The following is a 51,707-nucleotide window of genomic DNA, read 5'->3' as shown; positions in this document are numbered from 1 at the left end:
TCCGATCTCCACCAGAAGAAATAAAAAGAGCAGAACGGCTTATGACCGACTATTATAAAGAAAAAGAAAAGGAGATTTTAGAATGAATACAAAGACATTAGACCAAATTAAAAATGAGTATTACGGTGAAGTTGGAGCACCGGAACGAGACAGGCTTGAGCGAGAACTTGAGGCTTTGCGCATTGGCTTTAAGATACGAAGTGCCAGAGAAAAATTAGAGATGACACAAGCAGAGCTTGCAAGTCGCATTGACAAGAAACGTACATTCATATCAAAAGTTGAAAACGATGGAGAAAATATTACTCTCAAAACATTATTTGATATTGTAGAACGTGGACTTGGTGGAAAATTAAATATCGAAGTGCAATTATAAAAATAATGCCGGAGTGCTTAACTCCGGCTTTCAATTGAATATCAAACGAATGACAGGAATGACACCACACGAATATCAGCAAACGAAATAATCTTTATTTCGAGAACTCTTTAATCCGTTGTTCCTCTTCCAATTTACAAATCAGTAATGTATTATCTTTCTCCGCGATGATATATCCATCCAGTCCTTGAACGACAACTCGTTTTTCTTCGCTGGCATGCACAATACAATTCTTACTGTCATACAAACGTATATCGGTTCCTACAGTAGCATTTCCCGATTTATCCTGTGGCAAAAGACCGCGAAGTGCTCCCCATGTGCCTAAATCCGACCAGCCGAAAGAAGCCGGTAACACGTAAATCGCTTCTGCTTTTTCCATCACCGCATAGTCGATAGAAATACTTTCGCAAGTCGGGAATAACTTTTTGATTGTTTCATTTTCTTTTTCCGTATAGAAATCCGGGAAAATACGGTCAAAAATCTGTGCGATACCCGGAGCATATACACGCATCACGGAAGTGATAGTACGCACGTTCCACACAAAGATTCCCGCATTCCAGAAGTAATTACCTTCCGCCAAATACTTTTCAGCTGTCTCTTTATCGGGTTTTTCCTTGAATGCGTCTACTGTATAAATTTCTTTATCTGTTTGAAGCTGGTTGGCAGCAGCAATATATCCGTAGCCTGTCTCCGGACGAGTCGGCCGAATACCTATTGTGACAATAGCACTGCTATCATCCGTAAAACGAAGTGCTTTCTCCATCACTCTACGGAACTCGCCCGTATCGATGACTAATGCATCCGAAGGAGTTACTACAATATTAGCACGGGGATGCTTCTTTTTGATTTTCCAGCAAGCAAACGCGATACAAGGTGCAGTATTTCGTGCACAAGGTTCCGCTAAAATATTACTTTCCGGGATTTCCGGCAACTGCTCCCGAACAATATCAATGTATTTTTCAGAAGTTACCACCCACATATTTTCCCTGGGGCAAACACCATCAAAACGGTCTGCCGTCAATTGAATCAGTGACCGGCCACATCCCATTACATCAATAAATTGTTTAGGACATTCCGGAGTGCTCATCGGCCAGAAACGGCTCCCTATGCCACCAGCCATTATTACAACATGATTATCCATACCTATCATCCTCCTGTAAAAAAAAATATTATTTAAATAAGCGCGCAAGTTACATTAAAATGTCCAAAACAGCAAATAAAGACCAAGAGTATTTAATTTTCCAACTGAATAATCGAAAAATTGTATTTCTACAATAATAGACAAAGGCCGCTCTCGAATAATAAGAACGACCTTTGTCTTTTCATTTCAATAGAATATAATCATCTTATTTATATTCTGCCCAGCTCTTGATAGCTATATCATCCACACTCATTGTACAGAAAGCATTGATAAATGCACTAGCCAGACGAGCGTTCGTAATCAATGGTACATTCAAATCAATGGCAGCACGACGGATTTTATACCCATTACTTAATTCTCCGGCAGTCAAGTTCTTCGGTATATTGACTACCATATCTATTTCCTTACTATGAAGCATCTCCAACGCCTGCGGATGTCCCTCTTCACTCGGCCAATAAACATGAGTACTCTCAATACCGCTCTCGGCAAGCGCTTTATGTGTACCGCCCGTCGCAAAGAGTTTATATCCCTTATTCACCAACATACGGGCTGCATCCATCATATCGGCTTTCTGCTTCATGGTACCTGTAGAAAGCAGGATATTCTTCTTCGGAATACGATAGCCTACAGAAAGCATTGCTTTTAATACGGCACAAGAAGTATCCATACCGATACAACCTACTTCACCGGTGGAAGCCATATCTACTCCCAACACCGGGTCGGCTTTCTGCAAACGGTTGAAGGAGAATTGGGAAGCCTTGATTCCCACATAGTCCAGTTCGAAAAGATTCTTTTCCGGTTTTTCGACAGGCAGGCCAAGCATAACTTTGGTTGCCAGTTCAATAAAGTTGATCTTCAGTACCTTGCTGACAAATGGGAAAGAACGACTAGCACGCAAGTTACATTCAATCACCTTAATATCATTGTCTTTTGCCAGATACTGAATATTAAACGGACCGGAAATATTCAAAGCCTTGGCAATCTCACGGCTGATACGTTTGATACGACGAACAGTTTCTACATATAGCTTCTGTGGCGGGAACTGAATAGTCGCGTCACCGGAGTGTACTCCTGCAAATTCGATATGCTCACTAATAGCGTATGCCACAATCTCGCCATTCTGCGCCACGGCATCCATTTCTACTTCCTTGGCATGTTCAATAAACTGACTTACTACTACCGGATGTTTTTTCGAGACATTGGCTGCCAGTTTCAGGAAACGTTCCAGTTCTTCCTGATTGGAACAAACATTCATTGCAGCTCCCGAAAGCACGTATGACGGACGGACAAGTACAGGAAAACCTACTTCTTCAACAAACTCCTGAATGTCATCCATAGATGTTAATTCACGCCAACGGGGCTGATCCACACCGATACGGTCGAGCATAGCAGAGAATTTCTCACGGTCTTCAGCGTTGTCAATGCTCTTGGCACTTGTGCCAAGGATATTGATATGCTGTGCATCCAAACGCAAAGCCAAGTTATTCGGAATCTGACCACCGGTAGATACAATTACCCCATGCGGATTCTCCAGTTCCAGAATATCCATCACACGTTCAAAAGTCAATTCGTCGAAGTACAAGCGATCGCACATATCGTAGTCCGTAGATACAGTTTCAGGATTATAATTAATCATCACGCTGCGCCATCCTTCTTTACGAATAGTATTCAAAGCCTGCACACCGCACCAGTCAAATTCTACGGAAGAACCGATACGATAAGCACCGGACCCCAATACGACAATGGATTTATGGTCGCCCAAGTAATGAACATCATTTGCCACACCGCTATAAGTAAGATACAGATAATTGGTTTGTGCCGGATATTCGGCTGCCAAAGTATCGATCTGCTTCACTACCGGAAGAATACCCGCCTCTTTACGATGTTTGCGAACATAAAGAATACCATCCTCCATATCACCTTCGTAGCCGATGGCACGGGCAACCTGGAAATCAGAGAAACCTTGAACCTTGGCTTTTCGAAGCAGTTCGTTTGGCAAATCGGCTATTTGTTTGTGATTATTTCCCCAGCTATGCAGTTCTTCGGAGGTCTGCATGATATTCATCAATTTCTGAAGGAACCATTTATCAATCTTAGTCAGTTCGTGTACCTGATCGATGGTGTAGCCGGCACGAAAAGCCTTCGAGATAACAAAAATACGTTTATCAGTCGGTTCGCGCAAAGCCTTGTCGATGTCGGAAATAACTAGCTCCTTGTTTTCTACAAATCCGTGCATTCCCTGCCCGATCATGCGGAGCCCTTTCTGGATAGCTTCTTCAAAAGTGCGACCGATAGCCATCACCTCACCGACAGATTTCATAGAAGATCCCAATTCTTTATCTACACCGTGGAATTTACCCAAATCCCAACGTGGAATCTTACATACAACATAATCCAGTGCCGGTTCGAAGAAAGCAGAAGTAGTCTTTGTTACAGAGTTCTTCAGGTCGAAGAGTCCATAACCCAGTCCCAATTTGGCCGCAACGAAAGCCAGCGGATAACCCGTTGCCTTAGATGCCAAAGCCGATGAACGGGAAAGACGGGCATTTACTTCAATCACCCGATAATCTTCGGATTCGGGGTCGAAGGCATATTGTACATTACATTCGCCCACAATACCGATGTGGCGGATGATACGTATTGCCAGTTCCCGAAGTTTATGATATTCTTTGTTCGTAAGCGTTTGTGACGGAGCAATAACGATAGATTCACCGGTATGAATACCCAGCGGGTCGAAGTTTTCCATATTACAAACGGTGATACAGTTGTCGAAACGGTCACGTACCACTTCATATTCCACTTCTTTCCAACCACGAAGTGATTTTTCCACCAATACCTGCGGAGAGAAAGAGAACGCTTTTTCTACAAGAATATCCAGCTGCTCTTCGTTATCACAGAAGCCGGAGCCCAAACCACCCAATGCATACGCCGCGCGGACAATAACCGGATAACCCAGTTCTTTTGCTGCGCGACGCGCAGCTTCCACATTTTCTACGGCTTCACTCTTAATGGTCTTTACATTGATTTCATTCAATTTCTGAACGAAAAGTTCACGATCCTCGGTATCCATAATGGCTTGTACCGGAGTACCAAGAACTTTTACATTATATTTTTCAAGAATACCTTCCTTATACAATGCCACTCCACAGTTCAAGGCTGTCTGACCACCGAACGCCAGCATAATACCTTCCGGTTTTTCTTTCTGAATCACTTTCTCTACGAAATACGGAGTCACCGGGAGGAAGTAGATTTGATCCGCCACTCCTTCGGACGTCTGTACCGTAGCAATATTAGGATTGATAAGAATCGTTTCAATGCCTTCTTCTTTCAAGGCTTTGAGTGCCTGCGAACCGGAATAGTCAAACTCACCGGCCTCACCGATCTTCAGGGCACCGGAACCCAACAACAATACTTTCTTTATATTTTCTTTCATTGATTCTACTTTCTGGTTCACCACAGATTACACAGATTAACACAGATTTTTTATAATCCGTGATGAATATGGGTTATAATAGTTTTACAAATTCGTCGAACAGGAATTCCGTATCCGTAGGTCCACTTGCTGCTTCCGGATGGAATTGTGCAGAAAACCAAGGGTTTCTTTTATGCTTGATTCCTTCGTTAGAGCCATCATTCATATTAATAAATAACGGTTCCCAATCTGCACTCAACGTATTATTGTCTACGGCATAACCGTGATTTTGCGAAGTGATGAAGCAACGTTCAGTGCCTACCATACGCACCGGTTGGTTATGGCTACGGTGACCGTATTTCAATTTATAAATCTTGGCTCCTCCCGCTTTCGAAAGCAGTTGGTTACCCATGCAGATTCCGAAAATAGGCAGTTTCTCATTTGCCATCGCCTTGCGGATATTCTGCACCGCAGCATCACAGGTATCCGGATCCCCCGGTCCGTTAGAAATAAACAGTCCGTCAAATTCGAGTCCGTTATAATCATAATCCCAAGGTACACGGATCACCTCTACATTACGTTTCAGCAGACAACGAATGATATTAGTCTTCACACCGCAATCTACCAGAACAACTTTTTTTAATGAAGAATGAGGAATGAAGAATGAAGAATTAGCTGCGCTGTGGCTGCTTGTTCCACTAGGGAAATAATGAATAATTTCTTTACAGGAAACCTGGTCTACATAGTTTATATCGCTATAAGACGGAAATTCTTCATTCTTCATTCTTAATTCTTCATTTTCAAATACTATTTTCCCCATCATTACTCCATGTTCACGAAGAACTTTCGTCAACTCGCGTGTGTCAATGCCCGTGATACCAGGAACCTTTTCGCGTTTCAACCAGTCACCGAGGCTCTCCACAGCGTTCCAGTGGCTGTATTCATAAGAATAGTCACTTACGATAATCGCTTCCGCGTGGATCTTCTCACTTTCCATGAAAGTGGCAAGTCCATTCGGCTCGATAGTAAAAGGAGGAACACCGTAGTTACCTACCAAAGGATAGGTAAGCGTCATCAACTGTCCGGCGTATGAAGGGTCAGTGAGGCTCTCCGGGTATCCGGTCATGGCAGTATTAAACACTACTTCGCCCGCCACCGGCTTCTCGTAGCCAAACGACTTACCGGAAAACCGGCTCCCGTCGTCAAGGATTAATGTCACATTTCTCATTCTTATTATTGAATCGTTGTATGGTTGTTAGAATTGATACATTTGTTCTATATAGTCGATGAACGCCCGGTTCACCATTTTCACACCACCCGGTGTAGGGTAGTTACCGCTAAAATACCAGTCGCCTTTATGATGCGGACAAGCCTCGTGCAATCCCTCCAACGGTTGATAGACGATTTCCACTTTCGCCTTGGTTCCCTTGGGTGTCAGCAGTTCCACCATTTTGGCAGAGATTTCCTCATCAGTGAACGGAGCATAAATGTCTTTCACATAGTTTACCATCTGCTCTTTCGGCAGTCCTACCTGCTCTTTCGATTTACGGTAGGCGGCCGCAATCACATCTTTCATATCCCGTTCCTTTAAAAGTTCGACAGCAGCCCTGAAGGCGATAAACTCGCTCATCTTTGCCATATCAATACCGTAATAGTCAGGATAACGCACCTGCGGAGAAGAAGATACAATGACAATCTTCTTCGGACCGAGACGGTCGAGAATACCGATAATACTTTGTTTCAGCGTAGTGCCACGCACAATGCTGTCATCGATAATCACCAGATTATCAACACCGGGTACAAGACTTCCGTATGTAATATCATACACATGGGCAGCCAAATCATTACGACTGTTTCCTTCGGCGATGAACGTACGGAGCTTAATATCCTTGATTGCCACCTTTTCGCTGCGAATACGACGGGAAAGAATAACTTCCAATTCCTCCATATTCGGGTTATGCCCCAATGCAGCGATCTGCTGCACTTTCTCCTCATTCAAGTAATCATCCAGTCCCTGCAACATTCCGTAGAAAGCAACCTCCGCAGTGTTGGGAATAAAAGAGAAGACCGTATGATCGATGTCATTATTGATTGCTTTCAGTATTTTCGGAACCAACTTTTCGCCCAGCCGTTTCCTTTCTTTATAAATATCGACGTCACTGCCACGGGAGAAATAGATACGTTCGAAGGAACAAGCCTGATTTTCACGCGGCTTATTGATTTGCGAAGTACGTATCTTACCCTCTTTGCTAATCAGCAATGCCTGCCCCGGTTGCAGTTCCTTGATTTCCTCAAACGGAACATTCAAAGCTGTCTGGATAACCGGACGTTCGGAAGCAAGAACAGCTATCTCGTCATCCTGATACCAAAATGCAGGCCGGATGCCCCACGGGTCACGGATAGCGAAAGATTCACCGCTTCCGGTCAATCCGCAAATAACATACCCCCCATCCCATTCGCGACTGGAAGTACGCAGTACGTTTGCCAAATCAATATGTTCTTCTATATAATGCGTGATGCCCATGCCCGTAAGCCCTTCGGCTTCGGCAAGATTGAATACACGCTCCACTTCACGGTCAAGACGGTGTCCCACCTGTTCCAACATGATATATGTATCGGCATATTTACGCGGATGCTGGCCAATGGCAGTGATACGGGCAAATATTTCGTCCACATTCGTCATATTGAAATTTCCGCAAAGAGCGAGATTCTTGGCACGCCAGTTATTTCTTCTTAAGAATGGATGCACGTATGAGATTCCGGATTTTCCCGTAGTGGAATAACGAAGATGCCCCATATATACTTCCCCGGCAAAAGGCAGAACTCGTTTGGCATACGCAGCATCATGCAACTGTTCGGGAGTGAGCTCCTTAAAATTGTTTTGAACATTTTCAAAAATCTCCGTAATAGCTCCGGAGCCTAAAGCACGTTCACGAAACATATATTCTTCACCCGGATTTGCTTCCAGTTTCACACATGCCAGTCCCGCACCTTCCTGTCCACGGTTATGTTGTTTCTCCATCAACAGGTAGAGCTTATTAAGACCGTACATCCATGTTCCGTACTTTTTCTCGTAATACTCCAACGGTTTAAGCAAGCGTATCATGGCAACGCCACATTCATGTTTCAATTGTTCCATCTATACTATTTACGATTTGACGATTTACTATTTACGATTTAAATTACCACCTGCCAATCAAACAACTTACTATCTATCATTGATTCTTCAATCGTAAATCGTAAATAGTAAATTGTCTAATTGTAAATCACATTACTCCACCGTTACCGACTTCGCCAGATTTCTCGGCTGGTCTACATCCATCCCCTTACATACCGCAATGTGATAAGCAAGAAGTTGGAGAGGTACCGTAGTTATTAACGGATCGAGACACTCTATTGTTTCAGGAAGTTCGATACTACAATCGGCAATCTTGCTGATAACCGTATCTCCCTTCGTAACGAACGCAATCACTTTTCCCTTCCTCGCCTTGATCTCCTGAATATTACTTAGCACTTTTTCGTACAGTCCATTCTGCGTAGCAATCACCACTACCGGCATTTCCGCGTCAATCAAGGCAATCGGTCCGTGCTTCATCTCGGCAGCCGGATAACCTTCGGCGTGAATATACGATATTTCTTTCAATTTCAATGCACCTTCCAAGGCAACAGGATAACTATATCCGCGTCCCAGGTAAATAAAGTTATGCGCATACGTGAAAGTTTTCGATAATTCCGCCAGGGTATCATTCAGTTTCAGCACTTCTTTCATCTTCTCCGGAATATGATTTAATTCCTGTACTATTGAAAGATAATGCCGTTCGTCAATTGTTCCTTTCGCTTTGGCAAGCGTCAATGCCAGCATTGCCAACACAGTGACCTGTCCGGTAAACGCTTTGGTGGAAGCGACTCCGATTTCCGGACCTACGTGGATATACGAACCGGTGTGAGTGGCACGGGGAATAGAAGACCCGATAGCATTGCAAATACCATATATAAATGCTCCGCGGCTTTTTGCCAATTCCACAGCAGCCAAAGTATCCGCAGTCTCACCGCTTTGGGAGATTGCTATCACTACATCCTGTCCGTCAATCACCGGATCACGGTAACGGAATTCGGAAGCATACTCCACTTCCACCGGTATGCGGCAGAAACTTTCAATCAGATGTTTTCCAATCAGTCCGGCATGCCAGGAAGTTCCGCAGGCAACAATAATAAACCGCTTGGCATTCAGTAGCTTTTCCCGATGATCGATCACAGCGGAAAGTACCACATTGTCTGCTTCCACATTGATACGTCCGCGCATACAATCATGAATACAATCGGGCTGTTCGAAAATCTCTTTCAACATAAAATGCGGATATCCCCCTTTTTCCAGCTGGCCGAGATTAAGCTCCACCTTTTTAATTTCAGGTGTCATTTCAACATTACTCAAGTTAACCACCTTCAATTCTTTTCCCAGATGGAGAACAGCAATTTCTCCGTCTTCCAGATAAACCACCTTATCTGTATATTCTACAATCGGAGTGGCATCCGAAGCAAGGAAGAACTCGTCCGCTCCAATCCCCACTACCAGCGGGCTGCTCTTACGGGCAGCAATAATCTCATCGGGATGCTCTTTATCAAGAATCGCAATCGCATAGGCACCAATCACTTCTCCCAACGCCAATTGAACGGCTGTCAACAAACTGACTTGATTAGTGACTTTCATGTATTCTATTAATTGAACAAGGACTTCGGTATCTGTACTACTTTTAAAAATATAGCCTTTGGCTTGAAGTTTTTCTTTGAGAACGGCGTAGTTTTCAATAATACCGTTATGAATGAGAGCGAGCTTTTCGGAAGAAGAGTAATGAGGGTGGGCGTTAGCGGAACAAGGTTCCCCGTGAGTAGCCCAACGAGTATGGGCAATTCCGATTGTACCGGAAATATCTTTTTGTGTGACGAAATTTTCAAGATCGGAGACTTTTCCTTTCGTCTTATACACATTTAACTGTCGGTCATCACTGATGATTGCTACCCCCGCGCTATCATATCCACGATACTCCAGTCGCTTCAGCCCTTTTATAAGGATAGGGTAGGCTTTTCGTTTACCAATATAGCCTACTATTCCACACATATTATGATATTTTTATTTCGACTGCAAATATACACATTACAAATAACATAAAGACAACAAAAAGCATATTTATTTGACAGAAACGCATAAAAAAGTTGTAAACACATCAAAAAGTTAAATAATATATTATTTTTAGCTCAAAAAGAAACAAATTACAATTAACTCACCATTAACCTAAAAGAGCTAACAAATTAAAAGTAAATATCCTTCTTTTAATTACAAATTAGAAGAAGACAGGCTCTTCTTTTAATTTCGCGTTACAGAAAACTTGTATTTTACTGTCATTTTGAAATTAAACCACTAACTTTGCCGAACAAATTGACACTTCAATTAGGTATTATCATACAATAAAGCTAGTAAGAATGAAGAAACAAGAACTTTTTAACAACGTAACAGAAGGATCCCCTTACCAACGACAGCCCAAACAGATGGGCTTGTACAATGCGGCATACGAACACGATGCCTGCGGTGTTGGTATGCTGGTAAACATTCATGGAGAAAAGTCACACGACATTGTTGAGTCGGCTTTAAAGGTATTAGAGAACATGCGCCACCGCGGCGCCGAAGGTGCGGATAACAAAACCGGCGACGGTGCAGGTATCATGCTGCAAATTCCGCATGAGTTTATTTTATTGCAAGGTATTCCTGTACCCGAAAAAGGACGGTACGGCACAGGATTGCTATTTTTGCCGAAAAATGAGAAAGACCAGGCAGCCATTTTAAGTATCATTATTGAAGAAATTGAAAAAGAAGGACTCACATTGATGCATCTGCGCAATGTGCCCACCTGCCCTGAAATTCTAGGAGAATCTGCTTTGGCAAACGAACCTGACATCAAGCAGGTATTTATCACCGGATTTACAGAAACGGAAACGGCCGACCGGAAGTTATATCTGATCCGGAAAAGAATCGAGAATAAGGTCAGACTGTCATCCATTCCGACAAAGGACGATTTTTATGTTGTTTCGCTTTCTACAAAAAACATTATATATAAAGGTATGCTTTCGTCGTTGCAACTGCGCAACTACTATCCGGACCTGACGAATAGCTATTTTACCAGCGGACTGGCACTGGTGCACTCCCGTTTCAGTACCAATACATTCCCTACATGGGGATTGGCACAACCATTCCGCCTTCTGGCACACAACGGTGAAATCAACACGATCCGTGGTAACCGCGGATGGATGGAAGCCCGCGAAAGCGTACTCTCCACTCCTACCTTGGGTGACATAAAAGAACTTCGCCCGATTATACAACCGGGCATGAGCGACAGTGCTTCCCTGGACAATGTACTGGAGTTCCTGGTGATGTCGGGGTTGAGCCTGCCACACGCTATGGCTATGCTCGTGCCGGAATCTTTCAACGAAAAGAATCCCATCAGCGAGGATCTGAAATCATTCTACGAATACCACTCTATCCTGATGGAACCGTGGGACGGACCGGCTGCACTTCTCTTCAGTGACGGACGATTTGCCGGAGGTATGCTCGACCGTAACGGTCTGCGCCCTGCCCGTTATCTGATTACTAAAAACGATATGATGGTAGTGGCTTCGGAAGTCGGTGTGATGGATTTCGAACCGGGAGACATCAAAGAAAAAGGCCGCTTACAGCCCGGTAAGATTTTGCTGGTAGATACAGAAAAAGGTAAAATTTATTATGATGGCGAACTGAAAAAACAGTTGGCTGAAGCCAAACCTTACCGCACCTGGTTGTCTACGAACCGAATCGAACTGGATGAACTGAAGAGCGGACGCAAAGTACCTCATCATGTAGAAAACTACGACTGTATGCTTCGCACTTTCGGCTACTCCAAAGAGGATATCGAAAAACTGATTATGCCGATGGCAAGCACCGGAGCAGAACCGATCCATTCAATGGGTAATGATACTCCGTTAGCTGTACTTTCGGATAAGCCGCAATTGCTTTACAACTATTTCCGGCAGCAATTTGCACAAGTGACCAATCCTCCCATCGACCCGCTCCGCGAAGAACTGGTAATGTCATTGACAGAATACATCGGGGCAGTCGGCATGAATATCCTGACACCCAGTGAGAGTCATTGCAAAATGGTCCGCCTCAATCATCCGATTTTGAGCAACACACAACTGGATATTCTTTGTAATATCCGCTATAAAGGTTTCAAAACAGTCAAACTGCCCATGTTATTTGAAGCGGAGAAAGGGAAAGCCGGATTGCAGGAGGCACTGAACAGCCTCTGTAAAATGGCGGAAGAATCTGTGACGGAAGGCGTAAACTACATTGTCCTGACCGACCGTGACGTGGATATTACCCATGCCGCTATTCCTTCATTGCTGGCGGTAAGCGCCGTTCATCACCATCTGATTTCAGTCGGCAAACGTGTACAAACAGCATTGATTGTAGAAAGCGGTGAAATACGTGAGGTGATGCACGCTGCGTTATTACTGGGGTTCGGAGCAAGTGCCCTGAATCCTTACATGGCATTCGCCGTTCTCGACCGCTTGGTTAAAGACAGGGATATTCAGTTGGATTATGCCACTGCTGAAAAGAATTATATCAAATCCATCTGCAAAGGCTTGTTTAAAATCATGAGCAAAATGGGGATCTCTACCATCCGCTCTTATCGTGGCGCAAAAATCTTCGAAGCTGTCGGTTTGAGCGAAGAATTGAGTAAGGCCTATTTCGGTGGACTCGGTTCGCCCATCGGAGGTATTCGCCTGGAAGAAATAGCCAGAGATGCCATTGCTTTCCACAAGGAAGGAGTGGGAGAAGTTGAGAGTGAAGAGTTGAGAGTGGAGAGTGAGGCTCCGCATGGCAACTCTCAACTCTCAACTCTCCATTCTCAACTTCTTACCGGTTTGTATGCTTTCCGTAAAGACGGAGAAGAGCATGCATGGAATCCGGAAACAATCAGTACACTGCAATTGGCGACACGGATGGGGAGTTATAAAAAGTTTAAAGAATATACTCATTTGGTAGACGAAAAAGAGAAGCCTATTTTCCTTCGTGACTTCTTGGGATTCCGTCGTGATCCGATTTCGATCGATCAGGTAGAACCGGTGGAAAACATTCTGCATCGTTTCGTCACGGGGGCCATGTCTTTTGGTTCTATCAGCAAAGAGGCTCATGAGGCAATGGCTATTGCCATGAATAAAATTCACGGACGCAGTAATACCGGTGAAGGTGGTGAGGACGCTGCCCGTTTCCAACCACTGCCCGATGGCAGTTCCTTACGAAGTGCAATCAAGCAGGTAGCTTCCGGACGTTTCGGTGTAACGGCAGAATATTTGGTTAATGCGGACGAGATTCAGATTAAGATAGCACAGGGGGCAAAGCCGGGTGAAGGCGGACAACTTCCGGGATTTAAAGTGAATGATGTGATTGCAAAAACACGCCATTCCATTCCGGGAATTTCACTGATTTCTCCCCCACCTCATCATGATATTTATTCGATTGAGGATTTGGCACAATTAATCTTCGATCTGAAAAATGTAAATCCACAGGCCAAAATCAGTGTGAAACTGGTAGCAGAAAGCGGCGTCGGTACAATTGCCGCCGGGGTGGCAAAAGCAAAGGCGGACCTGATTGTCATCTCCGGTGCTGAAGGGGGAACAGGTGCTTCTCCAGCTTCTTCTATCCGTTATGCGGGCATCTCACCGGAATTGGGATTGAGCGAGACACAACAAACATTGGTTTTGAACGGACTTCGTGGTCAAGTAGTTCTGCAAGCCGACGGACAACTGAAAACCGGACGTGACATCATCTTAATGGCGCTAATGGGTGCCGAAGAATATGGCTTCGCCACCTCGGCATTGATTGTATTAGGGTGTGTAATGATGCGCAAATGCCATCAGAATACTTGTCCGGTGGGAGTTGCCACACAGAATGAGGAATTACGTAAACGCTTTCATGGGCGTAGTGAATATTTGGTAAATTTCTTCACATTCCTGGCGCAGGAGGTCCGCGAGCATTTGGCCGAAATGGGATTCACCAGGATGGATGATATTATCGGGCGCACAGACTTGATCGAACGCAAATCCGTTGCCAACGACCCGAATCCGAAACATGCGTTAATCGACTTCACCAAATTGCTGGCACGCATTGATAACAACGCGGCTATCCGCCATGTCATCGATCAGGATCATGGTGTTTCTACTGTAAAGGATGTAACCCTCATTGATGCAGCACAGGAAGCTATTGAACATGAGAAAGAGATTTCTTTAGAATATACGATTGCCAATACAGACCGTGCAATAGGTGCGATGCTATCCGGAGTGATTGCCAAGAAATACGGTGCCAAAGGATTGCCGGAACATACGCTGAATGTGAAGTTCAAAGGCTCGGCAGGTCAGTCTTTCGGGGCTTTTCTCGTACCGGGAGTTAACTTTAAACTGGAAGGTGAAGCGAACGATTATCTGGGTAAAGGATTGAGCGGCGGACGCATCTCCGTATTGCCCCCTATCCGCAGCAACTTCGAAGCCGAAAAGAATACAATTGCTGGTAATACCTTGCTTTATGGAGCAACAAGCGGTGAAGTATATATCAACGGTCGTGTAGGAGAACGTTTCGCAGTTCGTAACTCCGGTGCAGTTGCCGTAGTGGAAGGTGTAGGCGACCATTGTTGCGAATACATGACAGGAGGTCGTGTGGTAGTCCTCGGACAAACCGGACGTAACTTTGCAGCCGGTATGAGTGGCGGTGTGGCTTACGTATGGAACAAGGATGGTAACTTCGATTATTTCTGCAACATGGAAATGGTGGAACTGTCACTCATCGAAGAAGCCAGCTACCGGAAAGAGCTACACGAACTAATCCGCCAACATTATCTGTACACAGGCTCAAAACTAGCCCGTACCATGCTTGACAACTGGAATCATTATGCAGAACAGTTCATCCAAGTAGTACCCATCGAATACAAAAAAGTATTGCAGGAGGAACAGATGAGAAAATTACAACAAAAAATTGCAGACATGCAAAGAGACTATTAGATTTACAATTTGACTATTTACAATTTACTATTTGAATGTATAGTCTGTAAATAGTCAAATAGCAAATGACAAGATAGTCTAAAAATAGTAAATAGTAAATCGTCAAATAGTAAATAACAAGATGGGAGATCCTAAAGCATTTCTAAATATACCTCGACAAGAGGCGGGATACCGCCCTGTAAACGAGCGAATCGCTGACTATAGTCAGGTAGAACAGACTTTGAATACAAACAGCCGTAAATTGCAGGCGTCACGCTGTATGGATTGCGGCGTACCTTTCTGTCATTGGGCATGCCCGATAGGAAATAAACAACCGGAATGGCAGGATGCATTATACAGGGGAAAATGGAAGGAGGCATACGAAGTATTGTCGTCTACTTGCGATTTTCCGGAATTTACGGGACGTATTTGTCCTGCTCTTTGCGAGAAATCGTGTGTGTTGAAACTTTCCTGCGATCAGCCGGTGACTATTCGCGAGAATGAAGCAGCTATCGTGGAAGCGGCTTTTCGTGAAGGATATATACAGGTAAAGACGCCGAGAAGAAACGGAAAGAAAGTGGCGGTGATTGGTGCGGGTCCTGCCGGATTGGTAGTGGCTAATCAGCTGAATTTAAAAGGATATAGCGTTACTTTATTCGATAAGGATGAAGCGCCCGGAGGGTTATTACGGTTCGGTATTCCTAATTTCAAACTGGATAAGAATGTAATTGACCGACGGATGAAGATATTGGCTGCAGAAGGAATACTGTTTGAAATGGGAGTAGAAATAGACGTCAATCATTTGCCGGAAGGATTCGACGCTTACTGCATCTGTACCGGAACGCCGACTGCACGTGATTTGAATATTACGGGACGTGAACTGAAAGGCATCCATTTCGCACTTGAAATGCTGGCACAGCAGAACAGGATTCTGGCAGGACAGACTTTCCCGAAAGATAAATTGGTGAATGCCAAAGGCAAAAAAGTACTTGTGATAGGTGGCGGAGATACCGGTTCCGACTGCATCGGAACCAGTGTGAGACAGGGAGCCGTCAGTGTCACTCAAATCGAAATCATGCCGAAACCTCCTGTCGGCTACAATCCGGCTACTCCTTGGCCACAATGGCCGGCAGTCTTCAAAACGACTTCCAGCCATGAAGAAGGTTGTACACGCCGCTGGTGCCTGGCTTCCAATCAGTTCCTCGGAAAGAATGGAAAAGTGACAGGTGTAGAAGTGGAAGAAGTGGAATGGATTCCGGCAGCAGATGGCGGACGTCCCACGATGAAACCAACAGGGAAGAAGGAAGTCATCGAAGCTGATATGGTATTATTGGCGATGGGATTCCTGAAACCGGAACAACCGAAATTTGCAAAGAATGTATTCCTAGCCGGTGATGCCGAGACTGGTGCCAGCCTGGTGGTACGCGCCATGGCGGGAGGACGAAAGGCTGCTGCGGAAATAGATGCTTATCTAATACAATAAGTTTTGCAACAGTGTACAACAAGAAGCTCGATTGCTATTATCGGTTCGTTCCATATCTGTGGAACTAAAGGATAACAGATATGGAACTAAAGGGAAACAGTTGTGGAACTAAACGATTACAATTATGGAACGAATTAAGAATAGCTAATCAGCTTCTTAGAAATAGCGAATAAACAATCAACAGATTACATTACCCCCTCTAAAAATTAAAGTTATGTGTGGAATAGCAGGTATACTCAACATCAAAGTTCAAACGAAAGAACTAAGAGATAAAGCACTGAAAATGGCCCAGAAGATCCGTCATCGCGGACCGGACTGGAGCGGAATCTATGTAGGCGGAAGTGCCATCCTGGCACACGAACGTCTTTCTATTGTCGACCCGCAGAGTGGCGGGCAGCCGTTATACTCTCCCGATCGTAAACAGGTGCTCGCCGTCAACGGTGAGATTTACAATCACCGTGATATTCGAGCTAAATATGCGGGAAAATATAACTTTCAAACCGGAAGTGACTGTGAGGTAATTCTTGCCCTTTACAAAGATAAAGGCATCCATTTTTTGGAAGATATCAGCGGTATCTTCGCTTTCGTGCTTTATGATGAGGAAAAGGATGAATTTCTAATTGCCCGCGATCCGATAGGGGTTATTCCTTTATATATAGGAAAAGATAAAGAGGGAAAAATCTACTTCGGCAGCGAGTTGAAAGCTCTCGAAGGATTTTGTGACGAATATGAAGTATTCCTTCCCGGACATTATTTCTATAGTAAAGAGGGAAAAATGAAACGTTGGTATTCGCGCGACTGGACAGAATATGAAACCGTCAAAGAGAATGATGCACAAACCGAGGATGTGAAAGTGGCATTGGAAGAGGCTGTGCACCGCCAGTTAATGAGTGACGTACCGTATGGAGTATTGCTTTCGGGCGGGTTGGATAGTTCCGTTATCTCTGCCATTGCGAAAAAATATGCGGCAAAGCGTATAGAAACAGACGGTGCAAGCGATGCGTGGTGGCCTCAACTCCACTCTTTCGCCATCGGTCTAAAGGGTGCCCCCGATTTGATTAAAGCGCGTGAGGTGGCCGAATATATCGGTACCGTCCATCATGAGATCAACTACACCGTTCAGGAAGGTCTGGATGCTGTTCGCGACGTAATTTATTTCATCGAGACGTATGATGTAACTACCGTACGCGCTTCCACTCCCATGTATTTATTGGCGCGTGTCATTAAATCAATGGGGATCAAAATGGTGTTGAGCGGTGAAGGTGCTGATGAAGTTTTCGGGGGGTATCTGTATTTCCACAAGGCCCCTACTCCACAGGCATTTCACGAAGAAACAGTACGTAAACTTTCAAAGTTGCACATGTACGATTGTCTCCGTGCCAATAAAAGTTTGTCAGCATGGGGAGTAGAAGGACGCGTCCCTTTCCTTGATAAAGAATTTCTCGACGTGGCAATGAACCTGAACCCGAAAGCTAAAATGTGTCCCGGAAAAAACATTGAGAAACGAATTGTTCGCGAAGCCTTTGCCGATATGTTACCGGAAAGTGTGGCTTGGAGACAGAAAGAGCAGTTCAGTGACGGTGTAGGATATTCATGGATTGACACATTGAGAGAGATCACAGCAGCTGCCGTGAGCGATGAGCAAATGGAACATGCTGCCGAACGTTTCCCGATCAATACGCCACAAAACAAAGAAGAGTACTACTATCGTAGCATTTTCGAAGAGCATTTCCCCAGTGAAAGTGCAGCACGCACCGTCCCCAGTGTTCCGAGTGTAGCCTGCTCCACAGCAGAAGCACTAGCCTGGGATATCGCTTTCAGAAATCTGAATGAGCCTAGCGGACGTGCAGTGAAAGGAATACATGAAGAGGCCTATACCTGATTAATAAAAGAGTGACAAACTCCTTTTGTGCAAACTATCAGACGTGTCCGGAGAATGTTTTTATGACAGACAGTCTTATTTTTGACACTCTTTTGTAGCATTTCTATTCTAAAATCCCAAGGATTAACGCAGATTAGCATATTATCGGCTGATTTGCGTTATCTTTTTTATAATTTTGAGGCCAAACCCAATTAAATCTATCAAACTTTTAAAAGATCAAACAAATGAATTTAAAAAAAATGATGATGGCTTCTGCCTTTCTAATGGCTGCTTGCTGCATGCAGGCACAGACAAAAGTGATAGCTCACCGCGGTTTCTGGAAAACTCCGGGATCATCGCAGAACAGTATTTCATCACTTCTAAAAGCAGACTCCATCGGTTGTTACGGTTCAGAATTTGACGTATGGATCGCGAAGGATAACAAGCTGGTGGTTAACCATGATCCTGTATATAAGATGAGGCCGATGGAATATTCCAAAGGTGATGCACTGACCGGACTTAAATTATCCAACGGAGAAAACTTACCCAGCCTGGAACAGTATCTGGAAACCGGAAAAAACTGTAAAACCCAATTGATTCTCGAACTGAAAGCGCATAGCAACAAGAAACGCGAGACTAAAGCGGTACAAGGAATTGTTGCCATGGTAAAGAAAATGGGACTGGAAAACCGTATGGAATATATCACGTTCTCTCTACATGCCATGAAAGAGTTTATCCGTCTGGCTCCTGCCGGTACTCCGGTATATTACCTTAACGGAGAATTGTCTCCCAAAGAGCTGAAAGAACTGGGTGCTGCCGGTCTGGACTATCACATGGGAGTGATTAAGAAACACCCCGAATGGATCAAAGAAGCTCACGACCTCGGCTTGAAAGTCAACGTATGGACAGTAGACGAAGTAGAAGATATGAAATGGCTGATCGAACAAAAGGTAGATTTCATCACCACTAACGAACCGGTCATCTTACAAGAAGAACTTAAAAAGCTTCAATAAGAAAAAATATTCACATATTAAAGAATTTAATATCTGGCTTTAAGGAAACGGAATCTTCCTTTAAAAGAAACAGATTGTTTCTCGGTGTCAAACGGGTGTTTCCTTTAAAAGGAAACACCCGTTTCTTTAAATGAAAAAATGCTCTTCTATAATACTCTTAATACCAACACTTTAGAAATATCAATCTTTTAACGAAAAAAGAAAAGAGTCCTTTTTATGAATACCAATAAAAGATTACAGACAATTCATTGAAAATCATCCAATACCTCTTTTAATTCTTCTACCGTAAGCTCTCCTACCTGCCTCCAAAGTTCATGACTCTTATGCAATAGAAGGAAAGCCGGTACTGTTTCTACATTATGAGCATCAGCAATTGCTCTATTCTCTTCTGCATTCACTCTAATCAATTCCACAGTTCTCTTTTCGTAAGTTCGAAGCACAGGCCCTATCCACTCATAATGAGGGGACCAATCGGCATAGAACACCACCAACACCAGATGGTTGGTTTTAACTGCTGTTTCTAATTGTTTCTCTATATTCATATCGCTACGTTTTTATATTAATGATAGTGCTAAAACAATGAATACAGAAAAAGGTTCTTCAAAACACTCCGCGAACAATATGATAGAGAAATAAGGATTTTCACTTTCATATCGTCAAAAGAAAAAGAATATATTTCTTGTTTTTATAACTGGTTTTATGGATTATCAGGACTAAATATTCTTCATATATTATGAAAGAATATACAAAGCAATTCGTTCAAATAACAGTTTATTAATATATGAATATATATAATTCCAAATTATAACTAAACATAGCCGTATGAAAGGCAATTATAAGTTCACAGAAAATTAATAGAGATTAGACATACTTTTCAATAAAATATAAAGCAAAAAGTCATATCTTTGCATTGTAATAAAACAAAAGGATACAACAACCAATAAATAGCAATCAAAATGACAACAAGAATTAAGTTCACCAAAATGCATGGAGCAGGAAATGACTACATATATGTAGACACGACCAGATATCCGATAGCAGACCCTGAAAAGAAGGCAATCGAATGGAGCAAGTTTCATACAGGAATCGGAAGCGATGGACTAATATTGATTGGTGTCTCTGATAAAGCGGATTTCAGTATGCGTATTTTCAATGCCGACGGTTCGGAAGCAATGATATGTGGCAATGGTAGCCGCTGCGTAGGCAAATATGTATATGAATACGGATTGACTGATAAAACAGAAATAACTTTGGATACACTATCGGGAATTAAAATTCTGAAATTGCAGGTAGAAGGAAAAACAGTCAGTACAGTCACCGTAGATATGGGCAGTCCGCAAGAAACAGGAGAGATTGATTGGGGAAAGAAATATCCTTTCCAATCTACTAAAGTATCAATGGGTAATCCTCATCTCGTCACATTTGTTGATGACATCACCCGAATTAATCTGCCGGAAATCGGTCCTGAACTGGAGAATCATCCTCTCTTTCCCGACAGAACGAATGTAGAGTTTGCACAGATCGTCGGTAAAGACACCATACGGATGAGAGTGTGGGAAAGAGGATCGGGAATTACTCAAGCTTGCGGAACAGGTGCCTGCGCCACAGCAGTAGCCGCCTTCATCAACGGACTTGCAGGAAGAAAAAGTGATGTGATAATGGATGGAGGGACAGTTACCATCGAATGGGATGAAACCTCCGGACATATATTAATGACCGGACCGGCAACCAAGGTTTTCGATGGGGAAATTGTTGAAGAAGTTGAGAGTTGAGAATGGAGAGTTGAGAATGAATAGTAATAGAAACTTAAAACAATAACAAGATGGCATTAGTAAACGAGCATTTTTTAAAATTACCGGGAAGTTATTTATTCTCGGATATAGCGAAAAAGGTAAATACTTTCAGGATAACGCATCCCAAACAGGACATCATCCGGCTAGGTATCGGCGACGTTACGCAGCCACTTCCTCCAGCCTGTATAGAAGCAATGCATAAAGCGGTAGAAGAACTGGCCGGCAAAGATACATTCCGCGGATATGGTCCTGAACAGGGATATGATTTTCTGATTGAAGCAATCATAAAGAACGATTTCGCTCCACGCGGGATTCATTTCTCGGCATCCGAGATTTTTGTCAGTGACGGGGCTAAAAGCGATACCGGAAATATAGGTGATATTCTTCGCCACGACAATAGCGTAGGTGTTACAGATCCCATTTATCCGGTTTACATAGACAGTAACGTTATGTGCGGACGCGCCGGAGTATTGGAAGAAGAAACGGGTAAATGGAGCAACGTTACTTATATGCCTTGCACAAGTGAGAACAACTTTATCCCGGAAATTCCGGACAAACGGATAGACATCGTTTATCTCTGTTATCCGAACAACCCGACAGGGACCACCTTAACCAAACCGGAACTGAAAAAGTGGGTGGATTATGCCTTGGCAAACGATACACTGATTCTGTTCGATGCCGCTTACGAGGCATATATCCAGGACGAGAATGTCCCCCACTCTATCTATGAGATTAAAGGAGCTAAAAAGTGCGCGATTGAATTCCGTAGTTTTTCAAAAACGGCAGGATTTACAGGAGTACGCTGCGGATATACCGCGGTTCCGAAAGAGCTCACTGCCGCCACTCTGGAAGGCGATCGCATACCACTCAACAGATTGTGGAACCGTCGCCAGTGTACTAAGTTTAACGGCACTTCTTATATTACCCAACGGGCAGCAGAAGCCGTTTACAGTGCAGAAGGCAAGGCACAGATTAAGAAAACAATCGACTATTATATGACCAACGCAAAAATCATGAAGGAAGGCTTGGAAACCACAGGACTGAAAGTATACGGCGGCATCAACGCTCCCTACTTGTGGGTGAAAACTCCGAACGGACTTTCTTCATGGCGATTCTTCGAACAGATGTTGTATGAAGCCAATGTGGTCGGTACTCCCGGTGTAGGTTTCGGGCCAAGCGGTGAAGGGTATATCCGTTTAACTGCATTCGGCGAACGCAACGACTGTATCGAAGCGATGAGAAGAATAAAGAACTGGCTCTGACTGAATGAATAATGGATAGCGGGAAATAGAAAGTTCAACATGCCCCCATTAAACGAACATCATCATTCCTGCAGGATCAGTTATCCACAATCAGTTATCCATAAAAAACGATAGTATTTTGCGCGCTACTATATAACAAATGGACCGTACATCCACATTTTTCTAACTTTTAAAGGTAAAAAGACGATGAAAACGACGATTAACAACAAATTGGGGGTAATAACAGTAGCATTATTACTGTCAGGACTTGTCCCGTCTACAATGATGGCACAAGATAAGGTAGAAGCTTCCGTTGGGGCAGATTTGGTAAGTGGTTACATCTGGCGCGGTCAGAATTTAGGCGGAGTTAGCGTCCAGCCTTCACTGGGAATCTCTTACAAAGGTTTATCACTCGGAGCATGGGGATCAGTAGGAATTGAATCCAAAGATGCAAAAGAGTTTGACTTAACTATCGGTTATTCAATTGGTGGATTTAGTGTTTCAATAACGGATTATTGGTTTGATAAAACATATACAGGGGATGTAGATGAATACGGAAAGGAGATTTATACAACCAATAAGTATTTCCAATATGGGGCCTATTCTACAGCACATGTATTTGAAGCACAAGTGGGATATGATTTCGGTCCGCTAGCCGTCAACTGGTACACAAACTTTGCAGGTGCCGACGGTGTGAAAGAAAACGGCAAAAGAGCTTATTCTTCTTACCTCGCACTTAGCGCACCTTTCAAATTGGGAGGTCTCGACTGGACAGTAGATTTAGGTATGGTTCCTTGGGAAACGACTTTTTATAATGGCTATACCAGTGGATTCTGCGTAACAGACATCAGTCTCGGAGCATCCAAGGAGATTAAAATCACAGATTCCTTCTCCGTACCGACATTTGCCAAAGTAACAGTGAACCCACGCACTGAAGGAGCCTACTTTGCTTTCGGACTAAGTTTTTAAGAGAGAGAATTTACAATACAAAGAGCGTATAGGGATTAGAAAAGGTAGTTAGAGTTTAGATTTTATCGGTTTGTTGTATGGTAACCTGCTATGGCTGCCGCTACCCTATACCTCTTTCTTTTACAGGACACACTAATATTTAAGGTATATGAAAAAGATTGAAGCTATTATCCGTAAAACCAAATTCGAGGACGTAAAAGACGCCCTACTCGAAGCGGACATCGAATGGTTCTCTTATTACGATGTAAGAGGTATTGGAAAAGCACGGCAAGGACGTATCTACCGTGGCGTAGTATATGACACCAGCACCATTGAAAGAATTTTGATCTCTATTGTCGTGCGCGACAAGAATACCGAGAAAACAGTGCAGGCTATCATCAAAGCTGCACAGACCGGAGAAATCGGTGACGGACGTATTTTCGTCATTCCTATCGAAGACGCTATCCGCATACGCACTGCCGAACGTGGTGACATAGCCCTCTACAATGCAGAACAAGAACGTTAAATAAGATTATACTATTATGGATACAAAATATAAAAGCCATAGCTTCGTAAAGCTGTGGATAGCCACTACTATATTCATTTTGTGCTGTTTTACTACTGATATGTCGGCACAAAACACGGCCGCTGCCGATACAGTTGCAGCAGTTACAGAAACAATTACCGAAGTCGTTACCGCTCCTGCCGAAGAAGCATCAGCAGCTCCCGATACGGTCGGTGAATTAGCTCTTGGATTGAATACTGTATGGATGTTGCTTGCAGCAATGCTCGTATTCTTCATGCAGCCGGGATTTGCATTAGTAGAAGCAGGTTTCACCAGAGTGAAAAATACTGCCAACATTCTGATGAAGAACTTTGTAGATTTCATGTTCGGCTCTTTACTATACTGGTTTATCGGTTTCGGATTGATGTTCGGCGCAGGCGGATTCATCGGAATGCCTCATTTCTTCGACCTTTCTTTCATTGATAATGGTCTGCCAACCGAAGGATTCCTCATATTCCAAACCGTATTTTGTGCGACAGCAGCTACAATTGTATCAGGAGCCATGGCAGAACGCACAAAATTCTCCATGTATATCGTCTACACCATCTTTATCAGTGTACTGATTTATCCGATATCCGGTCACTGGACATGGGGCGGAGGCTGGTTGATGAACGGTGAAGAAGGTTCTTTCATGATGAGTCTCTTCGGAACCACCTTCCATGACTTTGCCGGTTCTACGGTCGTTCACTCTGTAGGTGGATGGATTGCTTTGGTAGGTGCTGCCATTCTTGGTCCCCGTATCGGTAAATATGGTAAAGACGGCAAATCAAAAGCTATCCCAGGCCATAGCCTGACTATTGCCGCACTAGGCGTATTCATTCTTTGGTTCGGATGGTTCGGGTTCAACCCCGGTTCTCAATTGGCAGCAGCAACCGAAGCCGATGCTATCGCCATCTCCCACGTATTCCTGACAACGAATCTGGCAGCTTGTGCCGGTGGTTTCTTCGCTCTGTTGGTGAGCTGGATGAAATATGGAAAACCTTCCCTGTCATTGACACTGAATGGTATCTTGGCAGGGCTGGTAGGTATCACAGCAGGATGTGACGCAGTATCTCCTGCAGGAGCAGCCTTAATAGGTGCAATATGTGGTGTCGTAATGATATTCTCCGTTGACTTCATTGACAAGGTGTTAAAGATAGACGATCCGGTAGGTGCATCTTCTGTACATGGTGTTTGTGGCTTTTTAGGAACTATTCTTACAGGTTTGTTCTCCACCAGTGAAGGTTTATTCTATGGCTACGGTTTCGGATTCCTCGGTGCACAAATATTTGGAGCATTGGTAGTAGGTGCATGGGCAGCAGGCATGGGATTCATCATTTTCAAAACGCTTGATAAGATTCACGGACTTCGCGTTCCGGCACGTATCGAAGAAGAAGGTCTTGATATTTACGAACACGGAGAATCTGCTTACAACTAATTTAGTGATGAACGGTTTAGTGATTAGTGAAAGACAGCTACGCACAACTTACTACTAATCACTACCCCGCTAATCACAGAAAAAACTTCCGGACAGGTTTGATCGCCTTTCCGGGAACCACATAACAAAGTAATTATTTACTCTAACATATTTAACAACAAATCAAATCAGGTATTATGTCAAAACTTAGATTCAGAGTAGTAGAGACAGCTTTCAAGAAAAAGGCTGTTGAGGTAGCAACACCTGCCGAACGTCCTTCGGAGTATTTCGCCAAGTATGTATTCAACAAGGAGAAAATGTTCAAATACCTTCCCAGCAAGGTATATAATGCACTGATTGACGCCATTGACAACGGTGCTCCGCTAGATCGCAGTATTGCCGACGAGGTAGCTGCCGGCATGAAAAAATGGGCCATTGAAATGGGTGTTACTCATTATACGCACTGGTTCGCACCGCTGACCGAAGGCACAGCTGAAAAACATGATGCTTTCGTTGAACATGACGGCAAAGGCGGTATGATGGAAGAATTTACCGGTAAACTGCTTGTACAGCAGGAACCGGATGCTTCTTCTTTCCCGAATGGCGGTATCCGTAACACATTCGAAGCCCGTGGTTACAGCGCATGGGACCCCTCATCACCTGCTTTCATTGTAGATGATACGCTTTGCATCCCAACTGTGTTTATCGCATATACCGGCGAAGCTCTCGACTATAAAGCTCCCTTGCTGAAAGCATTGCGGGCTGTAGATAAAGCTGCTGTAAACGTATGTCGTTACTTCAACCCGGAAGTGAAAAAAGTAGTTGCTTACTTGGGCTGGGAACAGGAATACTTTCTGGTAGACGAAGGATTGTATGCCGCACGTCCGGACTTGCTAATGACCGGTCGTACTTTGATGGGACATGACAGTGCCAAAAACCAACAGTTGGAGGACCACTACTTCGGTGCTATCCCCACCCGCGTAGCCGCTTTCATGAAGGATCTCGAAATTGAAGCGTTAAAGCTGGGTATTCCTGTTAAGACCCGTCACAACGAGGTTGCCCCGAACCAGTTCGAGTTAGCCCCCATCTTTGAAGAGTGTAACCTTGCTAACGACCATAACTTGCTGATTATGTCATTGATGCGTAAGGTTAGTCGCCGTCATGGTTTCCGCGTACTGCTTCATGAAAAACCTTTTAAGGGCGTCAACGGATCGGGCAAACACAACAACTGGTCGCTGGGAACTGACACGGGCATTTTATTAATGGGACCGGGTAAGACTCCGGAAGATAACCTGCGTTTTGTTACTTTCGTCGTAAACACATTGATGGCAGTTTATCATCATAACGGATTGTTGAAAGCTTCTATCTCCAGCGCTACCAACGCCCACCGTCTGGGAGCTAATGAGGCACCTCCTGCCATCATCTCCTCTTTCCTAGGGAAGCAATTGTCGCAGGTATTGGATCACATTGAAAACAGTACGAAAGATGATTTGATTAGTCTTAGCGGCAAACAGGGAATGAAGTTGGATATTCCGCAGATTCCCGAATTGTTGATTGATAATACTGACCGTAACCGTACCTCTCCTTTTGCTTTCACCGGAAACCGTTTTGAGTTCCGTGCCGTAGGTTCCGAGGCAAACTGTGCGTCTGCCATGATTGCATTGAACTCTGCCGTAGCAGACCAATTGGTGAAGTTTAAGAAAGATGTGGATGCTTTGATTGAAAAAGGAGAACCTAAAGTGTCTGCCATTCTCGAAATTATCCGTGGATATATCAAGGAATGTAAAGCGATTCATTTTGACGGCAATGGTTACAGCGACGAATGGAAGAAAGAAGCAGCCCGCCGTGGACTGGATTGCGAAACCAGTGTTCCTGTTATCTTCGATAACTACCTGAAACCGGAAACCATTGCCATGTTCGAAGCTACCGGTGTAATGACAAAGAAAGAACTGGAAGCCCGCAACGAAGTGAAATGGGAAACGTATACGAAGAAGATTCAGATCGAGGCGCGTGTATTGGGTGATTTGGCTATGAACCATATCATTCCGGTGGCCACTCAATATCAAACGGATTTAATTAATAATGTCTATAAGATGCAATCTCTTTTCCCGGCAGAAAAGGCAGCGAAATTGTCTGCTAAAAACCTGGAACTTATTGAAGAGATTGCCGACCGCACAGCCTTCATCAAGGAACATGTAGATGCAATGATTGAAGCTCGTAAGGTTGCGAACAAGATAGAAAGCGAACGGGAAAAAGCCATTGCCTACCACGACACGATCGTTCCGGCACTGGAAGAAATCCGCTACCACATCGATAAGTTGGAACTCATTGTTGACAACCAGATGTGGACGCTTCCGAAATACAGGGAACTGTTATTTGTGAGATAGAAAAAAAGAACGGTGAACGATAAACGGTGAACGGCGAACAAGTTGTATTGCAACGCATTTACACTCACAGTTCATCGTTATGAAATTATCTATTTCTTTTGTTGGTTGTTTTAAGTTTGCGGGGAGGGGTGCTGTGAAGCAGTCCTCTTCTTTTTTATTCGATCATCTTTGCATCCTCAATATCATCATCGTCATGTACCACCGGAGTCTTCGGACGACGACGGGTAAACTTGAACCAGTTGATTAATTCGGTAAGCGAATAAACCAAACTACTCACACCAATAATTATAAATGCAGTATTACGTGCTCCTGTCGGATTAAACAAAGCGATGATACCTGCAATAAGAATCAATGAAGGAACCAGGTAAAACGCTCCCGGAACAGGCATCCACCGACGTGCCATCGATAAAGAAGCAATCTGTTGCACTCCTCCCATTATCAGGATAAATCCCAATAGAAACATCAGAACATCTGCAAAGAATTCAGGCATCACAATCAGCCAAAGTCCAAATAATAAACTGCCGATTCCTTCTATCGGGAAACGGGGAGCCGCCTCACCTTCCTGTCTTTTCCGGCCGAAATAGCCAAAAAGGCTGATAACACCAGGAATCAAAAAGGCAACACCAACTGTAATGACAATGTAGCTGGCAGCCGCATTTGGCCAAATAACGAGCACCAATCCTATCACAAGTGCAAAGAGAATACGAATAAGGGAATAATTCATTGTTTTCATAAATTCTATATTTTTTAACCGAGTCTGTTCCAATACTTTTGCGAATATAAGTGTTTCTACTGATATATAAAAATAACAAATAAACATTGTAATAAGTTCGTAATAATATCGTTATGACGATTACATCCCACATTGATATTTTTGCAAAAAATTTAGACGGTTCTCTTTCAGTATGAAACAAAGTGAAATAAAAAAATCACTGCAAGATATATATGAAACATTGAAAGCTCTCTACCGAACAGTGTATCAAGCAATATAAGTTGAAACCGGACCGGGCCGATGTTATTGTACCTGCTGCTGAAATATTTCTCGAGATAGCTACTCATATAAAAGCCACCGGAATTATTGTACCTACCATCAGACTGTTCGACGGTATCATCAATAGTCTGTACACGCAAAATATGAACAAGGTTTAATTCTCTACAATCTTGATGCATCAATACAAAAAGCTCCTGATACTAGTGTATATTCAAACTTTGTATCGGGAGTTTTTGTCTCATCTTGCTATAATGTACAGATTCGTCCTTAAAGAGGTAAATATTCAAATTTTGTTCTCTATATTTGTGCAACTATATATTTGATAAGATGGATATAAAACTTAGAATTGAGCAACCTTCGGATTATAATGAAACCGAAAATGTCACACGGGAAGCCTTTTGGAATCATTTTTCTCCGGGGTGTGACGAACATTATCTGCTCCATATCATGCGTAACCATCCCAAATTTGTACCGGAACTCGATATTGTTGCAGAACTTAATGGCAAGATTGTCGGCAATGTGGTCTGCCTTAAATCATTTATCATGGCAGATGACGGTAACCAATATGAAGTATTGAGTCTGGGGCCTATTTCTGTTCTTCCCGAATATCAACAGAAAGGTATTGGAGGAAAAATGATTGCGCTGACCAAAGAACGAGCTTTCGATATGGGATTTCGTGCCATTTTACTTTGCGGTGATCCGGATTATTACCTCCGGCAAAGATTCATTCCTGCTGAAACATTAGGGATTCGCACCGAAGATAATATGTATGCCACAGCTCTTCATGTTTATGAATTATATGATAATGCTTTAGCCAACGCTAAAGGACGTTACATAGAAGATGAAATATATCAGGTCGATAAATCAGCTGCTAATGAGTTCGATAAGCGATTCCCTCCAAAGGAAATTATAGTTGGCACTCCGTCACAAAAGCGGTTCGATCAGATAGTAGTGATGCGGAGAAAAGCGATTTAAGTTTATTCAACCTTAAATCGCTTGATTTGTACATTACGGAAGTTCTATCGTGCTATGCCATCAAGCAACTATTATTCAACATAGCTACTATTCTTTGTCTCTTCATAGTTACAAAGCATTAAAATATATAATTGTAACAGAGAGAAAAAATGCCTTAACAATTGATGAAACCTATCTTATAGAAACTATAGTTTACAAAAAGTCACCATTGACACTTTGTAATTCTTAATCTACCAGGAATCGTTTCTTTCCTCCCTTTTATTGGAATAAAGAGTTTCTGCCACTGTAGAGGAATTTGCTCAAATCGTTATTCTATAATCAGGCACGATATATACACTTTTTGATACATCATCAAAACATTTACCACCAAAGAGAGATTATCTATACCAATAAAGTTTCCTTTTATTCTTTTCTATTTATCATTATCAAAGACCGAAATAGAAAAATCAATGGAAGGAAAGTAGAAAATACTAACAATATTTACGACATAGCGACACTATCCCAATGGTTTGCTTACTCTATCCATAGCTTTTGGTGACATTATCCGCATCTTTTGCTTACTTTATCCTTATGTTTTTCACAAATATAACGATGCTTTTCCGATAAAAACACGGTGCTTTTGTACAAAACAAGCAAAATTTTCAGCATTTTAAAGGTTTTTGCTTGCTAACAGAGAAAAATAACAAAACATGTGAGATAGCAAAATCCCTGATTACACAAACAATCGTCAGTATAATCAGGGATTCTAAAACTTTATGTAAAAAGTGTAGAGATGACGAAAAGTTTAGTACTGAATCACCTTGTCACTACTAACAGTCTTATACCAATCTGTGGTTGAGCTCTGATCGTGTGCCCAATCTGCAAATTTAGAATATGCATTCGTTATCACTGTTGTTTCTGTTGGATAAGCAAATTTATCAGGAACACAAAGAGCCCAAGTATTATTAACTGCCTTGATTACTTCGAGCACTTCATTATCTGCCAATTGCCCATTCGCCGTAGCCGAATTAAAATGAGTCAAATGGATTTCCGTTCTCTTTTGACCTATCCCCTGATAAGCAATGAAGAAGTCTAAGCCATCTGTCACACTAGGGACAGATATTGCATTCTTAAGTTTGACGTTCACTTCAAGAGTGTATATATCTGTAAGAGGGGTACTAGCATTCCCTGTATTCAACATGAGACGTTGTGCTCCTGTATATCCATATATAATGTGCGTCTCCTAAATGCGCTGTCACTGTACCATTTTCAATCGCTACCGGTTGAACCAGATAGCGTTTGTGCTCATCTATGCGTGCAACAAACACCTTATCAAGCGCTGTTGCACAATCCATCACCACATTCAAAGTCGTACTTTGATTGACAGTTCCTTCCGCTAAGAGTTTTGCTGTACTTCCCGGACTTAATGGATCGGCATCAAATATTTGTATCTTATAATCTACTCCCTGATCTCCATTAACTGACACACACGCTATCACACTTCGTGACACTGTCCAATCACCATCAAGATCGATGTTTTTTACAGGAAAAGTTTCTTCGTAAATTTGCTTCAGTTGATCTGCATCAAACAGATTTTTCTCATTATCAACACAACTGATAAAACTGATGGAAGACGCCAACAACGAGAAAGTGAATACTTTTGCAATGTTCTGTTTCATAATCTTTTAATGCTTTAGTTTGTTTTATTTGCGAAAAACATAAATCACTACTAATCAATAATCAGCAATGACGCACAAAGATAATTGTATTTATAAACATTATACAGATTACATTGCATTTTCCGATTTGCAGTTAACATCTTTTAAAGCGCCTCACTCTAATTATTTATATTAGAAGACAGTTAGTTATATCGTTGAATATTAAAATTTTAATACTATTTATTCAATAGTATACAGCAAAAAAAGAGTTGCATGGAAATATGCAACTCTTCATAAAAAGACAAAGATTCAGCGCTACAAATCTCTATTTCTTTCATCTCCCCCACTGACAAGATAAAAATCAAAGACTAAAAGGGGAAAATCAATGGCAATACAAAAATCATCACGATTCCCATAATAATCTGCAATGGCAATCCTACTTTTACATAATCCATAAAGGTATATTGTCCGGCAGGCATCACCAAGGCATTAGGCGGCGTAGAGAACGGAGAAGCAAAACACATACTTGCACCTACCGTCACGGCAAACAGGAAAGGAACCGGACTGACTCCAATCTGTATGGCACTTTGCAAAGCAATCGGAGCAAGCAAAACAGCGGTAGCCGTATTACTAATAAACATCGTCATCAACGAAGTCGTAAAATAAATACCTGCCATCAATGCAATCGGTCCATATGATCCCAAACCGTTCACCAATGTATTGGAAATATATTCCGAAGCTCCCGTTTTCTCCAATGCCAGAGACATAGGGAGCATGGCAGCAATCAATACAATACTTTCCCAGTTGATCGTTTTATAAGCCGCTTCCACATTGCGGAAACATCCCGTAAGCACCATCAATATACCCGCTATCATAACGGCTGTAACCGGAGCTACCGGAATGAAATCAAAAACCATCATTGCCACCATTAACACCATAATAGCAGCTGCTACCGGAGCTTTATAATCTAACGTAACTTTAGCCGCTTCCGCCAAAGGTTGTCCCAAAACAACCCAATCAGCATCTTCCTTGCTAAGACGGGCTATATTATTCCATGTTCCTTGCACCAAAAGCACGTCACCACTATGAATACGCTCATTCCCCAAATCTTGCAATAAATATTCCTTTTTACGACGAACCCCCAATACGTTCACATTAAACTTATCACGGAAACCAGCTGCTTTAATTGTCTGGTTTATCAAATTAGAAGATGGCATCAATACTATTTCAGCAATACCGATATCATAAAAATCAAGCGAATTAGTCGTACTTTTTGTTTCTTCCGTTGCATGGTCGCCCAAGATCTCCAACAGGTAATCTTCCGCAAAGAGTTGCACCTTATCAAAGTCTCCAGTCACATACAAAATATCCTCTACTTCTAACATCGTGTCCGGTGCAGCAAACTTTTGAGTAATCGTTTTTAGAAAACGATGTTGCGATGCATCACCACGACGAACTTCCATAATATTCAAACCATATTTACGGCGAATATCCAGATCAATAATTGTCTTCCCCAAAAGCCTTGAATCTTTTATCACCTGTAAACGAAACAAATTACTGGAAAGTCCATATTCATTAACCAACTGTTTCAATGACTTGCCCGAACGTTTATTATCATCTTTCTGGCCTTTTTTAGAAAGAAACCATTTACTAAGCGGCATCAGAACCAGTGTACCGACAATTACACAGACAATGCCGACAGGCAGGAAAGAGAAGAAAGAAAGCGGCTCAAGTCCGGCGGAAGTCAACGTATTCTGTATCACAAGGTTCGGCGGAGTACCAATCAGAGTCATCATACCTCCCATACTACTTGCAAAAGCCAACGGCATCAACAGCCTGCTGGGATTCATGCCGGCACTCATCGCCAGACTAACAACAATAGGAAGCATCAATGCCACCGTACCTGTGTTACTGACAAACGCGCCAATGACAGAAGTCACCAACATCACCAATAGAAACAACCGGATCTCACTGGTTCCCGCAAGTTTAAGAATTCGGGAACTAATCATTTTTGCCAGTCCCGTCTGGAAAATAGCCCCTCCTACAACAAACAATCCGATCATCATAATGACTACCGAATTGGAAAAACCGGAGAGTGCCTCGTCAGGAGTTAATATCTGAAAAACAAGTAAGGCTATCAGCGCACATAGCGCCACAATATCCGAACGAACCTTGCCGTTCACGAAAAAGACAGCCGAAAGAACGAGAATAATAATGGTTATCAGCATACGTAATTAAATGATTGTTTTATTTTGACTCTATCAAAACTAATTTAGGTGAACAAAAATAGAAAATACTCCAGCGTTATTAAAACAAATTAGAAATGATTTTAGTTCATGAGACATCATTTAATATTTTAATACATTTTACCTCTAAAAAAAGAATCAAAATTAAGCAAAATATCATACCATACAGGAAATAAAAGACACCATACGTCCCCATTTATCCATCACATTTTATTACACTGTCACAATATAAGGTTGAAAATCAATATATTTATGTATTATCTTTTGATAATTCAGAGAACAATTCATATCTTTACAACCTTATTTATATCAAACATTTTATGGCAAACAATATTTTGTTAATTTCTTGGATTAGTGAAGCATATTGGAGTTATAATTATTTACTGGTAATTATTTTACTCCTTATCATCAGCATCTTATTATATAGAATCCGTAAATTACAAAAAACGATTAAAAAAACCAATCATTCCTACCGTTTCTCTTTTGACATTCTCGACAACCTTCCTTTTCCTATCTTCGTAAAAGACATTACAAATGATTTCCGATACTATTACTGGAATAAAGAATCAGCCGCTCAATCCGGCATTAGCAGTGAAGAAGCCATCGGACATACTGACTACGAAATATACGGAGAAGAAAGAGGAGAAAAATACCGGAATATCGACAAAGAACTCGTACAAGAAGGCAAAGTATACCGCAAAGAAGAAAAATATATCACTCCCGATGGAATCACCCATGATACGATTGCTGTAAAATCAATTATTTCATGGGAAGGGGAAAAAAGATGGCTGCTCGCAACCCGATGGGAGATCACTCAACTCAAGAATTATGAAAGAGAATTGGTTGCAGCCAAAGAAGAACTGGAAAAAGCATTGAAGAAGCAGAAACTAGCTCTAAAAAGTATTGACTTCGGGCTTATCTATATTGATAAAAATTACCGGGTGCAATGGGAAGAAACAAGACAAATCGCCAGCCTGGTAAAAGGAAGACGATACATACCGGGAAAAATTTGCTATCAGACCAGTGCACTTCGTAATGAACCATGTGGACAATGTGCTTTCAAGAAAGCAATCGAACAAGGCAAAATAATCCGACATACAATCAGAGTAGACGATGTCGATTTTGAAGTGACCGCAACTCCCGTTTTTGGCGACGAAAAAGAAACTGAAATTATTGGCGGATTACTTCGTTTTGAAAACATCACTGAAAAACTAAAAATGAACAGAATGTTGCAAGAGGCAAAGGAAAAAGCCGAAGAATCCAATCGACTAAAATCTGCCTTTCTCGCTAATATGAGCCATGAAATACGAACCCCACTAAACGCAATTGTAGGATTTTCCGAAATGGTTTGTCAGACAGAGGAGGAAGAAGAGAAACAGGAGTTCGTGAAAATAATCTCCAGCAACAACATCTTATTATTGCAACTGATAGACGATATTCTGGATCTTTCCAAAATCGAAGCCGGTACTATGGAATTCACATTTGCGCAAACTGACATTAATGAACTGATGGAAGGTATTTGCAGACAAATGCAAGAAAAAAACTCTTCACCGGACGTACAAATCGTATTCACAGAGAGAGCAAATCAATGTATTATTAATACAGACCGCATACGCTTATCACAGGTTATCATCAACTTTACAAACAATGCCTTAAAGTTCACTTCCAAAGGTTCTATCGAAATGGGATACCGGATTGAAGAAGCAAGTGATGAAATATACTTTTATGTAAAAGATACAGGTATCGGAATTCCTGCTGACAAAATAGACAAGGTGTTCGAACGTTTCGTCAAACTGAATTCGTTTATTAAAGGAACAGGTCTCGGACTAGCCATCTGTCGTGTCATAGTAGAGCGGCTGGGAGGAGTTATCGGAGCGGAATCTAAAGAAGGAGAAGGTTCTTGTTTCTGGTTCAAAATTCCAAGAACAGAGAAAATTGAGAAATAGTAAGCAGAATACCGAAAAGCCTTGGATTTATAAAATCATTCTTTCTACTGCTACTGATTATGAAGTATACCCTGTAAGATGATAATACTGCCCCGCTACTTTACATTATTACCACTACTAATGAAATGTACCCCAAAAGTTTTATATCCAACTTTTAGGGTACACATTTTATTTAGCAAGAAGGATTTTTCGGAAACCTTCTTATTCTATAAACTTCATGTAAGAGTGTGCCTAAAGTGCAGTCTCTAATATTCTACGAGCAACAGCACCTGTTACATTTCCATTCTCACCATATTTAGCACCACGTTCATTGAAGCGGCGTTCGATTTCCAGAATAGTTTCCTGTCCGATGTTCTCTTCATGCAAACGTGTAGTCAGTCCCAGTGAACGGAAAAATTCTTCGGTACGGCAAATTGCTTCATCAATCCGCTCTTCTCTTGTACCGGAAGTAATTCCCCAAACTCTTTCACCATACTGCAAAAGCTTATCCCCTTTTTCTTCATGAAGCACTTGCAACGTGGCAGGAAGAACAATGGCTAACGTATGGCCATGTGTCAATCCGTGCAAAGCAGTAATTTCATGCCCGATCATGTGAGTAGCCCAGTCTTGAGACACTCCCATAGCAATAAATCCATTCAATGCCATTGTAGCCGAAAGCATAAAATCAGCCATCAGTTGATAATCATGCTGGTTTTCACGAATTTTCGGAGCAATCTCCACCAAAGTTTGTAGAATACCTTCCGCCCAACGGTCCATAACGCGACTCTGTCCGGAAGTAGTCATATATTGCTCCATCACATGAACATAGGTATCAGCCAATCCACAAGCTACCTGATGAGGTGGCAAGGTAAAAGTTACTTCCGGATCAAGAATAGAGAAGATTGGATAGTTGGCATAAAAAGGATATTTCTCTTTCGTTTCGCGACGGGAAATAACTGCTCCGTTATTCATTTCCGAACCGGTAGCAGGCAAAGTCAATACAGTGGAAAGAGGTACAGTATGAGTTACCGGGCGTCCGGCAAGTACTAAATCCCAGGCATCACCATTATACAGGATTCCTGCGGAAATCAATTTCGTACCGTCAATAACAGAACCGCCGCCAACAGCCAGCAAATAGTCCACTTTCTCTTCTTTTCCCAAAGCAATCGCTTTACGGAGAGTTTCGATGGCAGGATTGGGTTCGATTCCCCAGAATTCTACCGTAAAATGGTCCTTCAATGCTTCCTTTACCTGATCGTACACTCCGTTTTTCTTCACGCTTCCGCCGCCAAAAGTAATCATAATACGTTTGTCGGACGGTATTTCTTTAGCCAGCCGGGCAATCATCCCTTTTCCCATGATTAGTTTCACGGGATTTTGAAAAATAAAATTTTCCATATCTTAGTCTATTGTTATTATTTTGGTTATTAGTCACTATCCTTGCAAAGATACATGATTTATCCAAAGCCTGTCAGAATCAAGCAAAGAATTGTTGTGCCACGGAAGGAACCATAGCCGACAACCAGGGTTTCATATCCTCTGCTACCAATAACCAATACAATAATAATATAATGAAAATGGCAATAGCGATACCTACTAAAACTTTTCTCTGTTTCATAATTGTTTTTGTTTAAATATTCAATATTTATAAGAACAGTTCAGGTTGAAAATTGTTCTATATCAGAAAAATGAAGGCAAAAGAGAAAAAAAGTCATATTTTGTTTGCTGTTTCAAACAAAGTGTCTATATTTGCCCCCATAAAATTACAAAAGACAATGAGAACAATGTTAGTAAATACATATTGGTGGTGGCGCCCGTTACAACTCCGACAGTCGTAAGGGAGCAGTGCTCGTATGTATATACCTCATTAAAGATATAACAAATTTGAAAGAGCCCTGTCGCAACCTGCGACAGGGCTCTTTTTATTTACCCCCGTTTCAAAACAGATTCAATAATAACATAAAAATAGATATAGGATTATGAAAAGTTTTTTAGTTGACCAGGATGGCTATTACGGAGAATTCGGCGGTGCTTACGTACCGGAAATCCTCCACAAATGTGTTGAGGAACTAACGAATAAGTACCTCGAAGTGATTGAAAGCGAAGATTTTAAAAAAGAATTCGACCAGTTGCTACGTGACTACGTAGGACGTCCCTCCCCACTCTATCTAGCCAAACGTCTTTCTGAAAAATACGGTTGCAAATTGTATCTGAAGCGGGAAGACCTAAATCATACAGGTGCTCATAAAATCAACAATACCATCGGACAAATCTTACTGGCACGCCGCATGGGAAAGAAGCGTATCATCGCCGAAACCGGAGCCGGACAACATGGAGTAGCAACAGCTACCGTCTGTGCATTGATGGATATGGAATGTATCGTTTATATGGGAAAGACGGATGTAGAACGCCAGCACATCAATGTAGAGAAAATGAAAATGTTGGGAGCTACCGTTATCCCCGTTACTTCCGGCAACATGACTCTGAAAGATGCAACCAACGAAGCGATCCGCGACTGGTGCTGTCACCCTGCCGACACTTATTATATCATCGGATCTACCGTAGGCCCTCATCCCTACCCTGACATGGTGGCACGCCTGCAATCTGTTATCAGCGAAGAAATCAAAAAGCAACTGCAAGAAAAAGAAGGACGTGATTATCCGGATTATCTGATAGCCTGCGTGGGAGGAGGAAGTAATGCTGCCGGAACGATTTATCATTATATCAACGACGAACGGGTAGGCATTATCCTGGCGGAAGCGGGAGGTAAAGGAATAGAGACCGGAATGACTGCCGCTACCATCCAACTCGGCAAAATGGGAATTATCCACGGAGCACGTACCTATGTCATCCAAAACGAGGACGGACAGATAGAGGAGCCATACTCCATTTCTGCCGGACTGGATTATCCGGGCATTGGTCCGATACACGCTAACCTTGCCGCCCAAAGCCGTGCCAACGTATTGGCAATCAACGACGACGAAGCGATAGAAGCTGCCTACGAACTAACCAAACTCGAAGGTATTATCCCTGCATTGGAATCCGCCCATGCATTAGGAGCTTTGAAAAAATTGAAGTTCAAGCCGGAAGATATCGTTGTATTGACTGTTTCGGGACGAGGAGACAAAGATATTGAAACCTATTTGTCGTTTAACGAACAGCTATAAATAATTAGTCAACCATCATTCGCAATCAATAATCAAGCAATTATAGAAATGAAAACATTTAATTATACTACCCATAGCAAACAAGTGCTCGGAGATATGCATACTCCCGTCAGCATTTATCTGAAAGTACGCGACATGTATCCTCAATCCGCATTAATGGAAAGTTCCGATTATCATGCCGGAGAAAATTCCCTGTCATTTATAGCCCTTTGTCCCTTGGCAAGTATCGGTGTAAACGGTGGCATTGTCACTGCCAACTATCCCGATAATAGCCGTACGGAAGAACCGCTGACAAAAACATTCAATGTAGAAAAGGCTATGAACCGGTTTATCAATAAGTTCCAGGTGACCGGAGATAATAAGAATGTATGCGGGCTTTACGGATACACGACGTTTAATGCCGTGAAGTACTTCGAGCATATCCCGGTGAAAGAAAGTCATGATGAGCAAAACGATGCTCCGGATTTACTATACATATTATATAAGTATGTCATTGTTTTCAATCATTTCAAAAATGAGCTGACATTAGTTGAAATGTTGTCCGAAGGAGAAGAAAGCGGTTTGCCGGAACTGGAAGCAGCCATCGAAAACCGGAATTATGCTTCCTATAATTTCTCTGTAACAGGCCCCGTAACCAGCCCCATCACCGACGAAGAACACAAAGCAAATGTGCGCAAAGGAATCGCACACTGTATGCGCGGAGATGTTTTCCAAATCGTGCTTTCCAGAAGATTTATCCAACCATACGCTGGGGATGATTTCAAAGTTTATCGCGCACTCCGCAGCATCAATCCTTCTCCTTATCTTTTCTATTTCGACTTCGGAGGATATCGTATCTTTGGTTCTTCACCGGAAACACATTGCAAAATCGAAAACGGCCGCGCCTACATTGATCCGATTGCCGGAACCACCCGTCGCACGGGAGACACAGTAAAAGACCGCGAATTGACAGAGGCTTTACTGGCCGACCCTAAAGAAAATGCAGAGCATGTCATGCTGGTTGATCTTGCTAGAAACGATCTTTCACGTAATTGCCATGACGTACGCGTGGTATTCTATAAGGAACCGCAATATTATAGCCATGTTATTCATTTGGTAAGCCGTGTCAGCGGTATGCTGAATGAAGGCGCAGACAAAATAAAAACGTTTATTGACACGTTCCCGGCCGGTACGTTAAGCGGCGCCCCCAAAGTACGCGCTATGCAGTTAATCAGTGAAATCGAGCCACATAATCGTGGAGCCTACGGTGGTTGTATCGGTTTTATCGGATTGAATGGCGAATTAAACCAAGCAATCACCATCCGTACTTTTGTAAGCCGCAACAACGAACTCTGGTTCCAGGCCGGAGGAGGTATCGTAGCACGCAGCCAAGATGAATACGAACTGCAAGAGGTGAACAATAAACTGGGAGCACTGAAAAAAGCAATTGATTTAGCTGTCAAACTAAAAAATTAACCGTCCCAAATAGTCAGCCTAAAAAATAATTGCTGTTGCCTGAAAAAAGATTCCCGTTGCCTAAACGCTTCTATTTCTTTAGGCAGAAAAGCAGAGATAGTATTTGAACAACCATTTTACAATGACAATAAAAATGAAAATATTACTTTTAGATAACTACGACTCTTTCACTTATAACCTGCTGCATGTAGTGAAAGAATTAGGGGCTACAGATATAGAAGTAGTCCGCAACGACCAGATAGAGCTTGATGAAGTAGATCGTTTTGATAAAATCATCCTGTCTCCCGGACCGGGCATACCCGAAGAAGCCGGCTTGTTACTACCTATTATTAAGAGATACGCTCCGACCAAAAGCATTCTAGGGGTTTGCCTGGGTCATCAGGCTATCGGCGAAGCCTTCGGAGCACGTCTGGAAAATCTCAAAGAAGTATATCATGGCGTACAAACTCCGGTAAGCATCCTTCGTCAGGACCTGCTTTTTGAAGGATTAGGAAAAGAAATCCCTGTTGGAAGATATCATTCCTGGGTAGTCAGCCGGGAAGGCTTTCCGGACTGTCTGGAAATAACAGCAGAAAGCCAGGAGGGACAAATCATGGCAATCCGCCATAAAACGTATAATGTACATGGTATTCAGTTCCATCCCGAATCAGTATTAACTCCGCAAGGAAAAGAAATTATCAAAAACTTCTTAAACGATTAAACTTATGAAACAGATTCTATACAAACTTTTCGAACATCAATATTTGGGACGCGATGAAGCGCGCACCATTCTACAGAACATCGCGCAAGGGAAATATAACGATGTGCAAGTGGCCTCACTCATCACCGTCTTTCTGATGCGTAATATTTCCGTAGAGGAATTATGCGGTTTCCGTGACGCACTGTTGGAAATGCGTATTCCGGTCGATTTGAGTGATTTCGCTCCGATTGATATCGTAGGAACCGGAGGTGACGGAAAAAACACATTCAATATTTCTACAGCTTCCTGCTTTACAGTTGCCGGAGCCGGCTTCCCGGTTGTGAAACATGGTAACTATGGAGCAACGTCGGTCAGTGGTGCCAGTAATGTAATGGAGCAACACGGTGTAAAATTCACCAGTGATGTAGACCAACTGCGTCGCAGCATGGAAAAATGCAATCTTGCTTATCTACATGCCCCTTTATTCAATCCGGCATTAAAAGCAGTAGCTCCGGTTCGTAGAGGATTGGCAGTGCGCACTTTCTTCAATATGCTCGGTCCATTGGTAAATCCGGTATTACCTGCTTACCAATTGTTAGGAGTTTACAATCTACCGTTACTTCGCCTTTACACCTATACTTATCAGGAAAGCAAGACGAAATTTGCTGTTGTTCATAGCCTTGACGGATATGATGAGATTTCTCTGACCAATGAGTTTAAAGTGGCAACCAGCGATCATGAAAAGATTTACACTCCCGAAAGCCTCGGCTTCTCCCGTTATAAGGATATTGATCTGGATGGCGGACAAACACCGGAAGATGCAGCTAAGATTTTCGATCATATCATGAATAATACAGCTACGGAAGCTCAAAAAAATGTAGTGATAGTCAACTCCGCTTTCGCTATCCATGTGATTCGTCCGGAAAAGACAATTGAAGAATGTATTGCTCTTGCCAAAGAATCATTGGAAAGTGGACGAGCATTAGCTACACTAAAAAAATTCATTGAATTGAATAGTTAATTTGATTTACGATTAGCAAGTCTGATTATAAATATAAAAACAAACGAACTGATGAAAGATATATTATCCGAGATTATAGCAAACAAACGATTTGAAGTTGACCTGCAAAAGCAGGCTATTTCTATCGAACAATTACAGGAAGGTATCAGCGAATCTCCGACTCCCCGCTCTATGAAGCAGGCATTAGCCTCTTCCACATCAGGTATTATCGCCGAGTTCAAGCGGCGCTCTCCTTCCAAAGGATGGATACAAGAAGAAGTGCGTCCGGAAGAGATCGTTCCCTCCTATGCAGCGGCAGGTGCCTCCGCCCTTTCCATCCTTACTGATGAGAAGTTTTTCGGAGGAAGCCTGAAAGATATCCGCGCCGCACGCCCTTTGGTGGAAATTCCCATCCTTAGAAAGGACTTCATCATTGATGAATACCAGCTTTACCAAGCTAAAATTGTTGGTGCAGATGCCGTACTTCTCATTGCAGCCGCACTAGAACCGGAAAAATGCAATGAACTTGCAGAAAAAGCCCATGAATTAGGACTGGAGGTCTTATTAGAGATTCATAGTTCCGAAGAACTGGCGTACATTAACAAAGGAATAGATATGGTAGGTATCAACAACCGTAATCTGGGTACTTTCTTCACCGATGTAGAAAACTCTTTCCGCCTGGTCGGACAACTTCCTCAAGATGCGGTACTGGTATCTGAAAGCGGCATCTCCGATCCGGAAATAGTTAAACGCCTCCGGGCAGCCGGATTCCGGGGATTCCTGATCGGCGAAACATTTATGAAAACACAGCGACCGGGAGAAACTTTACAGAATTTCCTACAAGCCATTCAATAAACTAATTATTCAAAACGGACAGCCCTATGATTAACGGAAAAATTATCAAAGTATGCGGTATGCGAGAAGCTGAAAACATACAGGACGTAGAGGCTATCGAAGGCATAGATATGCTGGGATTCATCTTTTATCCTAAATCTCCCCGATGTGTCTACGAGCTTCCGGCTTACCTGCCCACTCATGCCCGGCGTGTCGGCGTCTTTGTCAATGAAGACAAGCAAGTGGTCAGCATGTATGCTGATCGTTTCGGACTGAATGATGTGCAACTCCACGGAAATGAATCACCGGAATACTGCCGGTCTTTACATTCTACCGGATTGAAAATCATCAAGGCCTTTTCTGTAGACCGCCCCAAAGACTTGAAAAAGGTGTATGACTACGAAAAAGTCTGTGATCTTTTTCTGTTCGATACCAAATGCGAGCAATATGGTGGTTCGGGAAATCAATTTGATTGGAGCATATTACACACATATAACGGAGATGTACCTTTCCTTTTGAGCGGAGGTATCAACTCATACAGTGCCAATGCCCTGAAAGAATTCAAGCATCCCCGGCTTGCCGGATATGATCTCAACAGCCGTTTTGAAACCAAACCGGGAGAAAAAGATCCGGAGCGTATCCGGACATTTTTAAACGAATTAAAATCATCACTTTAAAATTCCAACGTCATGAATAGAATTAATCAACTTTTCAATAGCAACAAGAAAGACATACTTTCTATTTATTTTTGTGCCGGCACCCCCACTTTAGATGGTACTGCCAATGTAATCCGCACACTCGAAAAACATGGAGTAAGCATGATTGAAATCGGTATTCCTTTCAGTGATCCGATGGCAGACGGCATTGTTATCCAGAATGCCGCTACCCAAGCATTGCGCAACGGCATGTCTTTAAAACTTCTTTTTGAACAATTGCGGGATATTCGCAAGGACGTAAAAATACCACTTGTATTCATGGGGTACTTAAATCCAATCATGCAATTCGGATTTGAAAACTTCTGCCGTAAATGCGTGGAATGCGGTATTGATGGCGTCATCATCCCCGATCTCCCTTTCCGTGATTATCAAGAACATTATCGTATCATTGCCGAGCGCTACAACATTAAAGTGATTATGCTCATCACACCGGAGACCAGCGAAGAACGGGTACGCGAAATAGATACACATACCGACGGATTCATTTACATGGTTTCATCAGCAGCAACTACCGGAGCACAACAGAATTTCAACGAACAAAAACAGGCATACTTCAAGAAAATAAAAGATATGCATCTGAACAATCCGTTGATGATAGGATTTGGTATCTCCAATAAAGCGACATTCCAGGCAGCTTGCGAACACGCTTCCGGAGCTATCATCGGCAGTAAGTTCGTTACTCTGCTCGAAGAAGAAAAAGACCCGGAAAAAGCCATCCTTAAATTAAAAGAAGCGGTGAAATGATTTATGATTTATGAATTATGATTTATGTGAATCAGCAGTTGAAGCCAAGTCATTGGTAATTCTAATAAATTAATCAAGTGTGAGGGACGTGAGGGAGGTTCACATGAATGATAAATCTACAAAATCATTCGAAAACTCATAAATCATAATTCATAAATCATAAATCACTATTTTTTCCTATCTTTGCCAGCGTTTTAACAGTAATTCAACAATTATGAGAGCAGAAACCCCTTCCGTTTTGTTAATTTACACGGGTGGAACTATCGGAATGATAGAGAATCCGGAAACAGGTGCCTTAGAAAACTTCAACTTCGATCATTTGCTTAAGCATGTACCCGAACTAAAAAGATTCAACTACCGCATCTCTTCCTACCAATTTGATCCCCCTCTCGACTCTTCGGATATGGAACCTGCTTACTGGGCAAAGCTAGTAAAGATTATCAATTACAATTATGATTATTTTGATGGTTTTGTCATCCTTCACGGAACAGATACGATGGCTTACACAGCCTCTGCATTAAGCTTTATGCTCGAAAACCTAAGCAAGCCCGTCATTCTCACCGGTTCCCAGCTCCCAATCGGAACTTTGCGCACAGACGGAAAAGAAAATCTCATCACAGCCATTGAAATCGCAGCTGCCAAAAACCCGGATGGTACGGCCATCGTTCCTGAAGTTTGTATTTTCTTTGAAAATCATTTGATGCGTGGCAACCGTACCACCAAAATTAATGCGGAGAATTTTAACGCTTTCCGCTCTTTCAATTATCCACCCTTGGCACGGGTAGGTATCCACATCAAATATGAACCCCATCTTATCCGGAAACCAGATCCGACAAAACCATTAAAGCCGCATTATCTATTTGACACCAATGTAGTTATTTTGACCCTCTTCCCTGGTATCCAAGAGAGTATCGTAACTTCTCTGCTTCATGTTCCCGGATTGAAGGCAGTTGTCATGAAAACCTTCGGTTCAGGAAATGCCCCGCAAAAGGAATGGTTCATCCGCCAACTAAAAGAAGCTACCGATCGCGGAATTATCATTGTCAACATCACACAGTGTGCCTCCGGAGCAGTAGAGATGGGACGTTATGAAACAGGAATGCACCTTTTGGAAGCAGGTGTAATCAGCGGATATGACAGCACTCCCGAATGTGCCATAACAAAGCTCATGTTTTTATTGGGACATGGATTACCCAACAAGGATATCCGATATAAAATGAACTCCTGCTTAATAGGAGAAATTACTAAGTCTTAAATTAAATACACTTAATATAATCCTTTGATTTTCATTTTAAGCGGTCTTATAAAAGTGAAAATCAAGGGATTCTCTTCATCATCACCGAGACTTCATCAAACCTAAACGAGCCAAAGAAGAACCAAAACGGAAGTATAGTTGTTTTCACCCTATAAAATAACAGAAAAAACATTTCCAATAAAAGATATGCAGTTATTTTTGTGATGGATTTGGTTACAAACAATCAAGCAATAATACATTATGATGAAGAAAACAGTTCAATTTGTGCCCATTATTGCAATAGCAATAGCAGGTACTATGTTTAGTTGTGTGGACTCCGGAAAGGATCTCTATGATCCGTCTTATGAAACACCTAACCCGATGGGAAACGGCTTTGCTGCTCCCGATGATATCGATTGGAACATGATAACCACAAAAAATGTTTCAGTCGAAGTGAAAGATGAAGAAGGAGGGCAATTTGCTTATTTAATTGAAATATATGCAGAAGATCCTTTGACTAACGAAAATGCTTCCGTACTCGCTGCAAGGACAGCTAACAAAGAAAATAACTTTAAATTTACAGCTGCTGTCAGCCTGCTTCCCACTCAAAAGGGTATTTACGTGAAACAAACTGACCCTAGAGGACGTGAACAGGTATATCAGTTCGATGTGCCCGAAAACAGCGATAATATTACCTGTAAGCTCTATTATGCAGAATCTGCAGCACAAAATAGAGCATTAATGAGTCGTGGTGTCGCTACTAGAAGCCTTGCATTTAAAAAACCGGATTATTCTTCCATACCAGCTGACGCTAAGGAAGTTACAGAAATGACAGGAACTACTTTACTGCGTAATGCTAATTACAAAATCACCTCTGACTATAATGGTATATTCAAATTTGACGGATATGACGGTGATATTGCAACCAGAGTTTATGTAGATGCCCAATGGACTATTCCTGCAACTTTCCAATTCCAGAACGGAATTGAAATCATTGTGATGAACAATGCAAAGATTAATGCATCAGGAACCATGACGTTCATCAGAAACTCCATGCTGACTATCATGGAAAAAGGAGAAGTAAACGCAGACGATGTATCATTCACTAATGGAGCGCCTGCTGCATTAAGAAACTGGGGGACACTGGCGGTAACAAATACCATGATTCTGCATTCCGGTGCAACACTCTACAACGAAGGAACCATAACAAGCAGAGACATCTCAATCAATTCTAACACAAAAATTGTGAATGATAATAAAATTGAGCTTGAAGGTACATTAAATCTGCCATCTAATTTCTCACTAGAAAATAACGGAGAGATTTATGGTAAGGAATTAATTGCAAATTCTAATGCTGTTGCTACCAATAACAACATCATGAGATTTACAACTATCAGCCTCACCAATACAACATTCAACAATGCTTGCAGTCTGGAAGCCACAACTTCTTTCTATGCAAACGGAGCAACATTCAACTTTACCCAAGGATACTTAAAAGCTCCTACGATGGAGTTTGTTAATGGGACAGTCAACTTGAGCAATGGTTCTATGCTGGATGCAACTACAAGTATTTACATGAATACAGCTCATGCTAAATTTTACGGAAAAGGCGAAAATACTTCTATGATAAAATCTCCGGTTATAACCGGACAAGGTTTTACGTATGATGGAAATTTAGTTATTGAATGTGATAATCATGTTGAAAAGAGCCCATATTGGAACAACTTCTATGTACAAAATGGCGCATACTTTACTAAAATGGGAGAATCCAAAGTCGTGATAGAAGTCTGCACGGGTACTAAGAATAATGGAAATGAAGGAGAAGAACCAGAAGATCCTAAATTCCCGATCATCATGGATGACACTCGTAATTACGCTTATCTATTTGAAGACCAGTGGCCTTTATATGGAGATTACGATATGAACGATCTTGTTTTGATTATCAAAGAAAGAAAGATTTCCATCAACAAGGATAATAAGGCAGAAGAGTTCACGCTAAGTCTTGATTTATCGGCTGCGGGAGCTACGAAGAGCATCGGAGCTGCTATCATGCTGGACGGTGTTCCTGCCAGTGCTATCACACAACCGGTGGTGTTCAGTGATAACTCTCTTGCTAAAAACTTTAATGTGAATAGTAATAAGATTGAGAACGGCCAGGACTATGCTGTTATCCCATTATTTGACGATGCTCACAACGCATTGGGAAGAGACCGTTACGAACAGATTAATACCATTAAAGATCATTCTGCCAATACGAATCCTAAAAATATCAGTTTCACTATCAAGTTCAGCAACCCAATTTCTGTGGATGAGCTTAATATCAACAAACTGAATGTGTTCATCTTCGTAGAAGGAAACAGAAACCAGCGTAAAGAGATCCATATCGTCGGTTACCAACCCACTAAGTTAGCAAATACCGACTTGTTCGGAGGCAACAACGACGATAGCTCTACTTCCCGCAAAAGATATTACATCAGTAAAGATAACCTAGCATGGGGAATCATGGTTCCGACAGACTTCAAATGGCCTTTGGAATATATGAATATCAAATCTGCTTACTCGCTGTTCGAAAGTTGGGTAACAAGTGGCGGTACTAAGAATGAAGAATGGTGGAAAACTTTTGATTCATCAAGAGTCTATAAATAAGCCAAACAGTCAATCATCAACACGGATTTCATGAAAGTTGAAATCCGTGTTTTTTCATCAAGATACTGTTAGTCGCAATTAATAGAAAAAAAACATATATCACGAATTTTACTCTCCAGAATGGAGATTATTCTAAAATAATATCTATATTTGCAGTGTATCACAAACATAATGTGACAACAATCTCAATCAATAAATCAAATAACAAAGCAAGCGATAGAAAGGTCTATTCGTATGAAGAAAAAAATATTACTAGTCGACGATAAATCGACAATCGGAAAAGTGGCCGGTGTGTATCTAGGAAAAGAGTATGATTTTACCTATTTGGAAGATCCCATCAAAGCAATAGAATGGCTTAATGAAGGCAATGTACCTGACCTCATTATTTCAGACATTCGTATGCCTCTTATGATGGGTGATGAATTTTTAAGATACATGAAGAACAATGAATTATTCAAGTCAATTCCTATCGTTATGTTATCCAGCGAAGAAAGTACAACGGAAAGAATCAGACTACTGGAAGAGGGAGCAGAAGACTATATCCTGAAACCATTCAACCCATTGGAACTCAAAATCCGAATCAAAAAGATTATTGACTAATACCGGGTCTTCTACACATGCAATATTTTGTTTATATAGGCAGAGATAGCAAAACAATAGAACTACTCTCCCGACTAAGTATTGGGGTATTCTATGCTGCGTCCAATTGTAGCAAAGCTGTCAAAGTATTGGAGAAAATACGCGAAAAATATGACGCAGCCCTATTTTTCGAACAGGTGAACTTATCCCAAGATATTGCAGATATCCAATACATGCGCAAAAAATATCCGGGACTTTATATGATACTCGTCATCGATTCCTTGTCTAAGGAAGAAGCATCCGAATATCTTAAAGCCGGCATTAACAATACAATCAAATATGAAACGAGCCAAGAGGCTTTAAAGGACTTATCGACTTTCCTTAAACGAAGAAAAGATCAGAAAATAAAGGCACTTCAGCTTAAAACACAAAATATTAATGCTTTCCGGTTGCCTTTATGGAAACGAACTTTTGATATATTCTTTTCGGGAATGGCGATATTATGCCTTTCTCCTCTCCTAATATTTACTGCATTAGCTATCCGGTTAGAAAGCAAGGGTCCCATTATCTACAAATCCAAGCGAGTAGGAAGTAACTATCAGATATTCGACTTCCTTAAATTCCGTTCGATGTACACTGATGCCGACAAGCATTTAAAGGATTTCAATGCTCTTAACCAGTATCAACAGGAAGATGAGGATATTTGGGGGGAAGAACTGGAACCGGATATTAATGAAGAAGCCGACGAAGAAGAAATCCTCCTGATATCGGACGATTTCGTAATCTCCGAAGAAGACTACATCAACAAGAAGTCCAAAGAAAAAAGCAATGCTTTCGTTAAATTGGAAAATGACCCGCGAATAACAAAGATAGGACGTATTATCCGTAAATATAGTATTGACGAATTACCCCAGCTTATTAATATTTTAAAGGGGGATATGTCAATAGTAGGCAACCGTCCTCTCCCACTCTACGAAGCCGAATTGCTGACAAGCGATGAGCACATCGACCGTTTCATGGGTCCGGCCGGATTGACCGGTTTATGGCAGGTAGAGAAAAGAGGCGAAGCCGGTAAACTTTCTGCCGAAGAACGCAAGCAGTTGGATATCACCTATGCAAAGACATTCTCTTTCTGGCTGGATATAAAGATTATTCTGAAAACAGTTACTGCATTCATTCAAAAAGAGAACGTATAATCTCCTTTCAGATGATAGACTCTTATATCTACATAATAGATGATCTGATATTCTTTTGTACAGGGCTTTTGCTGCTATACCTCTTTGTGATGGCCGTAGCTTCACATTTCAAACATATCACTTATCCTAAAGCTCAAAAAACATATCGTTGCGCTATTCTCGTTCCGGAAGGAAGCCTTCTTCCGGAAATATATAAAGAAGAATCATACGAGTTTATCACATACAGCGATCTGCATCAGGCAATCAACAGTTTAGACCAGGAGCATTACGATCTGGTTCTCTTTCTGTCCCATACAGCCTCTGCTTTATCTCCGCAATTTCTGGACAAAATATACAATGCATACGATGCCGGTATACAAGCCATCCAGCTACATACGGTAATAGAAAACCGCAAAGGTTTCCGTAATCGCTTCCGTGCTATACGTGAAGAAATAAAAAACAGCCTTTGCAGAGCCGGTAATACACAATTCGGACTATCCTCCCATTTGCTGGGAACTAATATGGCAATCGATCTGAAATGGCTGCAAAAGAACATGAAAAGTTCCAAAACCAATATTGAGCGAAAGTTATTCCGGCAGAATATATACATTGATTACCTGCCGGACGTAATTGTATACTGCCAATCCGCTCCGGTCTGCCCTTATCGGAAACGTATCCGGAAAACGACTTCCTACTTGCTCCCTTCCATATTTGAGGGAAACTGGAGTTTCTGCAACCGGATCGTACAACAATTGACACCTTCTCCACTTAAATTATGTATCATCGTAAGCGTTTGGGCTTCGTTGATAACCGTATACAATTGGACCTTATCATTCGGATGGTGGATCGCACTCTTCGGTCTATTAATCACTTACAGCCTGGCAATCCCTGATTATCTGGTAGAAGACAAAAAGAAGAAAAAACATTCAATATGGAGAAAAAAACACTTAAACAACGAATTAAAGAAAACCCCGGCTTGAAACAGGCTGTGCATCGTTTCATCATGCATCCCGTTAAAACTCGCCCCAACTGGTGGATACGGCTCTTCGATTTCATATACCTGAAACGTGGAAAGGGTTCTGTCATCTACCGGAGTGTCCGCAAAGACCTCCCTCCTTTCAACCGGTTCTTCTTGGGAAAATATTCTGTTGTCGAAGATTTCTCCTGTCTGAACAATGCAGTTGGCGACTTAACAATCGGAGATTATACACGCATCGGATTAAGAAATACAATCATAGGTCCGGTTCATATCGGTAACCACGTCAATCTGGCACAGAATGTAACAGTCACAGGACTCAACCACAATTATCAGGATGCGGAAAAGATGATTGATGAACAAGGAGTCAGCACACTGCCTGTTGTCATTGAGGATGATGTATGGGTAGGCGCCAATTCGGTCATTCTACCGGGAGTAACTTTAGGAAGACATTGCGTAGTGGCTGCCGGAAGCGTAGTCAGTCATTCCGTTCCACCTTATTCAATATGCGCCGGATGCCCTGCCAGAATCATAAAAGCATACGATTTCGAGACTAAAGAGTGGAAGAAAGTAGAGAAAGCGCCTGCCACTAACCATAAATAGTGAGAACTACTACATAATATACCTCATAAAGGTGATTGTGACTCATACTGAAACGCACTATCTTTGCAGTATCAGAATTGAATTAATTAGTCATAATTTTATTACGTAGCCACATTTAAGTAAAAATGAAATAGAGTCCTGCCGAAGCGATTTCGTCAGGATCTTGTTTTTATTCTCCTCCTTAACTATAAGACCAAATGAAAATATTCGTCGATAGATTCATTCCCGTACTGATTTCACCACAGAGGACACGGAGGACACAGAGGTTTACTATTTTTTATTCACTATAGAGTAACACAGAGTCTCACGTATTTAGAATCGTATTTATCGCTCTGTTTTACTTACGGAAAGAGAGAGAAACCTCTGTGTCCTCGGCTCAGTTGTAATTCTTGGGGGATTAAGTTTAGTCAATTCCCTTCATGCATATACCTTTGCTAGCCTAAAAAGGAA

The 51,707-nt window shown here is 42.1% G+C and carries 37 protein-coding genes and 2 pseudogenes; 27 read left to right on the top strand and 12 right to left on the bottom strand.

The features are described 5' to 3' along the window. Window positions 1-82 precede the first annotated feature (82 nt). A complete protein-coding gene (locus KFO40_RS18220; RefSeq protein WP_049702581.1) occupies window positions 83-373 on the top strand; it encodes a helix-turn-helix transcriptional regulator in 291 nt (96 codons plus the stop codon). A 94-nt stretch (window positions 374-467) separates the two neighbouring features. Here KFO40_RS18220 and KFO40_RS18215 read toward each other — a convergent pair whose 3' ends face one another. The 5 genes from KFO40_RS18215 to glmS all read right to left on the bottom strand — a co-directional run bounded on the left by KFO40_RS18215 (window position 468) and on the right by glmS (window position 10,042). Then, window positions 468-1,514, bottom strand: coding sequence for a mannose-1-phosphate guanylyltransferase (locus KFO40_RS18215; RefSeq protein WP_032839530.1), 1,047 nt, complete (start codon window positions 1,512-1,514; stop codon window positions 468-470). A 205-nt stretch (window positions 1,515-1,719) separates the two neighbouring features. Next, window positions 1,720-4,947: a carbamoyl-phosphate synthase (glutamine-hydrolyzing) large subunit gene (gene carB / locus KFO40_RS18210; RefSeq protein ID WP_074910657.1), complete on the bottom strand. Its 3,228-nt coding sequence runs from the start codon at window positions 4,945-4,947 to the stop codon at window positions 1,720-1,722. A gap of 73 nt (window positions 4,948-5,020) precedes the next feature. After that, window positions 5,021-6,154: a glutamine-hydrolyzing carbamoyl-phosphate synthase small subunit gene (gene carA / locus KFO40_RS18205; protein WP_007752280.1), complete on the bottom strand. Its 1,134-nt coding sequence runs from the start codon at window positions 6,152-6,154 to the stop codon at window positions 5,021-5,023. Window positions 6,155-6,181: 27 nt separating this feature from the next. Continuing rightward, entirely contained in the window at window positions 6,182-8,065 is a 1,884-nt protein-coding gene (locus KFO40_RS18200) for an amidophosphoribosyltransferase (RefSeq protein ID WP_008022839.1), read from the bottom strand. A 132-nt stretch (window positions 8,066-8,197) separates the two neighbouring features. Next, window positions 8,198-10,042, bottom strand: coding sequence for a glutamine--fructose-6-phosphate transaminase (isomerizing) (gene glmS, locus KFO40_RS18195; RefSeq protein ID WP_004315736.1), 1,845 nt, complete (start codon window positions 10,040-10,042; stop codon window positions 8,198-8,200). A 362-nt stretch (window positions 10,043-10,404) separates the two neighbouring features. Between glmS and gltB the strand changes: the two genes are divergently transcribed. From gltB to KFO40_RS18175, 4 genes are all read left to right on the top strand, one after another. Further along, window positions 10,405-15,009: a glutamate synthase large subunit gene (gene gltB / locus KFO40_RS18190; RefSeq protein WP_074910647.1), complete on the top strand. Its 4,605-nt coding sequence runs from the start codon at window positions 10,405-10,407 to the stop codon at window positions 15,007-15,009. Window positions 15,010-15,130: 121 nt separating this feature from the next. Continuing rightward, entirely contained in the window at window positions 15,131-16,471 is a 1,341-nt protein-coding gene (locus tag KFO40_RS18185) for a glutamate synthase subunit beta (RefSeq protein WP_074910644.1), read from the top strand. A 214-nt stretch (window positions 16,472-16,685) separates the two neighbouring features. Beyond that, window positions 16,686-18,353, top strand: coding sequence for an asparagine synthase B (asnB, locus tag KFO40_RS18180; RefSeq protein ID WP_008640624.1), 1,668 nt, complete (start codon window positions 16,686-16,688; stop codon window positions 18,351-18,353). Window positions 18,354-18,577: 224 nt separating this feature from the next. Next, the gene (locus KFO40_RS18175) at window positions 18,578-19,345 is read left to right on the top strand and encodes a glycerophosphodiester phosphodiesterase family protein (protein WP_074910641.1); all 768 of its coding nucleotides are present in this window, start codon (window positions 18,578-18,580) and stop codon (window positions 19,343-19,345) included. Window positions 19,346-19,590: 245 nt separating this feature from the next. Here KFO40_RS18175 and KFO40_RS18170 read toward each other — a convergent pair whose 3' ends face one another. Further along, the gene (locus KFO40_RS18170) at window positions 19,591-19,887 is read right to left on the bottom strand and encodes a thioredoxin family protein (protein WP_015530958.1); all 297 of its coding nucleotides are present in this window, start codon (window positions 19,885-19,887) and stop codon (window positions 19,591-19,593) included. 414 nt (window positions 19,888-20,301) lie between these two features. On the opposite strand from KFO40_RS18170, the gene dapF reads away from it, so the two are divergent. The 6 genes from dapF to KFO40_RS18140 all read left to right on the top strand — a co-directional run bounded on the left by dapF (window position 20,302) and on the right by KFO40_RS18140 (window position 27,675). Then, entirely contained in the window at window positions 20,302-21,117 is an 816-nt protein-coding gene (gene dapF, locus KFO40_RS18165) for a diaminopimelate epimerase (protein WP_211146665.1), read from the top strand. Between the two features lie 50 nt (window positions 21,118-21,167). Further along, complete coding sequence (locus tag KFO40_RS18160; protein WP_074910635.1) at window positions 21,168-22,400, top strand: LL-diaminopimelate aminotransferase; 1,233 nt, start codon at window positions 21,168-21,170, stop codon at window positions 22,398-22,400. 186 nt (window positions 22,401-22,586) lie between these two features. Continuing rightward, window positions 22,587-23,348 carry a hypothetical protein gene (locus KFO40_RS18155; RefSeq protein ID WP_049702572.1) on the top strand — a complete coding sequence of 254 codons (762 nt, stop codon included), beginning with the start codon at window positions 22,587-22,589 and terminating at the stop codon, window positions 23,346-23,348. Between the two features lie 148 nt (window positions 23,349-23,496). Continuing rightward, window positions 23,497-23,853, top strand: a complete 357-nt coding sequence (locus KFO40_RS18150) for a P-II family nitrogen regulator (RefSeq protein WP_004303701.1) — start codon at window positions 23,497-23,499, stop codon at window positions 23,851-23,853. A gap of 16 nt (window positions 23,854-23,869) precedes the next feature. Continuing rightward, window positions 23,870-25,309, top strand: a complete 1,440-nt coding sequence (locus tag KFO40_RS18145) for an ammonium transporter (protein ID WP_055234777.1) — start codon at window positions 23,870-23,872, stop codon at window positions 25,307-25,309. 176 nt (window positions 25,310-25,485) lie between these two features. Further along, window positions 25,486-27,675 carry a glutamine synthetase III gene (locus KFO40_RS18140; protein WP_022275364.1) on the top strand — a complete coding sequence of 730 codons (2,190 nt, stop codon included), beginning with the start codon at window positions 25,486-25,488 and terminating at the stop codon, window positions 27,673-27,675. 154 nt (window positions 27,676-27,829) lie between these two features. Here the strand turns inward: KFO40_RS18140 and KFO40_RS18135 are convergent, their stop codons facing one another. Next, window positions 27,830-28,408: an HdeD family acid-resistance protein gene (locus KFO40_RS18135; protein WP_211146664.1), complete on the bottom strand. Its 579-nt coding sequence runs from the start codon at window positions 28,406-28,408 to the stop codon at window positions 27,830-27,832. 193 nt (window positions 28,409-28,601) lie between these two features. Between KFO40_RS18135 and KFO40_RS25760 the strand changes: the two are divergent. Together KFO40_RS25760 and KFO40_RS18130 are read left to right on the top strand one after the other, a co-directional pair. Next, window positions 28,602-28,824, top strand: a pseudogene (locus tag KFO40_RS25760) (Ppx/GppA family phosphatase); the annotation flags it as partial. A gap of 169 nt (window positions 28,825-28,993) precedes the next feature. Further along, complete coding sequence (locus KFO40_RS18130; protein WP_032811781.1) at window positions 28,994-29,641, top strand: GNAT family N-acetyltransferase; 648 nt, start codon at window positions 28,994-28,996, stop codon at window positions 29,639-29,641. Between the two features lie 784 nt (window positions 29,642-30,425). Here the strand turns inward: KFO40_RS18130 and KFO40_RS25970 are convergent. From KFO40_RS25970 to KFO40_RS18120, 3 genes and pseudogenes are all read right to left on the bottom strand, one after another. Then, a pseudogene (locus KFO40_RS25970) lies at window positions 30,426-30,863 on the bottom strand (LruC domain-containing protein); the annotation flags it as partial. Further along, window positions 30,799-31,299, bottom strand: coding sequence for a hypothetical protein (locus KFO40_RS25965; protein ID WP_032851507.1), 501 nt, complete (start codon window positions 31,297-31,299; stop codon window positions 30,799-30,801). The pseudogene KFO40_RS25970 and the gene KFO40_RS25965, both read right to left, overlap by 65 nt. 347 nt (window positions 31,300-31,646) lie before the next feature. Next, entirely contained in the window at window positions 31,647-33,506 is a 1,860-nt protein-coding gene (locus KFO40_RS18120; RefSeq protein ID WP_049702569.1) for an SLC13 family permease, read from the bottom strand. A 338-nt stretch (window positions 33,507-33,844) separates the two neighbouring features. On the opposite strand from KFO40_RS18120, the gene KFO40_RS18115 reads away from it, so the two are divergent. Continuing rightward, complete coding sequence (locus KFO40_RS18115) at window positions 33,845-35,470, top strand: PAS domain-containing sensor histidine kinase (protein ID WP_087317748.1); 1,626 nt, start codon at window positions 33,845-33,847, stop codon at window positions 35,468-35,470. 231 nt (window positions 35,471-35,701) lie between these two features. On the opposite strand, the gene KFO40_RS18110 is transcribed toward KFO40_RS18115, so the two are convergent. Continuing rightward, on the bottom strand, window positions 35,702-36,847 hold the full coding sequence (locus KFO40_RS18110; RefSeq protein ID WP_087317749.1) for an iron-containing alcohol dehydrogenase: 1,146 nt from the start codon (window positions 36,845-36,847) through the stop codon (window positions 35,702-35,704). 79 nt (window positions 36,848-36,926) lie between these two features. Beyond that, a complete protein-coding gene (locus KFO40_RS18105; protein ID WP_004300101.1) occupies window positions 36,927-37,067 on the bottom strand; it encodes a hypothetical protein in 141 nt (46 codons plus the stop codon). Window positions 37,068-37,428: 361 nt separating this feature from the next. Between KFO40_RS18105 and trpB the strand changes: the two genes are divergently transcribed. The 13 genes from trpB (at window position 37,429) to KFO40_RS18040 (ending at window position 51,257) form a co-directional block, all read left to right on the top strand. Then, window positions 37,429-38,616: a tryptophan synthase subunit beta gene (gene trpB / locus KFO40_RS18100; RefSeq protein WP_007752215.1), complete on the top strand. Its 1,188-nt coding sequence runs from the start codon at window positions 37,429-37,431 to the stop codon at window positions 38,614-38,616. Window positions 38,617-38,664: 48 nt separating this feature from the next. Next, the gene (locus tag KFO40_RS18095; RefSeq protein WP_049702567.1) at window positions 38,665-40,071 is read left to right on the top strand and encodes an anthranilate synthase component I family protein; all 1,407 of its coding nucleotides are present in this window, start codon (window positions 38,665-38,667) and stop codon (window positions 40,069-40,071) included. Between the two features lie 133 nt (window positions 40,072-40,204). Then, window positions 40,205-40,771 carry an anthranilate synthase component II gene (locus KFO40_RS18090; RefSeq protein ID WP_117683546.1) on the top strand — a complete coding sequence of 189 codons (567 nt, stop codon included), beginning with the start codon at window positions 40,205-40,207 and terminating at the stop codon, window positions 40,769-40,771. A 4-nt stretch (window positions 40,772-40,775) separates the two neighbouring features. Then, a complete protein-coding gene (gene trpD, locus KFO40_RS18085) occupies window positions 40,776-41,771 on the top strand; it encodes an anthranilate phosphoribosyltransferase (RefSeq protein WP_008022877.1) in 996 nt (331 codons plus the stop codon). Between the two features lie 51 nt (window positions 41,772-41,822). Next, window positions 41,823-42,605 (top strand): indole-3-glycerol phosphate synthase TrpC, encoded by a 783-nt coding sequence (gene trpC / locus KFO40_RS18080; RefSeq protein WP_049702565.1) that lies wholly within the window; start codon window positions 41,823-41,825, stop codon window positions 42,603-42,605. Between the two features lie 26 nt (window positions 42,606-42,631). Beyond that, a complete protein-coding gene (locus tag KFO40_RS18075) occupies window positions 42,632-43,261 on the top strand; it encodes a phosphoribosylanthranilate isomerase (RefSeq protein WP_008640637.1) in 630 nt (209 codons plus the stop codon). Between the two features lie 12 nt (window positions 43,262-43,273). Next, window positions 43,274-44,044: a tryptophan synthase subunit alpha gene (gene trpA / locus KFO40_RS18070; RefSeq protein WP_004316614.1), complete on the top strand. Its 771-nt coding sequence runs from the start codon at window positions 43,274-43,276 to the stop codon at window positions 44,042-44,044. 214 nt (window positions 44,045-44,258) lie between these two features. Beyond that, on the top strand, window positions 44,259-45,299 hold the full coding sequence (locus tag KFO40_RS18065) for an asparaginase (protein ID WP_049702564.1): 1,041 nt from the start codon (window positions 44,259-44,261) through the stop codon (window positions 45,297-45,299). Between the two features lie 240 nt (window positions 45,300-45,539). Next, the gene (locus KFO40_RS18060) at window positions 45,540-47,924 is read left to right on the top strand and encodes an LruC domain-containing protein (protein WP_049702563.1); all 2,385 of its coding nucleotides are present in this window, start codon (window positions 45,540-45,542) and stop codon (window positions 47,922-47,924) included. Window positions 47,925-48,158: 234 nt separating this feature from the next. After that, on the top strand, window positions 48,159-48,524 hold the full coding sequence (locus tag KFO40_RS18055) for a PleD family two-component system response regulator (RefSeq protein WP_004300114.1): 366 nt from the start codon (window positions 48,159-48,161) through the stop codon (window positions 48,522-48,524). A 17-nt stretch (window positions 48,525-48,541) separates the two neighbouring features. Next, entirely contained in the window at window positions 48,542-49,699 is a 1,158-nt protein-coding gene (locus KFO40_RS18050; RefSeq protein ID WP_008022882.1) for a sugar transferase, read from the top strand. 11 nt (window positions 49,700-49,710) lie between these two features. Next, window positions 49,711-50,658 carry a glycosyltransferase family 2 protein gene (locus tag KFO40_RS18045; RefSeq protein ID WP_009040483.1) on the top strand — a complete coding sequence of 316 codons (948 nt, stop codon included), beginning with the start codon at window positions 49,711-49,713 and terminating at the stop codon, window positions 50,656-50,658. Further along, a complete protein-coding gene (locus tag KFO40_RS18040; RefSeq protein ID WP_117684304.1) occupies window positions 50,610-51,257 on the top strand; it encodes an acyltransferase in 648 nt (215 codons plus the stop codon). The genes KFO40_RS18045 and KFO40_RS18040 overlap by 49 nt, the downstream gene beginning before the upstream one ends. The last annotated feature ends 450 nt before the right edge of the window (window positions 51,258-51,707 follow it).

It is taken from the genome of Bacteroides sp. 1001302B_160321_D4, from assembly GCF_015667765.1.
Classification (GTDB): domain Bacteria; phylum Bacteroidota; class Bacteroidia; order Bacteroidales; family Bacteroidaceae; genus Bacteroides; species Bacteroides xylanisolvens.
Note: the sequence above shows the minus strand (reverse complement) of the source record. Positions and strands in the feature narration are given on the sequence as shown.

Excerpts from the sequence above, each read along its gene's own strand:
- KFO40_RS18220 (WP_049702581.1), top strand. The coding sequence starts at position 83 with ATGAATACAAAGACATTAGACCAAATTAAAAATGAGTATTACGGTGAA.
- KFO40_RS18215 (WP_032839530.1), bottom strand. The coding sequence starts at position 1,514 with ATGGATAATCATGTTGTAATAATGGCTGGTGGCATAGGGAGCCGTTTC.
- carB (WP_074910657.1), bottom strand. The coding sequence starts at position 4,947 with ATGAAAGAAAATATAAAGAAAGTATTGTTGTTGGGTTCCGGTGCCCTG.
- carA (WP_007752280.1), bottom strand. The coding sequence starts at position 6,154 with ATGAGAAATGTGACATTAATCCTTGACGACGGGAGCCGGTTTTCCGGT.
- KFO40_RS18200 (WP_008022839.1), bottom strand. The coding sequence starts at position 8,065 with ATGGAACAATTGAAACATGAATGTGGCGTTGCCATGATACGCTTGCTT.
- glmS (WP_004315736.1), bottom strand. The coding sequence starts at position 10,042 with ATGTGTGGAATAGTAGGCTATATTGGTAAACGAAAAGCCTACCCTATC.
- gltB (WP_074910647.1), top strand. The coding sequence starts at position 10,405 with ATGAAGAAACAAGAACTTTTTAACAACGTAACAGAAGGATCCCCTTAC.
- KFO40_RS18185 (WP_074910644.1), top strand. The coding sequence starts at position 15,131 with ATGGGAGATCCTAAAGCATTTCTAAATATACCTCGACAAGAGGCGGGA.
- asnB (WP_008640624.1), top strand. The coding sequence starts at position 16,686 with ATGTGTGGAATAGCAGGTATACTCAACATCAAAGTTCAAACGAAAGAA.
- KFO40_RS18175 (WP_074910641.1), top strand. The coding sequence starts at position 18,578 with ATGAATTTAAAAAAAATGATGATGGCTTCTGCCTTTCTAATGGCTGCT.
- KFO40_RS18170 (WP_015530958.1), bottom strand. The coding sequence starts at position 19,887 with ATGAATATAGAGAAACAATTAGAAACAGCAGTTAAAACCAACCATCTG.
- dapF (WP_211146665.1), top strand. The coding sequence starts at position 20,302 with ATGACAACAAGAATTAAGTTCACCAAAATGCATGGAGCAGGAAATGAC.
- KFO40_RS18160 (WP_074910635.1), top strand. The coding sequence starts at position 21,168 with ATGGCATTAGTAAACGAGCATTTTTTAAAATTACCGGGAAGTTATTTA.
- KFO40_RS18155 (WP_049702572.1), top strand. The coding sequence starts at position 22,587 with ATGAAAACGACGATTAACAACAAATTGGGGGTAATAACAGTAGCATTA.
- KFO40_RS18150 (WP_004303701.1), top strand. The coding sequence starts at position 23,497 with ATGAAAAAGATTGAAGCTATTATCCGTAAAACCAAATTCGAGGACGTA.
- KFO40_RS18145 (WP_055234777.1), top strand. The coding sequence starts at position 23,870 with ATGGATACAAAATATAAAAGCCATAGCTTCGTAAAGCTGTGGATAGCC.
- KFO40_RS18140 (WP_022275364.1), top strand. The coding sequence starts at position 25,486 with ATGTCAAAACTTAGATTCAGAGTAGTAGAGACAGCTTTCAAGAAAAAG.
- KFO40_RS18135 (WP_211146664.1), bottom strand. The coding sequence starts at position 28,408 with ATGAAAACAATGAATTATTCCCTTATTCGTATTCTCTTTGCACTTGTG.
- KFO40_RS18130 (WP_032811781.1), top strand. The coding sequence starts at position 28,994 with ATGGATATAAAACTTAGAATTGAGCAACCTTCGGATTATAATGAAACC.
- KFO40_RS25965 (WP_032851507.1), bottom strand. The coding sequence starts at position 31,299 with ATGAAACAGAACATTGCAAAAGTATTCACTTTCTCGTTGTTGGCGTCT.
- KFO40_RS18120 (WP_049702569.1), bottom strand. The coding sequence starts at position 33,506 with ATGCTGATAACCATTATTATTCTCGTTCTTTCGGCTGTCTTTTTCGTG.
- KFO40_RS18115 (WP_087317748.1), top strand. The coding sequence starts at position 33,845 with ATGGCAAACAATATTTTGTTAATTTCTTGGATTAGTGAAGCATATTGG.
- KFO40_RS18110 (WP_087317749.1), bottom strand. The coding sequence starts at position 36,847 with ATGGAAAATTTTATTTTTCAAAATCCCGTGAAACTAATCATGGGAAAA.
- KFO40_RS18105 (WP_004300101.1), bottom strand. The coding sequence starts at position 37,067 with ATGAAACAGAGAAAAGTTTTAGTAGGTATCGCTATTGCCATTTTCATT.
- trpB (WP_007752215.1), top strand. The coding sequence starts at position 37,429 with ATGAAAAGTTTTTTAGTTGACCAGGATGGCTATTACGGAGAATTCGGC.
- KFO40_RS18095 (WP_049702567.1), top strand. The coding sequence starts at position 38,665 with ATGAAAACATTTAATTATACTACCCATAGCAAACAAGTGCTCGGAGAT.
- KFO40_RS18090 (WP_117683546.1), top strand. The coding sequence starts at position 40,205 with ATGAAAATATTACTTTTAGATAACTACGACTCTTTCACTTATAACCTG.
- trpD (WP_008022877.1), top strand. The coding sequence starts at position 40,776 with ATGAAACAGATTCTATACAAACTTTTCGAACATCAATATTTGGGACGC.
- trpC (WP_049702565.1), top strand. The coding sequence starts at position 41,823 with ATGAAAGATATATTATCCGAGATTATAGCAAACAAACGATTTGAAGTT.
- KFO40_RS18075 (WP_008640637.1), top strand. The coding sequence starts at position 42,632 with ATGATTAACGGAAAAATTATCAAAGTATGCGGTATGCGAGAAGCTGAA.
- trpA (WP_004316614.1), top strand. The coding sequence starts at position 43,274 with ATGAATAGAATTAATCAACTTTTCAATAGCAACAAGAAAGACATACTT.
- KFO40_RS18065 (WP_049702564.1), top strand. The coding sequence starts at position 44,259 with ATGAGAGCAGAAACCCCTTCCGTTTTGTTAATTTACACGGGTGGAACT.
- KFO40_RS18060 (WP_049702563.1), top strand. The coding sequence starts at position 45,540 with ATGATGAAGAAAACAGTTCAATTTGTGCCCATTATTGCAATAGCAATA.
- KFO40_RS18055 (WP_004300114.1), top strand. The coding sequence starts at position 48,159 with ATGAAGAAAAAAATATTACTAGTCGACGATAAATCGACAATCGGAAAA.
- KFO40_RS18050 (WP_008022882.1), top strand. The coding sequence starts at position 48,542 with ATGCAATATTTTGTTTATATAGGCAGAGATAGCAAAACAATAGAACTA.
- KFO40_RS18045 (WP_009040483.1), top strand. The coding sequence starts at position 49,711 with ATGATAGACTCTTATATCTACATAATAGATGATCTGATATTCTTTTGT.
- KFO40_RS18040 (WP_117684304.1), top strand. The coding sequence starts at position 50,610 with ATGGAGAAAAAAACACTTAAACAACGAATTAAAGAAAACCCCGGCTTG.